General features: G+C 63.1%; 59 protein-coding genes and 1 pseudogene (1 of these 60 cut by a window edge). 31 read left to right on the top strand and 29 right to left on the bottom strand.

All coding sequences use genetic code 11. From position 1 onward, the window contains the following. The 17 genes from GEV02_RS20820 to GEV02_RS20740 form a co-directional block, all read left to right on the top strand. On the top strand, positions 1-105 hold the 3' portion of the coding sequence (locus tag GEV02_RS20820; protein ID WP_152839894.1) for a TraK domain-containing protein. It extends 699 nt beyond the left edge of the window; the window shows 105 of its 804 coding nt (coding positions 700-804); its start codon lies off the left edge, out of view; its stop codon occupies positions 103-105. Further along, a complete protein-coding gene (locus GEV02_RS20815; RefSeq protein ID WP_152839893.1) occupies positions 102-1,427 on the top strand; it encodes a TraB/VirB10 family protein in 1,326 nt (441 codons plus the stop codon). The genes GEV02_RS20820 and GEV02_RS20815 overlap by 4 nt, the downstream gene beginning before the upstream one ends. After that, positions 1,417-2,193, top strand: coding sequence for a DsbC family protein (locus GEV02_RS20810; protein ID WP_174999227.1), 777 nt, complete (start codon positions 1,417-1,419; stop codon positions 2,191-2,193). Before GEV02_RS20815 ends, GEV02_RS20810 begins: the two co-directional genes overlap by 11 nt. Further along, on the top strand, positions 2,177-2,806 hold the full coding sequence (locus tag GEV02_RS32975) for a TraV family lipoprotein (protein WP_174999225.1): 630 nt from the start codon (positions 2,177-2,179) through the stop codon (positions 2,804-2,806). Before GEV02_RS20810 ends, GEV02_RS32975 begins: the two co-directional genes overlap by 17 nt. Positions 2,807-2,826: 20 nt before the next feature. Next, entirely contained in the window at positions 2,827-5,391 is a 2,565-nt protein-coding gene (traC, locus tag GEV02_RS20800; protein WP_152839891.1) for a type IV secretion system protein TraC, read from the top strand. Further along, the gene (locus tag GEV02_RS20795; protein ID WP_152839890.1) at positions 5,388-5,738 is read left to right on the top strand and encodes a hypothetical protein; all 351 of its coding nucleotides are present in this window, start codon (positions 5,388-5,390) and stop codon (positions 5,736-5,738) included. The genes traC and GEV02_RS20795 overlap by 4 nt, the downstream gene beginning before the upstream one ends. Next, positions 5,739-6,260, top strand: coding sequence for a conjugative transfer signal peptidase TraF (gene traF, locus GEV02_RS20790; protein ID WP_152839889.1), 522 nt, complete (start codon positions 5,739-5,741; stop codon positions 6,258-6,260). It begins immediately after the preceding gene. A 12-nt stretch (positions 6,261-6,272) separates the two neighbouring features. Further along, complete coding sequence (gene traW, locus GEV02_RS20785) at positions 6,273-6,941, top strand: type-F conjugative transfer system protein TraW (RefSeq protein ID WP_235922865.1); 669 nt, start codon at positions 6,273-6,275, stop codon at positions 6,939-6,941. Then, entirely contained in the window at positions 6,938-7,948 is a 1,011-nt protein-coding gene (locus GEV02_RS20780; RefSeq protein ID WP_152839888.1) for a TraU family protein, read from the top strand. Before traW ends, GEV02_RS20780 begins: the two co-directional genes overlap by 4 nt. 139 nt (positions 7,949-8,087) lie before the next feature. Further along, positions 8,088-8,555 (top strand): type-F conjugative transfer system pilin assembly protein TrbC, encoded by a 468-nt coding sequence (gene trbC, locus GEV02_RS20775; RefSeq protein ID WP_174999223.1) that lies wholly within the window; start codon positions 8,088-8,090, stop codon positions 8,553-8,555. After that, positions 8,552-9,871, top strand: coding sequence for a conjugal transfer protein TraN (gene traN, locus GEV02_RS20770; RefSeq protein ID WP_152839886.1), 1,320 nt, complete (start codon positions 8,552-8,554; stop codon positions 9,869-9,871). Before trbC ends, traN begins: the two co-directional genes overlap by 4 nt. Next, complete coding sequence (locus GEV02_RS20765; protein ID WP_152839885.1) at positions 9,865-10,275, top strand: hypothetical protein; 411 nt, start codon at positions 9,865-9,867, stop codon at positions 10,273-10,275. Before traN ends, GEV02_RS20765 begins: the two co-directional genes overlap by 7 nt. Next, entirely contained in the window at positions 10,272-11,084 is an 813-nt protein-coding gene (traF, locus tag GEV02_RS20760) for a conjugal transfer protein TraF (RefSeq protein WP_152839884.1), read from the top strand. The genes GEV02_RS20765 and traF (GEV02_RS20760) overlap by 4 nt, the downstream gene beginning before the upstream one ends. 10 nt (positions 11,085-11,094) lie before the next feature. Further along, a complete protein-coding gene (locus tag GEV02_RS20755) occupies positions 11,095-12,537 on the top strand; it encodes a conjugal transfer protein TraH (protein WP_152839883.1) in 1,443 nt (480 codons plus the stop codon). A 9-nt stretch (positions 12,538-12,546) separates the two neighbouring features. Next, positions 12,547-15,438: a conjugal transfer protein TraG N-terminal domain-containing protein gene (locus GEV02_RS20750; protein ID WP_152839882.1), complete on the top strand. Its 2,892-nt coding sequence runs from the start codon at positions 12,547-12,549 to the stop codon at positions 15,436-15,438. A 291-nt stretch (positions 15,439-15,729) separates the two neighbouring features. Then, positions 15,730-16,335, top strand: a complete 606-nt coding sequence (locus GEV02_RS20745) for a hypothetical protein (RefSeq protein ID WP_152839881.1) — start codon at positions 15,730-15,732, stop codon at positions 16,333-16,335. Between the two features lie 89 nt (positions 16,336-16,424). Continuing rightward, positions 16,425-18,782: a hypothetical protein gene (locus GEV02_RS20740; RefSeq protein ID WP_152839880.1), complete on the top strand. Its 2,358-nt coding sequence runs from the start codon at positions 16,425-16,427 to the stop codon at positions 18,780-18,782. Between the two features lie 295 nt (positions 18,783-19,077). Here the strand turns inward: GEV02_RS20740 and GEV02_RS20735 are convergent, their stop codons facing one another. The 7 genes from GEV02_RS20735 to GEV02_RS20705 all read right to left on the bottom strand — a co-directional run bounded on the left by GEV02_RS20735 (position 19,078) and on the right by GEV02_RS20705 (position 23,679). Continuing rightward, positions 19,078-19,782, bottom strand: a complete 705-nt coding sequence (locus GEV02_RS20735; protein ID WP_152839879.1) for a hypothetical protein — start codon at positions 19,780-19,782, stop codon at positions 19,078-19,080. 155 nt (positions 19,783-19,937) lie between these two features. Continuing rightward, positions 19,938-20,330, bottom strand: coding sequence for a DUF7079 family protein (locus GEV02_RS20730; protein ID WP_456320531.1), 393 nt, complete (start codon positions 20,328-20,330; stop codon positions 19,938-19,940). Further along, on the bottom strand, positions 20,330-20,788 hold the full coding sequence (locus GEV02_RS20725) for a hypothetical protein (RefSeq protein WP_152839877.1): 459 nt from the start codon (positions 20,786-20,788) through the stop codon (positions 20,330-20,332). Before GEV02_RS20725 ends, GEV02_RS20730 begins: the two co-directional genes overlap by 1 nt. Positions 20,789-20,934: 146 nt before the next feature. After that, a complete protein-coding gene (locus tag GEV02_RS20720) occupies positions 20,935-21,270 on the bottom strand; it encodes a hypothetical protein (RefSeq protein ID WP_152839876.1) in 336 nt (111 codons plus the stop codon). A gap of 83 nt (positions 21,271-21,353) precedes the next feature. Continuing rightward, positions 21,354-21,932 carry a PD-(D/E)XK nuclease family protein gene (locus tag GEV02_RS20715; protein WP_152839875.1) on the bottom strand — a complete coding sequence of 193 codons (579 nt, stop codon included), beginning with the start codon at positions 21,930-21,932 and terminating at the stop codon, positions 21,354-21,356. Then, positions 21,929-22,402 carry a CFI-box-CTERM domain-containing protein gene (locus tag GEV02_RS20710; protein ID WP_174999221.1) on the bottom strand — a complete coding sequence of 158 codons (474 nt, stop codon included), beginning with the start codon at positions 22,400-22,402 and terminating at the stop codon, positions 21,929-21,931. The genes GEV02_RS20715 and GEV02_RS20710 overlap by 4 nt, the downstream gene beginning before the upstream one ends. A 191-nt stretch (positions 22,403-22,593) precedes the next feature. Beyond that, positions 22,594-23,679 carry a PRTRC system protein D gene (locus tag GEV02_RS20705; RefSeq protein WP_152839873.1) on the bottom strand — a complete coding sequence of 362 codons (1,086 nt, stop codon included), beginning with the start codon at positions 23,677-23,679 and terminating at the stop codon, positions 22,594-22,596. Positions 23,680-25,368: 1,689 nt separating this feature from the next. Between GEV02_RS20705 and GEV02_RS20700 the strand changes: the two genes are divergently transcribed. Both GEV02_RS20700 and GEV02_RS20695 read left to right on the top strand, forming a co-directional pair. Next, positions 25,369-26,439, top strand: coding sequence for an integrase domain-containing protein (locus GEV02_RS20700; RefSeq protein ID WP_152839872.1), 1,071 nt, complete (start codon positions 25,369-25,371; stop codon positions 26,437-26,439). After that, entirely contained in the window at positions 26,436-27,614 is a 1,179-nt protein-coding gene (locus tag GEV02_RS20695) for a restriction endonuclease (protein ID WP_152839871.1), read from the top strand. The genes GEV02_RS20700 and GEV02_RS20695 overlap by 4 nt, the downstream gene beginning before the upstream one ends. Here GEV02_RS20695 and GEV02_RS20690 read toward each other — a convergent pair. The 9 genes from GEV02_RS20690 to GEV02_RS20650 all read right to left on the bottom strand — a co-directional run bounded on the left by GEV02_RS20690 (position 27,568) and on the right by GEV02_RS20650 (position 32,271). After that, a complete protein-coding gene (locus tag GEV02_RS20690) occupies positions 27,568-28,404 on the bottom strand; it encodes a PRTRC system ThiF family protein (RefSeq protein ID WP_152839870.1) in 837 nt (278 codons plus the stop codon). The two genes, GEV02_RS20695 and GEV02_RS20690, sit on opposite strands and share 47 nt — an antisense overlap. Further along, positions 28,389-28,883, bottom strand: coding sequence for a PRTRC system protein A (locus GEV02_RS20685; RefSeq protein ID WP_152839869.1), 495 nt, complete (start codon positions 28,881-28,883; stop codon positions 28,389-28,391). The genes GEV02_RS20690 and GEV02_RS20685 overlap by 16 nt, the downstream gene beginning before the upstream one ends. 6 nt (positions 28,884-28,889) lie before the next feature. Beyond that, positions 28,890-29,120, bottom strand: a complete 231-nt coding sequence (locus GEV02_RS20680) for a DUF2016 domain-containing protein (protein ID WP_152839868.1) — start codon at positions 29,118-29,120, stop codon at positions 28,890-28,892. Then, a complete protein-coding gene (locus tag GEV02_RS20675; protein ID WP_152839867.1) occupies positions 29,107-29,844 on the bottom strand; it encodes a PRTRC system protein B in 738 nt (245 codons plus the stop codon). Before GEV02_RS20675 ends, GEV02_RS20680 begins: the two co-directional genes overlap by 14 nt. A gap of 27 nt (positions 29,845-29,871) precedes the next feature. Beyond that, positions 29,872-30,867, bottom strand: a complete 996-nt coding sequence (locus tag GEV02_RS20670) for a PRTRC system protein F (RefSeq protein ID WP_152839866.1) — start codon at positions 30,865-30,867, stop codon at positions 29,872-29,874. Next, positions 30,864-31,082, bottom strand: coding sequence for a hypothetical protein (locus GEV02_RS20665; protein WP_152839865.1), 219 nt, complete (start codon positions 31,080-31,082; stop codon positions 30,864-30,866). The genes GEV02_RS20670 and GEV02_RS20665 overlap by 4 nt, the downstream gene beginning before the upstream one ends. Beyond that, positions 31,079-31,285 carry a PRTRC system protein C gene (locus GEV02_RS20660; protein ID WP_152839864.1) on the bottom strand — a complete coding sequence of 69 codons (207 nt, stop codon included), beginning with the start codon at positions 31,283-31,285 and terminating at the stop codon, positions 31,079-31,081. Before GEV02_RS20660 ends, GEV02_RS20665 begins: the two co-directional genes overlap by 4 nt. A 9-nt stretch (positions 31,286-31,294) precedes the next feature. Beyond that, positions 31,295-31,750, bottom strand: a complete 456-nt coding sequence (locus GEV02_RS20655) for a PRTRC system protein E (protein ID WP_174999219.1) — start codon at positions 31,748-31,750, stop codon at positions 31,295-31,297. A gap of 221 nt (positions 31,751-31,971) precedes the next feature. After that, positions 31,972-32,271, bottom strand: a complete 300-nt coding sequence (locus GEV02_RS20650; RefSeq protein ID WP_152839862.1) for a hypothetical protein — start codon at positions 32,269-32,271, stop codon at positions 31,972-31,974. A 317-nt stretch (positions 32,272-32,588) separates the two neighbouring features. Between GEV02_RS20650 and GEV02_RS20645 the strand changes: the two genes are divergently transcribed. Together GEV02_RS20645 and GEV02_RS20640 are read left to right on the top strand one after the other, a co-directional pair. Beyond that, on the top strand, positions 32,589-32,819 hold the full coding sequence (locus GEV02_RS20645; RefSeq protein WP_235922864.1) for a transcriptional regulator: 231 nt from the start codon (positions 32,589-32,591) through the stop codon (positions 32,817-32,819). Positions 32,820-33,389: 570 nt separating this feature from the next. Then, the gene (locus GEV02_RS20640; protein ID WP_152839861.1) at positions 33,390-33,635 is read left to right on the top strand and encodes a hypothetical protein; all 246 of its coding nucleotides are present in this window, start codon (positions 33,390-33,392) and stop codon (positions 33,633-33,635) included. An 81-nt stretch (positions 33,636-33,716) separates the two neighbouring features. Here the strand turns inward: GEV02_RS20640 and GEV02_RS20635 are convergent, their stop codons facing one another. From GEV02_RS20635 to GEV02_RS20615, 6 genes are all read right to left on the bottom strand, one after another. After that, positions 33,717-34,052 carry a hypothetical protein gene (locus GEV02_RS20635; RefSeq protein ID WP_152839860.1) on the bottom strand — a complete coding sequence of 112 codons (336 nt, stop codon included), beginning with the start codon at positions 34,050-34,052 and terminating at the stop codon, positions 33,717-33,719. A 125-nt stretch (positions 34,053-34,177) separates the two neighbouring features. Continuing rightward, a complete protein-coding gene (locus GEV02_RS20630) occupies positions 34,178-34,402 on the bottom strand; it encodes a hypothetical protein (RefSeq protein ID WP_152839859.1) in 225 nt (74 codons plus the stop codon). A 6-nt stretch (positions 34,403-34,408) separates the two neighbouring features. Beyond that, a complete protein-coding gene (locus GEV02_RS33385; protein WP_235922874.1) occupies positions 34,409-34,549 on the bottom strand; it encodes a hypothetical protein in 141 nt (46 codons plus the stop codon). Positions 34,550-34,634: 85 nt separating this feature from the next. Further along, on the bottom strand, positions 34,635-35,150 hold the full coding sequence (locus tag GEV02_RS33380) for an RES family NAD+ phosphorylase (RefSeq protein WP_328595880.1): 516 nt from the start codon (positions 35,148-35,150) through the stop codon (positions 34,635-34,637). Further along, positions 35,147-35,584: an antitoxin Xre-like helix-turn-helix domain-containing protein gene (locus GEV02_RS20620; RefSeq protein ID WP_328595879.1), complete on the bottom strand. Its 438-nt coding sequence runs from the start codon at positions 35,582-35,584 to the stop codon at positions 35,147-35,149. Before GEV02_RS20620 ends, GEV02_RS33380 begins: the two co-directional genes overlap by 4 nt. Before the next feature lie 228 nt (positions 35,585-35,812). Then, complete coding sequence (locus tag GEV02_RS20615) at positions 35,813-36,280, bottom strand: hypothetical protein (protein ID WP_152839858.1); 468 nt, start codon at positions 36,278-36,280, stop codon at positions 35,813-35,815. Positions 36,281-36,349: 69 nt separating this feature from the next. Between GEV02_RS20615 and GEV02_RS20610 the strand changes: the two genes are divergently transcribed. From GEV02_RS20610 to GEV02_RS20595, 4 genes are all read left to right on the top strand, one after another. After that, positions 36,350-37,339 carry an SOS response-associated peptidase family protein gene (locus tag GEV02_RS20610; RefSeq protein WP_235922863.1) on the top strand — a complete coding sequence of 330 codons (990 nt, stop codon included), beginning with the start codon at positions 36,350-36,352 and terminating at the stop codon, positions 37,337-37,339. Positions 37,340-37,941: 602 nt separating this feature from the next. Next, positions 37,942-38,496 (top strand): antitoxin Xre/MbcA/ParS toxin-binding domain-containing protein, encoded by a 555-nt coding sequence (locus tag GEV02_RS20605; protein WP_235922862.1) that lies wholly within the window; start codon positions 37,942-37,944, stop codon positions 38,494-38,496. Further along, a complete protein-coding gene (locus GEV02_RS20600) occupies positions 38,493-38,966 on the top strand; it encodes an RES family NAD+ phosphorylase (protein WP_152839857.1) in 474 nt (157 codons plus the stop codon). The genes GEV02_RS20605 and GEV02_RS20600 overlap by 4 nt, the downstream gene beginning before the upstream one ends. Positions 38,967-39,506: 540 nt before the next feature. Further along, complete coding sequence (locus tag GEV02_RS20595; RefSeq protein ID WP_152839856.1) at positions 39,507-40,706, top strand: ATP-binding protein; 1,200 nt, start codon at positions 39,507-39,509, stop codon at positions 40,704-40,706. 868 nt (positions 40,707-41,574) lie between these two features. Here the strand turns inward: GEV02_RS20595 and GEV02_RS20590 are convergent. Together GEV02_RS20590 and GEV02_RS20585 are read right to left on the bottom strand one after the other, a co-directional pair. Further along, the gene (locus tag GEV02_RS20590; RefSeq protein WP_152839855.1) at positions 41,575-42,588 is read right to left on the bottom strand and encodes an IS110 family RNA-guided transposase; all 1,014 of its coding nucleotides are present in this window, start codon (positions 42,586-42,588) and stop codon (positions 41,575-41,577) included. A 373-nt stretch (positions 42,589-42,961) separates the two neighbouring features. Further along, positions 42,962-43,195, bottom strand: a complete 234-nt coding sequence (locus GEV02_RS20585; protein ID WP_152839854.1) for a hypothetical protein — start codon at positions 43,193-43,195, stop codon at positions 42,962-42,964. Between the two features lie 713 nt (positions 43,196-43,908). Between GEV02_RS20585 and GEV02_RS20580 the strand changes: the two genes are divergently transcribed. After that, entirely contained in the window at positions 43,909-46,764 is a 2,856-nt protein-coding gene (locus GEV02_RS20580; RefSeq protein WP_174999215.1) for a serine/threonine protein kinase, read from the top strand. A gap of 278 nt (positions 46,765-47,042) precedes the next feature. On the opposite strand, the pseudogene GEV02_RS20575 reads toward GEV02_RS20580, so the two are convergent. From GEV02_RS20575 to GEV02_RS20565, 3 genes and pseudogenes are all read right to left on the bottom strand, one after another. Then, positions 47,043-48,062: pseudogene (locus GEV02_RS20575) on the bottom strand (IS256 family transposase); the annotation flags it as partial. 169 nt (positions 48,063-48,231) lie between these two features. Beyond that, on the bottom strand, positions 48,232-48,747 hold the full coding sequence (locus GEV02_RS20570) for a hypothetical protein (protein WP_152839852.1): 516 nt from the start codon (positions 48,745-48,747) through the stop codon (positions 48,232-48,234). A 129-nt stretch (positions 48,748-48,876) separates the two neighbouring features. Further along, positions 48,877-50,307: a hypothetical protein gene (locus GEV02_RS20565; protein WP_152839851.1), complete on the bottom strand. Its 1,431-nt coding sequence runs from the start codon at positions 50,305-50,307 to the stop codon at positions 48,877-48,879. 627 nt (positions 50,308-50,934) lie between these two features. Here GEV02_RS20565 and GEV02_RS20555 point away from each other — a divergent pair. The 3 genes from GEV02_RS20555 to GEV02_RS32970 all read left to right on the top strand — a co-directional run bounded on the left by GEV02_RS20555 (position 50,935) and on the right by GEV02_RS32970 (position 53,146). Beyond that, positions 50,935-51,351 (top strand): hypothetical protein, encoded by a 417-nt coding sequence (locus tag GEV02_RS20555; RefSeq protein ID WP_152839849.1) that lies wholly within the window; start codon positions 50,935-50,937, stop codon positions 51,349-51,351. Continuing rightward, positions 51,344-52,669, top strand: coding sequence for a type III secretion system inner membrane ring subunit SctD (sctD, locus tag GEV02_RS20550; RefSeq protein ID WP_152839848.1), 1,326 nt, complete (start codon positions 51,344-51,346; stop codon positions 52,667-52,669). Before GEV02_RS20555 ends, sctD begins: the two co-directional genes overlap by 8 nt. A gap of 243 nt (positions 52,670-52,912) precedes the next feature. Beyond that, on the top strand, positions 52,913-53,146 hold the full coding sequence (locus tag GEV02_RS32970) for an EscF/YscF/HrpA family type III secretion system needle major subunit (protein WP_174999213.1): 234 nt from the start codon (positions 52,913-52,915) through the stop codon (positions 53,144-53,146). A gap of 11 nt (positions 53,147-53,157) precedes the next feature. Here GEV02_RS32970 and GEV02_RS20540 read toward each other — a convergent pair whose 3' ends face one another. Together GEV02_RS20540 and GEV02_RS20535 are read right to left on the bottom strand one after the other, a co-directional pair. Then, complete coding sequence (locus GEV02_RS20540) at positions 53,158-53,616, bottom strand: type III secretion system chaperone (RefSeq protein WP_174999211.1); 459 nt, start codon at positions 53,614-53,616, stop codon at positions 53,158-53,160. Beyond that, a complete protein-coding gene (locus GEV02_RS20535; RefSeq protein WP_217433154.1) occupies positions 53,613-54,041 on the bottom strand; it encodes an ATP-binding protein in 429 nt (142 codons plus the stop codon). Before GEV02_RS20535 ends, GEV02_RS20540 begins: the two co-directional genes overlap by 4 nt. On the opposite strand from GEV02_RS20535, the gene GEV02_RS20530 reads away from it, so the two are divergent. Together GEV02_RS20530 and GEV02_RS20525 are read left to right on the top strand one after the other, a co-directional pair. Beyond that, complete coding sequence (locus GEV02_RS20530) at positions 54,021-54,869, top strand: hypothetical protein (RefSeq protein WP_174999207.1); 849 nt, start codon at positions 54,021-54,023, stop codon at positions 54,867-54,869. The genes GEV02_RS20535 and GEV02_RS20530 overlap by 21 nt on opposite strands. A 1-nt stretch (position 54,870) precedes the next feature. Continuing rightward, a partial coding sequence (locus GEV02_RS20525) for a hypothetical protein (RefSeq protein ID WP_217433153.1) occupies positions 54,871-55,981 on the top strand: 1,111 nt, incomplete at its 3' end.

Here is a 55,981-nt window from a genome sequence, read left to right as displayed (position 1 = left end):
GAATTCGACCGCGACGATGTGCTCGCTGTGTCGATCGAATCGCTGACCTTGCGCCCAGGCGAGAGCACCTCGGTATTCATCATCCGCAGCGGGAGCCAACCATGACAATGCGTTCACGCCTATCCGAGTCGGTGGCGCGCCTGCCGGTGAAGCATCGCCAGTATCTGCTGGCGGCCCTGTTGTGCTGCGTCGGCGTCGGCGCGCTGTATGTCACGATCTGGCTGGGTACGCCTGCCAGGACCGAGCGTGGTGCCTCCGCGCCGCGCAAGAGTGCGCGCGGCCACAGCGTGGCCAAGGTGCTGGCGCCCGGCTCGATCAGTCCGGAAGAGGAGTGGCTGGGAACGGCGGGCCGCAAGCTGGATCAGTTCGAGACTGAACGTCAGGACCAGGAGCGGCGCAACACCGAGAACAAGGCATTCCAGGCCCAGGTGCTACAGCACTTCGCCGAGCTGGACAGGAAACAGGCCGAACAGGCGCAGAAGCTGGCGCAAGGTGGGGCGGCGCCACCTGCGCCGCCGTCACCTGCCCAGCCGCCCAGCCGCCCAGTGTCCACGCCTGCGCGGCCAGGCGGCTTCTCGATGCCGCCGGGCGCCCCGCCCGGCGCCGGCGGCGAGGACGGCGGCGGCCCCGGCGCAAACACCACACCGGTCGGCATCCAGCCGAACCTGACCAGGATAGCGGTGCCGGCCCCGGCGCCGGCGCCGGCCACCAGGAACGACAACGGCAAGGGCGAGCCGGTGCGCAGCTACCTGCCGGTCAGCTTTGCGCACGGCGTATTGCTCGGCGGGGTCGATGCGCCGACCGGCGGCCAATCGCAATCGAACCCCTTGCCGGTGATGATACGGCTGACCGACAACGCGGTGCTGCCGAACCGCTACCGCGCCCAGGTCAAGGAATGCCTGGTGGTGGCCTCGGTCTACGGCGACATCAGCTCGGAGCGGGCGTATGGCCGCACCGTCAACCTGTCCTGCATACGCCATGACGGGACGGCGCTGGAGGTTCCGATCAAGGGCAACCTGTATGGCGAGGACGGCAAGCTGGGCTTGCGGGGCAGGCTGGTGTCCAAGCAGGGCCAGCTGCTCGCCAATGCGCTGCGGGCCGGCATTGTCGGCGGCATCGGGCAGGGCTTTTCACAAAGCGGCACCACGTTCAGCAGCTCGCCCCTGGGCAGCGTGGCGACGCAGGGCGGAAGCGAAGCGGAATTGATGAAGCGCGGCGTGGCCAGCGGCGTCGGAAGAGCGTTGGACAACCTGGCGAACTACTACATTCGTCTGGCCGAACAGACGTTTCCCGTGATTGAGATCGATGGCGCGCGCGCCGTCGATGTTGCGTTGACCCAGGGCGTGCGGCTGGAAATGGATGCCGGCATCGATGGGGACGGCACCCCGGACGTACCGGAAGACCGGAGGGATACGTATGCAAAATAATAAGGCAAGGTTGACGGCTCTGATCGTGGGCGCACTGCTGTCGGGCGCCAATGCATGGGCGCGCCCCGAAGCGCAGCCGGAACAACAACTGCTGGCCCGCCTGCGCCGGCTCTACCCGGGTACGGTGTTCGACGCCGTGGCGCGCACGGCGATCCCTGACTGGTACCAGGTCACTATGGGCGCCAACACCGCCTACGTCCATCCGCGCCATTTGCGCTACCTGGTGTTCGGCACGCTGTTCGACGCCGATGCTCTGGCAGGAAGGCACAGCCACGCCGATGGTCGGGCCGGCGCCGACATCCCGGTGCTGCTGCCGCGCCTTGAGCAATTGCCCTTGGCAGACGCCGTCCTCACGCGCGGCGACGGCAGCGGACGGCGCATGGTGGTGTTCAGCGACCCCGCATGTCCGTATTGCCGTCAGCTGGAGCACATCCTCGACGACGTGAAGGACGTCAGCGTTTACACCTTCATGGTGCCGTTCCTGGGCCGCGAACTGTCCCATGCGATCTGGTGCTCGGCCGATCGGGCGGCGGCCTGGCGCCGTGCCCTGGCCGGTGAAAACGTCGCCGAACCTGCCGGCAGCGATGGCTGCAGCGATCCGCTCGAGCGCAATCTGGCGCTGGCGCGGCGCCTGCGTGTACAGGGAACCCCGACCTTGCTGTTCGGGGCCGGTGTGCGGCTCGACGGTGTCGCCGGCGGCGCGGAATTGGAGGCGGCGCTGCAGCGCGCCGCGCAGGAGGAGAGCGATCATGAAACCAAGCGTTAGTAGCGTCGGCGCCACGGCGCTCGTGCTGCTGGCAGGTTGCGGCGACCTGTCCGGACTCGGTGGCAGCGACCACTATGCGTGCAAGGCGCCGGAGGGCGTGCGCTGCGACTCGCTGGCCGGCAACTATGCGAACTCGCTGCACAACAACCTTCCCAGCCAGACCGCGGCCCGTAGCGGACCCGCGCCCGCGTCGCCCCAGCGCCGGCCGCCAGCAGCGGCGTCGTTGCTGGCGCCGCTCGCCGGCGAGCCAGGTGCCGTGCGCGCGCTGCGTTCCGATGAGCGTCTGCTGCGCCTGTGGATCAAGCGCTGGCGCGACCGGGACAATGACCTCTACGATGAGTCCTACCTGTATATGAAGGTCGAGAGCGGCCATTGGTTGATCGACGCAGCGCAGGAGCGCAGCGCGCAGCCCTACCGAGTCCTGCGCGCACCGCGGGGAAACGCCCCTGCCACAGTGCCGGCGACCGCGGTGACGACGCTGCCCGGGCCGGTCATGCCGCCCGCACTGCCTCCCCAGCTGCCGGGGGACATCAACGGCGCGCCGCCCCTGGCGCCGGAGCTGCCGGAGCCGCCGGCGCCGATGCTGCCGCCGGCGGCGACGCCTGGCCGCTGAAGCCTGCGTGGGAGAACCTGATGATATCGGCCAAGGAAGGCTTGCTGCACGCATTCGGGCTGCCGGAATGGATAGGCAGCATCCTGCGTACCGACGACAGCGAGGAATCGCCGCGCGACCGCTTTGCCAGCTGGCTGCCCTATCTCGCCTACGCGAAGGAGCATAAGGTATTCATCAATCGCGGCAGTCTCGGTGTGATGTTGGAAGTAATGCCTCAGTCCGGGGCCGACGAGCGCATGGTCGAGATCCTGATGTCGCTGTACTCGGCGTTCCCCGCATTGAGCGGGGTGCAGATCCAGTTGCTAGGGTCGCCGCACCTGGGCGAGATGCTGAGGCGCTATGCGTGCCAGCGCTGGGAGGACCACGACCAGATTGAAAAGTCCTTCGACTATGGACGGCCGGTGCGCAATGAAAATCTATACCGCCAACTGGCCCGCCAGCGCGTCGCCTACCTGCTGGACGCAGCGCAGCGCTCGCTGACCAGCGGCTTCCACTACACGGTGCGCGACTACCGCACCATGGTCAGTATCACCATGCCGGGCAGCGCGGACGACATCGGCAAACTTGAGCAGCTGCTGGTGGCCAGGGAGACGTTCTCATCGACCCTCAATGCGGCGCTGTATCCCAACAAGGTGTGCGACGCCGGCGACCTGATCAACTGGTGCGCGCTGTTCACCAATCCCGACAGGCTGCTGGTGCCGACCCAGTATTACCGGAACTATGACGACGGCCGTGAAGTGCGCGACCAGATTGTCGATTTCGACACCGTCCAGGATGCCACCGCGCGCGGCCTGATGCTGGGCAAGCTGGATTCGCCGCTGGAACTGGAGGCGCGCTTCATGTCGGTCAAGTCGTATCCGGCCGAGAACTACCTGTGGCAGATGGGCGCCTTGATCGGGGACCAGATGCAACCGGCGCTGCAGTACGCCAGCCCGTTCCTGCTGACCATGGGCCTGTTCATGCTCGATCCGATCAGCATCAGGTCAGCCGTGACCGCCAACCACGTGCGCGCGACCCAGAACGCGGAAAGCAAGATGGCGCGGGTGATGCCGGATGTGCAGCGCAAACTGGAGGACTGGAAGGCCATGGCGCAGGCGCTGGACGCGGGCCGCTCGATGGTGTCGATGTACCACCAGCTGGCCATCTTTGCCCCGCCCGATCGCGTGGCCCAGTGCTGCGATGCCGCCCGGGCGATCTGGCGTGCGCGCGGCTTCGAGCTGAACGCCGACGTCTATATGGCGCGCCAGGCCTTGCTGGCCAGCCTGCCGATGACACTGACGCCGCCCTTCCACCAGGACCTCAAGCGCATGCGCCGGGTTACCCGCAAGAGCTCCGCCAACGCAGTCCACCTTGCGCCGATGATTGCCGAATGGCGCGGCACGCGCACGCCCACCTTGCAAATGGCAGGACGGCGCGGCCAGCTGATGCAGTTGGACCTGTACGACAATGAACTCGGCAACCCCAGCTTTGCAGTCATCGGCGCGCCCGGTTCCGGCAAGTCGGTGCTGCTCAACGAGATCGCCTGGTCGTACCGCGCGGTGGGCGCCAAGGTCATGATGCTGGAACTGGGCCGCTCGTTCGAAAAACTGTGCCGCAAGGCCAAGGGCACGCACGTCGAGTTCGGGCCCACCTGCGACATCAACATCAACCCGTTCACCAAAGTCCAGGACATCAACGAAGACATCGACATGCTGGTGCCGGCCGTGGCAAAGATGTGCGCGTCGCACGGCACGCTGGACGAGCTGCAGTACAAGGCGATATCGGCGGTGATCCTGAAGCTCTGGCAGCAGTATGGCCAGGACCTCACCGTCACGGGCCTGCGCGACGCCTTCCTGACCGGAACGATCAAGGAATTCAACATACGCAACGACCGCCGCATCCGCGACCTGGGTGTGATGCTCAATCCCTATTCGAAGGGCGGCCAGTACGAGAAATACTTCGAGGGCAAGAACAACATCGACCTCGGCAACGACTTTATCGTGATCGAGAACGAGCAGCTCAAGCGCAAGCCCGACCTGCACGAAGTCGTCAACATCCTGCTGCTGTACCAGATCACCGGCGAGATGTATTTGAGCCGCAACCGCAAGAAGCTGTTCATGATCGATGAGCTCAAGCAGTTGATCGCCCAGACCGGCAGCAACGACACCATCATGCTCGCAGTGGTCGAGGAGGCGGCGCGCCGGGCCCGCAAGTATGGCGGAGCGTTGGGCACCGCCACCCAGGGCGCGGACGACTACTACAGCTCGGTGCAGATGGAGGCAGCGTTCAACTGCTGCGATTGGGTCTTCATGATGCGCCAGAAGGCGGAATCGATTGAGCTGCTGGAGCGCAAAGGGCGGTTGAGTATGGACGCCGGCAAGAAGCGCCTGCTGGGCTCGCTAAGGACAGAGCCCGGCGTGTATTCGGAAACCTATATAAGTTCGCCAGTCGGCGAAGGCATCGGCCGCCTGCTGCTCGATCCTGCCACGCTGCTGCTGTTTTCGAACAAACTCGAGGACAACGAACCACTCGACCGGTTGCGCGCACAGGGCCACAGCATTGACGACGCGATCAAGATTTTGCTGCATCAAAGGGGGTTGGCATGAAGAGCTACGGAGTGCATATGCTGTTGTCGCTGCTGGCGGCGGCCGGCTGCACCGCAGCCTACGACCACTGGTGGATCCGGCCGCAACTGCGGATCGGGGTGGTCGACGTGGCCACGGTCTACCACGAGAAGGAGGAGCAGTTCCGTCGCCTCGCGGCAGCCGGCGCGGCCGACCGCGGCGCGGATAGGGCCATGCTGATGGCCAGGCGGTTTGCCCAGCGCTTGCCGGCTGCGCTGGACGAACTGCCGGGCGAGTGCGGTTGCCTGGTGTACGACAAGTCGGTGCTGATGGGCGATGTGCCCAGCGCGCTCGACCTGACCGAGCGGCTGCGGGAAAAGGTGAAGTAGATGTGGCACGGCTGGCTAGCTCACCTACGGCAACGGCGCTGCAGCTATGTGTTGCTGGTGATGGCGTGGATCGCCATGATGTCGCGCGTGTTCGGTGTGCCCGTGCCATGGTGTCCACTGATGGTCAATGTCACGCCCAGCCTGCCTTATACACTGGCGTTGTTCGACTACTGGCACGGACCCTACCGTCGGGGCGACTATGTGGTGTATCGGTTCGACGGCGTCGTGTGCAAGCAATTTCCGGTGCTGCGCGGGCAACTGCTGTTCAAGCGCGTGGTTGGTGTCGGCGGCGACCGTATCAGCGTGCGGCAGCGTACAGTTTTGGTCAACGGCGCGGAGGTTGGCACCGCGTTGCGTCTGGCGCCCCGCGGTGTGGCCCTTGAGCCTATCGCCGCAGGGCAGATACCCGACGGAAGCTTCTATGTCCAGGGCACCAGTCCGGACAGTTTTGACTCGCGCTATCGCCAGAGCGGCCTGGTGCGGGCCGAACAGATCATAGGCGCGGTGGTACCGCTGTTCTAGCAGGAGGCAGTGATGTTGAGACGATGGCTGGACAAGGCAATGGCAGGCGGACTGGATACCGCGCTGCTGGGGTTGTCGTTGGCTGCCGCGCTGGCGCTGAGCCAGGTCCAGGCGCGGATTCTGGAGCCGATCGGGCCGGTGCGTCCGTTGGCCGAGCCCGACCTGCTGGAGCAGATACAGCAGCGCCTGGCCGAAAAGGCTCGCAGCGGTGAGCTGGCGGCATTGCAGCAGCAAGCGTCGCAGGCGACCTTGGCGGCGCTGCGGACCCCGGCGCCCGTCGCCGGGCTGGTCACAGACAGTAAGGCGCACACCAGTTATGTCGACCCCAGCTATGTGCTGGAGCGCGACATCGTCGACGCTGGTGGGCAGATCCTGTTCGGCAGGGGCATGCGGGTCAATCCGCTCGACGCCCTGGCCATGCCCGGCCAGTTGTTGTTCTTCGACGCGCGCGACGCCCGCCAGTTGAAGCTGGCGGCCACCCTGCTGGCGCACAACGATCATCCCATCAAGCCGGTGCTGGTCGGCGGGTCCCCAATGGAACTGAGCCGCCTGTGGCGGCGCCCTGTGTATTTTGACCAGACCGGCGCGCTGGCGAAGAAGCTGCACATCGTCCAGGTGCCGGCCATGGTGACGCAGGATGGCAAGCGCTTGCGCATTGACGCCTATGGGGTGCAACCATGAAACGGCTCTGGATGCTGGTCGTGGCGTTGCTGGCATGGGGCGGAGGCGCGCAGGGCGCCGGCCTGTCGACCTGCGTCGGCCGCATGCCCAACCTGATCGCCGATATCTGCTGGAGCTGCATGATGCCGATCTCGCTGGGGCCGGGACGGTTGATGGACGTGCGCAACCAGGAGGACAACGGCAGCAACCCATCCAATCCGGTATGCAGCTGCGTGGTCAAGCCCACCATCGGCCTGTCCACCGGCTTCTGGGAGCCCGCGCGCATCGTCGAGGTAGTGCGCAGACCGTACTGCCTGGTATCGCTGGGCGGGATCGACGTCGATCCCGGCATACCCGCGCCCGAGGCCGGGCGCAGCGCCGGTGTCAGCGGCGTGACCAGCGAGCAGTTCTACCAAGCGCACTACTACACCACCACGGTGGCGCAGTTGCTGTCGGTGCTGATGGACAGTCCCTGCATGGAAAAGGGCACGTTTGACCTGGCGTACATGACAGAACTCGATCCGCTTTGGAACGACGACATGCTGACGGCGATCCTGTCGCCGGAGTCGTTGTTGTTCGCCAATCCGATCGCGGTTGCGGCCTGTGCAGCCGACTGCGTGGCCGCAACCGCCGGCTTCGGATCGAGCAAGCTGTTCTGGTGCGCCGGCTGTCAGGGGAGCCTGTATCCGCTCAACGGGCATGCGGGCAGCGCCGGTGGAGGCATACGCGGCGCCGAGCTGATGGTGCAGCGCCTGATGGCCAAGCTGCACCGCTGCCTGGTGGCGTGGGGGTGGGAAGGGGAGGCGGCACTGTGCGGTCCCTACCTGATGCCCGAGATGGACAAGCAGGCGTACAAGGTGCAGCTGCTGTATCCGACGCCGCAGACCTACGGCGGCGTTGGAGGCCGCTGTTGCCAGCCATTCGGACGCTCGACCGTGCTATGGGGGGCCGGGCGCGAGTACCCGGTCGTGGGTGAAGACTTTACCTTCCTGCTGTTCAGGAAAAGGAACTGCTGTGCCGGAATATAACTTGACACGCGCCCTGTTAGTCGCAGGCCTGATATGCGGCCATGCCGGCATGGTAGCGGCCGCTGCGCCAGAGCGCGCGGTCGCGGCAGCACCGGCTCCGATGCCAGATCGGTTGCCGATCCCGGCTGCGGGCGCGGGCATGGTGGATCTGGAATCGCTGGCGCGGCAGCGCGACCGTGCCGGCGCGGCGCCTGGGCCGGCCCTGATGGTGTTCATCAGTTTCTCTTTGCCGGACGCCACGTTGCAGCGACTGGTCGAGCAGGCCGAAATCAGCGGCGCGGTGCTGCTGTTGCGGGGCCTCGAGCAGCAATCGCTGCTGCGGACCACCGAGCACGCGCGCCGGTTGATAGGCCGGCATCAGGTCGCATGGCAGATCGATCCCCGCGCGTTCCGGCAGTACGCCGTGCAACAGGCGCCCACCTTCGTGTTGGCGCGCTCCGGCGCCGGCAGTGGTTGCGGCGCGCTGCAGTGCGCCGCCGCCGCAGACTACCTGGCCGTGGCCGGCGACGTCAGCCTCGACTACGCGCTCGAGCACATGGCGGGCGCCGCGCCCGAGTATGCCGGTCTGGCCGGCCAGTATCTTGCCCGGATGCGGAGGCAGCGATGAAGCCGAGGATGGTGTGGTACACCTTGTGGTGCTTCAACTGGGCGCTGTGTGCGTCGGCCTATGGCCAGGCGCCCACGCCCATGCCCGAAGGCGTGGCCGCCAACGCTGCGATTGCGGCGATGATCAACCAGCCGACCGCGAGCACGGTGGTGCCCGGATATACCACCAATCCGCCCGAGCTGAGCCTGGCCGGCAAGGATCTGAAGGCGGCGGCCGCGCTGCGCCTGAACGCTTGCCTGGCCGCGCCAGCCGATCCGGTGTGCACCGGCCAGGTCGCGGCCACCAACGCAGCCGCTACGCCGCGCATCCCGTCGAGCGAGGTCGCCGCAATTGCGGCGGCGGCGCAGGCGATCGCGCGCGATCCGCTCAGTAGCCATGCGGCGATCGGCGAGTTTTACAGTGGCTGCAATGCACACGGTTGCCCGCCCAGCGGCACCTTTTGTTTCGGCGAATCCTGCTTCGACACCAAGGCTGTGGCCGATACGGATTTTGCCCAGACCATGAGCTTCATGGAGGCGGCCCGCGAGGCCGGGGTGTATCTGGACCCGGATCGCATCACCGTGTTCAACGGCGCGGGCGACTCCTGCCGCATGCGCGCGTTGAAGAACTGCTGCGGCACCGACGGCGCCGGCGTCAAGATGAGCAACGGCGGCGTATTCGGCTCGGGTTCCGTCCTGGTATACGACGTGCTGATGAATTCGGGCAACCGGGAATTCCTGTACCAGGGGGTGAAGGCCATGTTGACGGCGGACAGTTACGGCGGAACCTTCACCTCGTTTGGCGTCACTTTCGCTTCCGGCGGCACCGCGCTGCCATCCGGTTCCGTGTTGCTGACCAGCGGCGACAACTTCGCGGTTGCGTTCGATCCCTGGAGCCTGGCCATCATGGTGATCATCATGGTGGTGACCAACCTGCTCAGCTGCAGCCAGGCGGAGGCCAAGATGGCCCTGCAGGAAGGCGCCAAGCTGTGCCACAGCATCGGCACTTTTTGCTCCCACTGCCTGTTCCGCAATCCGTTCGGAGGGGGCTGCGCCGTGTGCGACACCTACTCCACCGGGAAATGCTGCTTCAACTCGATGTTGTCTCGGATTATCAACGAGCAAGGTAGGGCGCAGCTGGGCAAGGGTTGGGGTAGCGGGGACAGCCCGCAGTGCACGGGATTCACGGTGGCGCAGCTGCTGCGCCTGGACTTTTCGCGCATGGATCTGAGTGAATTCTATGCGTCGCTGGCGCCGAAAATCCCCGATGCCGGCAAGATCATCGACAGCGCGGTCAAGGCCGCGCCGAAGTGCTACGCAGGAGCGGGAAAATGCTGAGTTCAATGATGCAGCGCGCCTGGCGCGCTCTGGCGGGCGGGGTGTTGTTGCTGGCGGGGAGCTGCGCCGCTGGGCAGTCCCAGCGCGTGGTCGTGGCGGACCTGCGCCCGTTGATGCTGGCGGCGCTCGATAGTGCTGACGGCACGGCCCTGGGCGAAATCAGGGGCGATCTGTACCGCGCCGTGGCCGGACCGCTAGGCTTGTCCACCCCGCTGTTGCTGGACATTCGCACGCTGCTGCGCTACCGGCAGCCAGGGTGTGCGCGGCTGCTGCTGCACTTCCATCAGGAAGGGGTGCGCGCTTCGCTCGGCCAGGCGGCCGGGCCGCGCGCCATGGACGCCACGATTAACTACTGCCGCGACGGAAGGCCACCGGCGGCGTTGACACCAGCGGAGGGGCCATGAAGCCGATGCGATGGTTTACCGCAAGCGCCTGCGCCTTGTGGTGCGTGCTGGCCTGTGCCGGGTCGGGCGGCGAGGAAGACGCACAGCGCCGAGGGTGGCACTTCTACCAGGATCCTCCGCAGGAAGAGCCGGCGTCGCCGCCGGCGCCTCCGCGCAGCGCACCCGTGCCCGATGGTGCGGCCGAACTGGCCCAGTTCGACAGGTTGCAGAAGGAGCTGCAGCGCGCACGTGCCGTCGCGATCATGAAGCCGACCGAAGACAACGTGCGGCGCTATATGAATTATGAAGCGCTGGTGATGGGCAAGGCGTCGCAGTTCGCGGAGGTGACGCGGCGAGTGGCCTGGGCCGCGCCCGATCTGGATCCGACCACCCAGGGGCGGCCGGTGACGGCGGTGGCGGCGCAGGTCTACGACCGGGTGCAGGCACAGGGCCGCAGCGCCGCGCTGACGCGGCTGGGCCACGACCACGTGCTGCTGTTCTTCTTTCGCGGCGATTGCCCGTATTGCCATGCTTATGGGCCGACCCTGAAGCGCTTCGAAGCGACCTATGGCGTCAGGGTGGTGCCCGTAAGCCTGGACGGCGGCGGCCTGCCCGAGTTCCCGTCGGCCCGGACGGATAACGGCATCGCCGCGCGGCTCGGTGTGCGGCAGGTTCCCTCGGTGTTCCTGGCCCAACCCTTCAGCGGCTTGATTACCCCCATGGGGGTGGGCGTGCTATCGGTGAGCGAGCTGGCGGAACGGATGGTGTCGGTGGCGGGCAGCGAGCGGGAGGCGGCCTACGGCGGAGTCCGTACGGAGCCGTTGAATTGAGGGAGGCGATATGAAGCTGTACTGGAATGATGGAACTCGCCGGACGGCGGCTGCGCTGCTGTTGGCCTTGTATGCTCCGATGGTGGGGGCCGGCAACCTCGATGCCGAGATCAACAGCATGTTCAACAATCTGGGCGCGGTCGGCAATTACACTGCGCCGGGAGCGTTCCACGGCCAGGCCATGAATACGTTTTCCGGCGGCAGCCTGTCGGTACGCATTCCGAACAAGCGTTACCAGCTAACTGCGATTGCATACCCCTATGTGCGCGCCTCGTGCAGCGGCATCGACGCTTACGGCGGCGCCTTCTCTCTGATCAGCGGCAGCCAGTTGAAGGATATGTTGAAAAAAGTGACCAGCGCTTTGCCGGCCGTGGCGTTTCAACTGGCGCTGGAAGCGGTCACGCCGATGTTCGGCAGCTTGACCAAGCACTTCCAGATGCTGCAGCAGTTTGCTTCGAACAGTTCGAGATCGAGCTGCGAACTGGCCACCTCGCTGGTCGGCAGCGCCGCCGACATGGTGGGCTACCAGTCGGACAAGGCGTGCCGCGCCATCGCGCAAGACCTTGGGCTGGCCAGCGACGCCACCGAGGCGGAGTCGCAGTGCACGACCGACAAGGCCAGCATCCTGAACCAGGGAAAGACCAGTGCGGTGCAGGCGATCAAGAGCCAGGTGCCCTTCGTTGGCAACCTGGTATGGGAAGGCCTGGCCAACGTGCCGGTGGCGTCGGGCGGGCTGGACGACGAGGAAAAGCAGCTGATCATGAATATGGTCGGGACCGTGATCTACCATCCGGTGGAGGACGGGAAGGACGCCGAGCGTCTCGACGCGCGGCTGACCAGCATCAACCAGATACTGCACGGCGACGATAGCGCGTCCGGCGCCCCGCCGACTATCGAGATGTGGCGTTGCGACGAAACCGTGCACTGCGCGAATCCGCGACTGCAGGTCGTCCCGTTCACGCCCATCACGGCCAAGGTGCGCGGTTTCATGCAATCCTTGCTGGACCACCTGCGCACCCGCACCCCCATACCGAACGACTCCCCGGAAGTCGGATTCGTGAATATCTCCGGTGAGCCGGTGTACCGCATGCTCAGCATTGCCAGCACCTCGCCCGATGATTCGGTGGCGCTAAGCCTGATGGACACCTACCAGGAAGTGTTGGCCGCAGACTATGGCTTCCAGCTGCTCAGGCGGGAGCTGGCGGTCGGCCTGATCGCGCTGGACAAGAAGAGCTATCTGAACCCCATACAGGCGGACGACGCCAGAGCATTGCAGCAGCGCATCAGCGCCCTGGTCGCCGGTTTGCAGCAGGAAAAAACAGCGCAGTACGCGATCATCCAGACCGTCGATACGATGAGCACGCGCCTTGAGTCGCTGAGCCGTCAGATGCGGCGCAATGTACCCGACCGCATCGGCGCCATGCTCGGCCGCGCAGCCTGGTTGCAGCGTTAGGGTGCTGCGATGTCGATGCCGCTTGAAGTCTACTGCTACGGCAACGGCGCCAGCCTCGCCGGCGTTTTCAACGCGATCGCCATGGTCAGCGGCGCGGGGAACTTTGCCATAGCAGTCGGTTTCGTGCTGGTGTGCGGCTTCATTATCGCCATGCTGGCCTACGCACTCGCGCCGCAGCGCCTGGCAGGATGGCAGTGGCTGGCGAGCATGACGTTGGTGCTGACGGTGCTGTTCGTGCCCAAGCAGGAGGTCGCGATCATTGAGATAGGTGGCGTGGACCCACCTCGCATCGTAGACCACGTACCCTTGGGGGTGGCCTCGCTGTCTAGCATGATCAGCACGCTGTTTCACGCGCTGACCGACTTGATCGAGACCTCCTTCCAGACCATACCTATTTCTGGAGGGGTGCTGCCAGCCGAATTGTCCTATCAAAAAAATGGCCTGATGTTCGGCAGCCGGGTGGTCACCGCCGTCAACGCCGTCAAGTTCAGCGATCCGGTATTCCGAGCCGACCTGCTGAACTTCATTATCGATTGCACCGCGCCCGACCTGGCCATGCCGGTATCGGCCGGAGGCCTGGATCCCAAGGCCTTCGCCCAGGCGACCGATGTCTGGGCGATGATGGCGTCACCGAACCCGGCCCGCTTCACGTCGATCACCACCAACACCGGCCCGGTGCTGAAAACCTGCCCGGATGCTTACGCGATACTGAATACAGCGATGCCCGGCCACCAGACAACGTTGCTGGCCTGGTTGGCCCAAAAGCTGCACCCGACCACCGCCGGCGGCGCGACTGCGGCCGATATGAGCGACGAGGTACAGCAGGCCTACCTGAGAGCCGGGCTGGCGACGGCCTCCGATGACGCCCAGAAAATTGTTCTGCAGGCCGCGATGATCAACGCGATCGGCGATGCGGCGCAACTCGACTCGGCCCACAGCGGCGACACGTCCGCCGTGTTGATCGGGTTGGGCGAGGCCCAGGCGCTGCGCCAGACCAATATGACGTGGCAGGCGTACGCCAAGGTCGCTGAGCAGGCACTACCTGTGGTGCGCAACGTAATCGAGGCCATGCTGTACGCGATGTTTCCCATCGTCGTACTGCTGTTGATGTTGACCTACGGCCGCGAAACGGCCCGGGCTGTCGGCAACTATGCCGAGATCATGATCTGGATCCAGTTGTGGCCGCCGTTGTATGCAATCCTGAACTACATCAGCTCCATCTACGCGCAGCAGGATCTGCTCTCGTCCGCCTACGTCGCCTCCGGGATTTATGGGCTAACCTTGCAAAGCAAGGCGATCGTCGACAGCACCAGCCTGTCGGGGCAGGCCGTGGTCGGCTACCTCACCGTCTCGATTCCCTTTCTGGCCTGGTCCTTGCTGAAGCGAATGGAAACCTTCGGCACGGCCGTTGCGGGCGGCCTCACCGCCCTGCAGGGCACCCTCAGCTCGACGGTCGGTGCGGCTGCCGCGGGCAACGCGTCCCTGGGCAATCTTACGCTGGGCCAGGTCAACGCCTCGCCGTCGATGAGTTCTCCGTTCTTTACGCGCAACCAGGACCACGCCAGCGGCGATACCACGACCAGGAACGTGCTGAGCGGGCGCGAATCCATCAGCAGGCTGATGAACCAGGGGGCGGGCGAGATCAAGATCGCGCACAGGGTAAGCAGCCAGGAAGCGACCGATGCCAAGAGGTCGACCCTAGCGGCGGAGCAAAGAATGCAGAGCGATCGCAGCGCTGTGTCGACCGCACGGGTCGAGGCGTTGACCTGGCTGAGCCATCACGGTGGCGGTGTACGAAACAACGATGGCGTCAGCACCGATCAGACCCAGAGTGTCCTGACCAGCCTTGCCGATGTACGCGGCATAGCTGAGCAGCACGCCAAGGACTGGAATATCAGCACCGATGAAGGCGTTCAGCTATTGCTCAAGTCCGGCGTCGAGGGCGGTGCCTCCCTCGGGATGATCATGGGGGCGGTCAAGGCCGCCGGACTACCCAAGCCGATCCAGAAGCTCGCCAACGCGATCGACGTCGGGGTAAAGGGTGAAGCCAGCGGCGGCTACAGCTGGAAAGGCGGGATGACGGAGTCCCAAAAGCAGGCGCTCGCCACGTTGAACCAGGATGAACTGCGCAAGGTGGGCCAAGTGGGTAAGGCCGTCAGGGAGCAGAACGGATGGGAACGTTTGCTGCAATCCGACACCCAATCGGGGAAGGACATTGCCGCGCGCTTGCAGCGCGCCGAGAGTGCAGAAAAGGCGTCCAGCGCAGAATTCAACCGCGCGATGCAGTACAGTGAAAGCGTGTCGCACGCTGTCGGCGACGAGATGACGGTCTCGATCGATCTGGCCAGGAGTCCCGATAATCCTGAGCTGTTCCATAGACTGAACAGCGCCAGCCGTCCGGATGGACAGGCCGCGTTCCTGAACTATGCCAACGCGATCGCGGCGGCGCAGACGACGGTGGCGCGCGGCGCGGTGTCGGCACCGGTTCAGTTTAAAGACGGCACCCAGGTTCCGCAGTCCGCCGAAGAGGTGGAGCTGCAATACCAGAAAGCGTTGGAGCGGCTCAGGTCGGAGGCGGATATCGTTGCTGTCCACACCGCCAACGCACGGCTGGTACCGGGTGCGCCGGCTCCGGAGCAAGTGCGCCCTAACGTGGAGGCATTGGTCGATCCGGTCCAAATGCGGAAATTCGAGGACAAGCAGCAGGCGCATCGGGTCCAATACGAGAAGGACTTCCAGGCAACCGTGCCGTCGTTCGACAAGTCTGCTGGCAGGCGCGCCAAAGGGGAGCTGAAAAAGGTGACCGATGGCCTCTATCGCGGCAAGAGCGTGGTGGATGGTCTCGACGGAGCCAAGCCGTCGGCAGTGACAAAGCAACCCGGTCCTTCCGATAAGCACTAGGTACGCTGACTCAGGCTTGAGCTGTGACGCACAGTTTGTTGCGGCGCTTAGCGTGCCCAAGGGCGGTGCAATAATTGGTGAGTTATTTCAGTAGTCAAAATGATATGCTGGAGCATCGTTGGGACATGTACTGATCGAATCATTCCTTGAGTCGCACGCGTTACGCTGCTGGCGACGTAACATGCTATATAAAAGCCATCAAGCTTTAGAATATTTTTGTAAATATATCAATAGGCTTGGTACATCGCTGCATTAACATCAAGTTTTTTCACCGGACCGCTAGGGGGACGTATGTTGCGAAACCAGGCAATTAGCTATCGCGGATTCATTCGTAACTGCACCCTTGCCTGCGCGCTGCTCATACCGGCGGTTGTGTTGTCAGCGCCTCATAAGGTGATTGATTTGCGAAAAATGTCTGACTCAAGCGGGGAGTACTCAGTGTCGCTTTGCGCCAGACCGTCTCCCGGATCGGCAGCCCTGCCGGGACACGCGTTCGTTGCCTTTAGTTTCATCCCAGCGTCCGGTGGCGATCCCCAGTTTGTAGCCCTGGGTTTCACGACCAATTCCGCAGTGAAGGGCCTGCTGTCCTTTAGCGCGCTGCTCGCAACGCCGACAGGATATCTTAAGGAGGAGATCCTTTCACATGTGCAGGAGAATTGCTTGGTCGCCTTGGTGAACCGGCAGGACTTCGACAACGCCTATGCTAAGACGAGGCTGTTCGCTGGTCTTCCAGGTTTCGGCGATTCGCCATACATCGCGGTGTACTCCTTAACGCAGAACGACTGCGTTACCTTCATGACTGGCGTCGCCAGCGTGCTCGATGGGGTCACTGTCCCCGAGCGGAACCTGACTGACCTGCCTATGGACTATATGCGCAAACTTATCGATGCGAACTGACCAGCGCCTCGACGTGCTCATTCATAGTCGCCAGCGTGGGAACGCATCACAAAATGACGGAGGGGCTCGCAATGAAAAGGATGTGGTTCTTGTTCTTCAGCGTTTTGCCAGCCTCATCGACACTTGCGGCAGATCCGTCGCCTAGTTATTTCCAATACTTCCCCGGCAGCCCCTTTACACTTGGCCGCGGCTTTGTGCAAAACGACCTCAACAAGCAGTTCGTGACTCAGTGCGTCACAGGTGTCCCTGTCGACGCAGTGGATTCGCAAGGGCTTCAGTTCAGCGAGTTCGAGACCTATCTCGTGAGAGACTATTCCACTTTGCTGGATAAAATGGGATTCGACATCCATGTGTCTGCCCACTCGCCGACGAGTAGTTTCGACGCCAGCTACAAAGATCAGCGTCAGCGTATAGAGGACCGAAGCAGTCTCACAGCGGTCGTGCAGATTTCGGGCGAATACAGCCCCGTCGTGCTCAAGGACGCTAGACTGGCCCCTGAATACAGCGAAATGCTCCAAAAGGGGCTCATCGACAATTTTATTACCGAATGCGGAGCGCGCGTTGTTAATAAGGAGCGGCGCGGCATCCGGTTAAACGCCATCATCACGATCTCGAATACATCGAACAGGGTCCGCCAGCAGATCGACGCCAGTATAGGCGGGAGCTACGGGGGCGGAAGCCTCACCGCTGAAGCGAAAGCGACGTTTAACAAGGAGTTTGAACAGGCCAAACGGGAGTCGCGTGTTAGCGTCAAGATCACTGCAATCGGTGGACAAGGGACTGACGCTTTTGAGCAGATGATCGCGGCGTCGATTAAAGACATCACGTCGATCGATGGGGTTGGTCAGGCGTTAGCAACCTACGCCAAAACCCTGACTAAGCAGAACGCCGGCGTCATCGGCTACTGGGTAGCTGACATGCCTGCGCTCGCTGTAGCTGCTAAGGATCCGTGGATCCAGGAGAAGCAGAGTCAACTTGAACGTCTGGCCAATTTTTACCGGACCGTTCGAGACAAGCGCGATGCTATCGACAGGATCGTCACGAAACAAGACCCGCGCTATGCGGCATATACGCCCGAATCTCTAAGCAAGCTGGCCGCGCAGCGCGACAACGCCGACAGCCTCGTCATGCAAATCCTCCAGATACATGGCAGCTGCAAAGCCAGCTATGAAAACAGTTTCCCTACCGCGTGCGCAATTCCGACCGCCGTGAAGAGTGGCGCAGCCGATCTGGCATCCATACCACTCATAGGCCCGCCACAGGTCGATTATGCCTTGGCGGTTCGAGTCGGTCCAAGTCCTGACCAGACGACCATGGCAGATTGGTCTTGGGCTGATGATCGCGCTGTGGTGCGGCTCCTTGATCGTCAGCCATCGCGAGCTTCGCTTCTTGATTATGGGAGTACGCCTTCTTTCTTCGAGGATGGTTTTTTCCGTGACGTTCCTAGCGAGGTCGCGGACGCTAAGCATGCGATTCTTGGGGTCAGGGTCACGTCTGAATACCTGGAGGCGGTTCGCGTCAAATTTGTCGCGGACAGCGGGACTTTCAGGACCGGATACCAAGAAAACCCTTACATCATGAGGGAATTCGGAAAAGCTGTTCTCGATGGCTACGATTTAGAGGGACCGGCGCCCCGACCATTTGACGCAGAAAGCCGCCACAGCCGATTCTTCGTTATGCAGACGGCCAGTATAGTGCCGCCACCGCCGGCGCCATCCAGTTGCAAGGCAGGATTCTTCAGTAACCATCCCGAATGCCTCGATTATCGTCAACGGTATACGGGGCCTCTCCGCTGGCAGCTCAAAGCTGCGGACCATCTCTATCCCTGGATCGACTTTTCCGCCGTTGTGCAAAACTGGATCGCGGATGGTCAAGCGTATTCGGGCACAGGGCGCCTAGTCATGGAAGCGAAGGACCGATTTGGGGGAGCAACGACGTTCAATCTGATCAGGTTTGCTTGGGATCTGGACCAAAACCTTCAAATCGGTCGCGTAAAGTACAGCCTGAGCGATGGTAGCCGGGAAGAGCGGTGGTTCGTTAAAAATCTAGGAGATGTCTCGCTCAACTTCCCGGTGCTCGTTCGCAAATTCAGATGGGCAGGTGAAGGCAAAGAGACTAGCGGCTCTAGTGCGTTCCCAGCATTGACCGACAAATGGAGCGAGCTCACCATCAAGTATTGCCCATCAACAGCGACGGTTCAGCCGCAGAACCCTGGTCAATCAAGCTATCTCACAACAAACGTGAGCACCGACCGACGTACAGCCACGGCCGCATACAATTGGACAGAGCCTCCACACAAAATCTCGTTGCCGATTGTTGGAACGACGGTGTTGCCAACTACCCCTGGCCCCTTTGTCATTGATGTTGCCCTTCGTTCGGTTGTGAAAGTGAAAGAGACAAGTTTCGGATTTCCAGATTTCTTCGACACGGACGATGGCTGTCAGTAGCCACATGTAGCGTCCCGGGCCCCGTACAGATCGTCGGCGCCCTGAATGGCCCCATAGGACCGCTCAAGGAGGCTTTCAAAGCGATCCGTATGACCAAGGCCGGGGGCAGAAGCACTGCAATGACCCGCAATTCTGCCGCATTCAGCAGCCCCTTAGTGGACGGCCGCCCGTGCGATCACACTCAGTACGGCAGTATGTTCCATGTGCGGCCGCGCTGTCTGCCGAAGGCTACCAGACCACGACGGCCATCTGCCGACCACCGATACCGGCGCTACTACGCGGGTCGGGGGACAGTCTACAAGGCATCCTTGCCGGAGAGCGTTACGTTGCGCAGCATGCCGCCAGGTCCCTCCCGCTGCCAGATCGCATACATGGCAAGCAGCGTCCGCTGCTTGCCATTGGTCGCAATGTATCCGCTACCGTAGCGGCTGAAGTTTAAGCCTCGCCTCGCATGGTACTTGGGGCTGACGGCCGAAATGCGATCCTTCTCGGGCATTTCTTGAAAGAAGGGATGCAGATCACCCTTTACGCTATCGGAACAAAGGTAGTCGAGACTGCTCGGCAGGAGCGACGCGCCATGAAGGGCCGCGTACAAGGCGTCGCCGAAGGTGATGATCTCAGCCGGATCGCCCAAGTTGCCGAAATTGTCGATTCCAACGATAGACACGATCGGAATGTGCACCAGGTCAGGAAACTGTGTGCTCACGACATGGCGAGGACGCGTGTCGGCGAAGTGGGCGCACGCTTTCCAGGTTTCGGGCGTGTGGATGACGTGGTCTGAAAATGGCGCGCTGCCCCATCGGCAGAACTCCTCACCGCATTCCTTACGCCGCAGTTGATCAATCGCCGCATGAGGCTCAGGGTAGCCCCCCAGGCCTGCAGCATGAACGCCAGGCATCTGGTGCAGCTGACGGCTATTCCTGACTGCCGGAAGGATGGACTCGGCAGGTCGGGATGGGAACAGCGCCGGGAGTAGCCTTGTGAGCAAATTTCTCATCATTCTGTATTCTGTTCAAAGCCGGTTTTCGTCACGAGATCTGCGTGCCTGATGTGGCGAATTTGGTTACGGCATTAAAAATCGTCGGTGCGGCAACACATCGAATGATGGCACGGGGATGGTCGTCAGCGAAGGAAAATCGGGTGCCAGCAGAAGCCCTATCGCCCGCAAGATGGGACTGCTGTCCTGACGTGCTTCACTCGCTGCACCACCGAGGGCCATTGCTGGCAAAAGTAGCGCTTAAGCGGATTCAGTCGCCATGATAAGTAGAAGCGAGGCTTGTAGCAGTCCAGGATGCGCCCTCGGATGAAATCTTCATCCCAACCCGCCCATTCGCCTGCTATCGCCATGAGGTTTGGCAAGAAAGCGGGCCAGACTTCGGTGAACATTATCCACTCCAACTCATCGACGGAATAGGGTGAAGCAGCGCAGATCTTCGCGATGTGGGAGATATCTCGATCGGTGAGTGCCGTGTCGCGGAAGAATTCCGTCATGGCCGCCCAAACCGGCGAACGGTTCGCAATATCCTTCATTGGATTTAGTAGCGCCATCACATTTGAACATCGAAGAAGCCGTGTCTGCCAGCTGTCGCGCGCGGAAGCGGAGTGAACATCATTTGACCCGACACGCGCGTTCCGGTCAAGCCTGGGCGCGTGTCCGCCCGTGGCGGAAACTGCAGCGCATGCGGACAGCGCGTGTCGACAGAACGTGGGCCCCACATTGCGCACGGACCGGCTCGGCCATGGTAGTCCACAACACTGCAGGTGGGATCGATGTCGCCCATGTGGTCGACCGGCCAGGTGCCGTCGCTGGGCAGCTCATGCCGCGCCATGTAGATGACCAGCGTCGCGCCGATCAGCGGGATGAGCAGAACCAGTGCGGCCTGCGCCCAGCGTTGCCCGGAAGTGTAGAAGGGCGAGCTGAGAACCTGACGTAGAGCGTATGCGTCCAAGCCCGACAGTACCAAAGCCAGCATGATCAGTAGCCATTCCGAATATTCGTGCAGCATCAACTTTCTCCCTTGTGGTTGCAGATCCAAGTGGGTAGGCGGATGATGCGCAGCCTAACTGATACACGCGTGCGGCCGGCCTAATACGGCATGCCGCCACGCTTGTTCGGGGCCATCGGTAAGCGAAGAGCGGGTCGGGAACCGCACTACTCGGGATTTCCGCCCCACTCGGTCAGGCTGGAATAGTAAGCGTTCATGGGGTTATGGCGCATGGTGCCGTCATACCGATCATCGGCGTGGAAGTCGACCAACGAATGATCAAAAAAATCCTGTCCGGCCGCCAGCGAACGCCTGGTCGTTCTACCGTGCAGGAAATCGGCGACCTCTTCGTCGCTGGGGTCGTCGTGTGCCTGAAGGGCCATCATCAAAAACGTCGGCAAGCCGACAACGACGGCGATAAGCGCGAGCATCGGGTCTCGGTAAGCCAGCCAGTGCAAGGCCAGGACTGCTGTGGCGACAAATATGGATTTGATGGTGACCATGTAGTATCTTTCGGAGCGGTTTGGTTAGTGACAGTCGATCTTTAGACGCCGGTGTGGTTGTATGGTTCTCTGCAGAGCGGGCCTCAACCCTGAGAGCGGCTGTGGCCGGGACGACCAGACGCCTGGTGCAGCCGGTGTCGTACAGCGCGCGCTCCCGGCTCGCATTCGGCGCGATAGCTGCACTTGGCGCACAGCGCATAGCCATCGTTGCAGGCGGGTTCAATGGTTCCGTCCAGGATAGCGCGGCGCCGTTGGTATAGCGCGACCAGCTGATCGCCGGAGAGCAGATTCACGCGGTGGAACCGGCGCTCGCCGTCGACCTGGGTGGCCACGTATCCGGTGCCGCTGACTTGGAGATCGGTGGATGCCGTGATCGCCAACCGTTGCGCTGATAATTCAATGATGTCGTTCGGGTAGATGCTGTGGCGCACGCGGGTCTTCAGTTCGAGCAGGTAGTGCATGTTACCGATGCGGTAGACCCGGTCCACCCTGGCCACCAGGTGGAACGGAGTCATCGTCTCGAACAATTTTTCTGAATAGGCAATGGTGGCATTGCGCAGCTCGCGCGGCATGCCGGCACCGGGATCGGCGCTGCGCCTGCCGCGGTACTGCAGCAGTACCAGAACGGCCGCGATCAGGACGAGGATCGCGCTCGCCATCATGGGCGTCTCCCGTTGTGGCGGTCGAGCACGGCTTCCGCAAGCCATACCGCCGTCGCAACGCCAAGCCGAACCGGCGGCAGCAGGCGCGGGTGCCGTTGCATGAGCCGGCACAAATCGGGTGACAGCCGATAGTAGAGACGTATCAGTGCACGGCCCATGATGGTGGGGCGCAGCAGCGCGTCACGGAATCGGCGCAGCACCTCGGTCGCGGGATCGTCAGGGCCGTAGAGCATGGTGGCGACGAAGCACCACGGCTTGCCGGGCAGGGAGGCTTGCGGCGGCTGCAGGCTGCGCACGGCTTCTGCGTGGAAGCGCCGGTGCTCGACATTGCCACGCTCGATAGCCGCCGTGCGTTGGCGCCCGGGACGCATGCCGCCCCTGTGCTCGTAGCGCATGAGACGCTCGCAAGTCCCCATTTGCGCCAATTGTGACGCGGAGACCACAGCATGGTCGGCGGATCGCTTGTCCATGGCGTCGCCCTCAGGATCGCGGAGCACCGAAAAGCTGCTCAACCGCGCTCATGCCGGCGTCGCCGCCGGCCTCCGTAGAGGGCGGGCGTTGGTTGGGCGCTGAAGACTGGCGCTGCGATAGCAAGCCTTCGTGCGCGAGGGTTCGCAGCCGGTTGACCCGCCGCGGCCCTTTGGGAAAGGCCGCGAGATCGTCATATAACGCGGGGTTGTCCATGCGCTGCAACTCCAGATTGATTCGTAAGGTCTGGCTCATGCTGTGGCTCCCCGATGCGCCCCGCCAGGCCAGTGCGTACCAGTTCGACGCCGGCCAGGTGGAACCCTCGCACGTTGGCAAACACCGGGTCGGCCACTTCCTCGATGCGATGGCGCGGGAATGCCTTCTTCACCGCCTTGAGGTAGAAAAAGGCGCCTCCCCCCACAAGCAAAATGTTGAGGATGTCGCTGGCGTCGCCAACGTAGTGCAGCATCTCAGCTACCGCCTGCTCGGCCACTTTGCCGGCCAACTTGAGGTGTCGTCCGATGTCATATTCCTTCTGGAAGATTACCGGCTTCGGTCCACCGCGCAAGGCCCGGTCGATCGCGTCGAAGTCGCGGAATTGGGTGCCGACGTTGGCGCTGATAGCCTCTGAGATGGCTAGCAGGACGTCGTACATCCCGCGCGGCAGCGAGTTGCTGCGGCGCTCGACCTGGCGCATGCCGTGGCAGAACAGCCAGTCGAAGGTGCGGTGGCCGGGATCGATCACCAGTGTTTTCTGTGCAAGGAGCGCTTCCAGTCGGTCCTGGCTCTTCGCCACAAACATGATGGCGCCCGCAGGCTGGGGCAAGACCTTCACAGCGCGCACGTCGACCTTCCGGCCGTCCGCGAGCGCGTGCGGCCCGGCCAGGCGCGATTCGAGCGACGAGACGACATTGCTGTGCTTGCTGCTGGCGACGGGCAAGCCCACCACCAGCAGATCGATCGCCGGGCACTGCATGTAGTGCAGGGCCCCGAGTATCAGGGCTAGATACTCCGGCGCTTCCGTGTAGCGGTCGTGCTGCAGCACCTGGGCGTTGTACGGCTGGGCGCCAAGATGAATCTCCGGCCCGACCTCGTACACCAGCCGCTCCACCGCCACCAGCACGGTGTCGCGCTCGGTGTCGGCGGCACGCGCGCGCTGTGGTTCGGTGGCATGCGCAATGGACGGAAACATCGCGCAGCTGATTTGGCTGCCTACGTTACCGGTTGTGTATTTGGTGTTGCCGCGGCCGACATCCACGGCGCGTACGATGCTAGACATGGTAGGCTCCTGGTTGAAAAATGATAGATCCAGTCTAGGGAGCTGAGCGGGGTTTATACATAGGATTTCGCCGCAAACCCAGTAGGAATGCTCCTGATTCCGTTATGTGCCGCGCACCGGGCAGTGCCCTGCCAGCGCTTGCGATTTGTATGCGGATTGATTGCTGCTGTTGACCCGAGCACTGTTCGAGTTCATAGGTAAATTTCCCGCAGGGTGGCGGCGCAATGACTGCGGCCGACCGGAGAACCGATGCGTTTCTGCCTGGTGGCAGACGTTGCGATCGCCGGGCCTGCGGTAGCGGGTGGCCCCTGGTCTGCTGGCGGGATTGCAACCGGATCTTCCTGTGCTGCTTAAGGCAGCGCACCAGGCGGATGCGCCGGGGACAGGTCCATTGCCGATCGCAGTGGCGGCACCTTGAATGTCGGTCGTTCCACCCGCACTATGCGCGCTGCGAGCCCACCGAGAACGATTTCATTTGCCTGCGCGCGGGCAGCGGCCGTAGTGGAGTCGTGCTGGGGTACCGCCGCAGGTGTTCCGGCATGGGTGCCGCCGGCAGCCAACGCTGCCCGGCACGTAAACGGCAACGAGTTGTGTCGCGGGCGCGCGGCCCGCTTCAATTCCGATTCACCTCAGAGGTAACCCACTTCCGCGCCGCGTCAAGGGGGCCGCTCGGCATCGCGACGATGCCCCGATCAATTGTCGAGCAATTACCCACTGTCGCGCGGCCACCCTGCTTGACGCGCGCGCCGCGCTGTACTACGCTGACACCGTCTGAGGGATCCATTTTCCTGGGGAACCTGCCCCGAAGTGGCGACGCAGCCGAGACCTGCATTAACACCGGCCCGCCGGTGCATAACCGTAGTACCCGCGCCGCACAGGCGCCGAGTCGCCCCGCGCGCCGTCCCCTGGATGGCACGCACAGTCTTGCCCCGCATGCCCGCATGCCCGCGTGTACGCCCCGAGCGCCACGCCGCCATGCCCCCTGGCCCCGCCGCGCTGTTTTCCAGCTGCGGCCGGGCTGATACGCGCACGCGACCGCCACTGGTCGCGCTCATGCCCGCGTGCGCCTAGAGCGCAGCGGGTCCGCACCGACGCCAGCCCCAGAGGCGGTGTCCGTCCCCAAGCCGTGCATGCGGCCAGACCGCCTGCGCACGCCGCCACGAGCGGCGTTAAGTACCCACGCTTTCAAAGCCCCCGTTCCAGACGTGCGCCTCCACGCTTCACCGCGTGGCCCGGCAGCGCGTGCCCTTGAGGCACCGCTGGCGGTCGCCAGCACGTATCCGTAGTCGGCCTGGTGGTAGGGCCGGGGATAGCTACGGTGGAACGGCACACCCGTTTTCCCGCTCCAGGAGCCGCGACGTGCGGCCCTGACGGCGCTTCGGCGCCGCGACCTGCCTGCGGGCAGGGACAGTCCGTGTGGCGAAATCCGCCGGGCTGCCAGTTGCACATTTTGACGCTACCCGGCCGTTCGGCGGCTCACCCGTATCCACTCCCCGGCGCCCCAGGGCCGCGCGCCGGGCGCGTAGTCCGGCCCCGGCGGCGCCGTGCGCGCAGCGACCGCCGCTGTCCGCGCGCGCCTGTACAGCCTAAGCAACGGAGAACCAGCATGCTAACCGCACCGACCACCCGGCCTGCCGCGCGCCGCGCCCGCACGCCCCAACCTGCCGCGCGCCAGCGCGCCCGCCCATCATGAGCGCCAACCCGAACTGGAAGGGCGAACTGCAATTGCTGCTCAAGGCGCACAACGCCCAGCACGGCGTGCGCGGCAAGGTCGTGTCGCACCGAACCATGGAGGCGCGCGCCGCCAGCCTGTTTCGCAGTTTCCGGCTGTTGCGGCAACTGGGCTACCAACTGGGACCGGCGGCGCTGGGGGGGCGCCATGTGCGCCACCTGGTGCACCACTGGTGCGGGCTGGAGCCGCCGCCCGGCGCGCCGCCTGCCACTCCGCACGCCCCGCCGCCACGCGCCAGCAGCGCGGCCTACATCCAGCAGCAACTGAGCTTCCTGCGGGTGTTCGCCGGCTGGATCGGCAAGCCGGGACTGGTGCAGGCGGCGCACGCCTACGTCGGCCCGGAACAGCGCGCGCTGGTGCAGCGGCACCAGGCGGCAGAACATGACCATAGCTTGAGCGCAGGGGAGGCCGACACCGGCGCCGTGCTGGCTCGGGTGGCCGCGCTCGACCCGTGGGTGGGCGTGCAACTGCAACTGATGTGGGCCTTCGGCCTGCGGCGCAAGGAAGCGGTGATGTTCTGCCCGCAGTTGGCCGAGGTGCCGGCGTGGGCCTTGCCGCCCAACGCCGATGCCGGCGCCGGCTACGTCAGTTTCGTGCGCGTCAAGCGCGGCACCAAGGGCGGACGGCTGCGCTACACCGCCGTGCGCAGCGACGAGCAGCGCGCCGCACTGGCGGCGGCGCAAGCGCTGGCGCGCCATCCCGGCGACCACATCGGCCGCCCCGGCCTGACCCTCAAGCAGGCGCTGGAGCGCTTCAAGTACGTGATGCGCCGTGCTGGGTTGACGCGCGCGCAGTTGGGGACGACCAGCCATGGGCTGCGGCACCAGTTCGCCAACGACCTGTACTTCGAACTGACCGGTATGCCGGCCCCGGTGCGCGGCGGGGTTGGGATCGACGCGGATGCCATGCTGGAGGCGTACAAGGAGGTGGCGCGCCAGCTGGGGCATGCGCGCCCGCAGATCTCAGGGGCCTATCTGGGGTCGCCCCGGCAGGCGCGCGCACCGCTAGATCAACCGGAGGCCGTATGAGTGCCGTGCTGCGCTGGCTGGTGGGCGCGTCCTCGCGCTGCTGCAACTGGCTGCGGCTGCTGGACCGGCCCGCGCACCGCCGTCGTATCCGCCAATCACGCAAGGTGCTGCACGCGCTGCGCTGCTTGGACGGCGACGGCCGGCAGGCACGCCGGCTGGCCTACCTGCGCCAGGTCGATCCGCTGTGCGTGGAGGAAGTGGTGCTGTCCGCGTGCGAGGCAGGCGGCGCTCCGGTATTGCGCAACCGTTCCTATAGCGGTGACGGCGGGATAGACGGGCGGGTGTGGATACGCGGCAGCGGCTGGCATCTGGTGCAGGTCAAGCGCTACCGCGAACACGTGGCGCTGGCGCACCTGCAGCAGTTCGCTGCGCTGGTGGCAGCGCAGCGCGTCGCCGGCGGCTGGTTTGTGCACACCGGCCGCAGCGGGCGTGCGCTGTATCCTGCGCTGCGCGGCAGCCGGGTGACGCTGGTCAGCGGCGAACGGCTGCTGGCATTGCTGGCCGATGGCGTGATGCCGGCCCGGCCGGCGGCGCCTGTGCGCGCGCAGCCATGCCAGGGGCCAGGGGCGCGGCCGGCCCTTCCGGCGAGGGTCTGGGGACGGCGGCTGCTGGCGGTGCTGCTGGCCGGGGTCGTTGCGGTTCTGCTGTGGCGGCAGGCCCCGCCGCGCGCGCATGCTGCGCCGGTGCTGGCCGCGCCGGCGGAAACGGCAACGCTGCGCAGCGGCCTGGCGGCGCCTCAGGCTGTGGCGTGGGTGACGCAGCGCCTGGCCGCGCTCCGCCAGGATGGCCGCTACCGCTTGGTCGTGGCGTACGGAAGCCCGTTGTTCCCCTCCGACGATGCGCTGCTCGACCAGGCGCGCGGCGGGGCAGCGCTGGCCGCGTGGGTGTCGCTGCCGCCGTCGGCGCGCCGTCCATCCTGGCTGGTGTTGCCCGATGCCGACTGGCTGGCCAGCGCGCCGGCCGGCAGCGTGCGCTGCCAACTGCTGGTCAGCGTGGCAGGCGATGGGCGCGGCAGCCGGTTCGCGGTGCTGCCGCTGCGCTGTGAGCAGGCGCTGAAGCGGCACTGGCGGACGATGGGGCGGGCCGGGCCGGGCCGCTACGTGGCCGCCGCGCCGCTGGCGCCGCAGCCTACGGCAGCGCAGCAGCTGCTGCAGGCGCTGGCGCCGGGGCGCTGACCGGCTCCGGCGGCGCGGGGCGCTCCACGCCGAAGCGCAGCCAGGTGGCGCGGTCCACCGCCAGCCCCGCGCTGCACAGGCTGTCGAGGTTGAACAGTGCCGCGTGCTGGGCCAGCCTTCCTGTCGAGAACAGCCGGTACAGCAGTTGGGCGCCGTAGCGCACCGCCATGTCGTTGACGAACAGGCCTTGCGAGGCCAGCGCCATGCGCAGCGAACACGACGGCGCCGCGTCCTCGTCCGGCCGAGGCTCCAGTATCTCCGGGTACAGTTCGGTGATGCAGGGCAGCCGCCACGCCGGGTCAACGCCGGTGCGCGGCGGCTGGCCCAGCCAGACCTGTCCGTCGGCCTCGCGGTTGCCGAGGTCCAGCCAGTAGGACACGCCATGCGGCTGGTCGAACAGGCGCTGGTGGATGTGGCGCCGGGCCGCCCGCGTGTCCACGCAGCTGATGATGATATCGGGCGCGCCGGCGTGGCGGTCCCATGCGAGGGCGGCAGTTTCCGGCACCGCGCGCCAGTTCAAGCCGTAGAACTGGTTGAGGCGCTCGATGGTGACGATGGCCTTGTACTGGCCGATATCGGACGGGCTGTAGACCTGCCGGCCAACGTTGGCGGCGCGCACCTTGGCGGGGTCCCAGGCGCACACGCTCAGGCCGTGCGGGTGGCCTTGGGCGCGCAGCGCAATATCGAGCCGGGCCAGACAGCCAGCCATCTGCGCGCCGCCGCCGCCGACGCCGATCAGGTGCACGGCGATGCGCTTCTGCAGCAGCCGGCCGTTCAGTAGATGCTCCATGGTGGAATCTCCTTAGCTGGGTCAGTTGAGCTACCAGTATCGCCCGCGCCGGCGCCGGCGCCGGCGCCAGTGCCGCGCGCTTCCTGCCACGGGTGCGGCAGCGCCAGCAGCAGGCCGTTGAGGCACAGCCGGAACGCCACGCTGGGCTGCCCGCGTTGCAGGTCGCCCACCACCATCGCCAGGCACATTCCGCGGTCGTCGCGGTCGTCCCCGGCCGAGAAGTAGGCCGGGCCGTGGCCGTGGCTGTGGAGGTCCAGCACCACCAGCTGCTGCGGCGCCAGCGGCGCCAGCCGGTATGCGACCTGCCCCGCGTGGGCGCACACGCTGGTGTGCAGCACCAGTTGCAGCTGGCCGGCGTGCGGGTCGTACACCAGCGCGCCGGCCAGTTCTGCCGGCGCCGCCGCGCGCGCGGCGTCGACGAAGCGGCCGATGAGCGTGCGCGGCAGGCGCCCGCAGGCCAGCTCCAGCTGCGGCCGCAATGCGCCCTACGGCAGCGACAGTCCAGGCGCCACGGCGCCGGCGCGCTGCAGCGCGTACAGCGCGGCGGTACGGGCCTCGATGAACAGGCCGTTCGACGCCAGCAGCATGCGCTGGCCGGGCCGGGCCAGCGGGAGGAACGGTGTGAAGCGCGGCACCGGCAGCACCGGGCATTGCCCGTGCAGCAGCGCGTCGCGCGGGTCCGGCTGCGGCGCCGGCTCCAAGTCAGCGCCGTCCACCGCGCGCCCCCACCAGCCGTGCCAGCTGTTCGCCCACGGTCCCGGCGACCGAGGGCACCAGCACCTTCTGCGGAAAGCGGTCCCACGCGCCGCCCAGCATCGCCAGCCAGAACGAACCGGGACCCTGCTCGTATGCCACCAGCGGTTCCTTGTCGGTCAGGTGGCTGAACGCGGAACCGAAGAAGGCGTGGTTCCAGTCGTCCAGCGCATCGACGCCGTAGTGCTGCGGCACCTCGCCGGTGCCGGCGCAAATGTCGCCCTCCAGATGCACGTTGAAATACGGCGCGCGCCACAGCGCGGTCAGCGGCGTCGGCCGGGCGCCGCCCTTGACCGCCCACGCCATCCAGCGTTGCGGCGAGGCGTGGAACACCAAGCCCGGATGGGGCAGCACGCCGTGGCGGTCGCCGCCGAATTCCGGCACCCGGAAGACGATGTGGCGGCGCCCCGGCGGCAGCCACCAGAGCAGCTGCCGGCCATCGTGCCACAGCAGTTCCGGCGGCAGAAAGCCGGCCGGTTCTGCGCGTTCGCCCAGGGCGCTGGCCAGCGCATGCACGGCGCCGCTGTGCACCGCGCAGCCGGGCAGGATGGTGGAAACGCCATCGACGGTGGCGATATCGTGCACGGTGGCGCTGCTGCCGCCGCCATGTTGGTACAGCAGGATCGCGCGCCGAAGCGGCAGCGACTGTTCGCGGTTGGTGCTGATGGCAAATGGTATCGGGTCCATATCGGTCCTCCGTGTGAGCTTCCAGTATCAGGCCAACAGCCCGGCCAGCAAGGCGTCGAGCTGGCGCATCACTTGCAGGTGCAACTGAAGTTGGCGGTACCACTGGCCCAGCTGGGCCGGGTGATCGAGCGAGCAGCGGCTGCGGCTGATCCAGTCGTGGCAGTCGCCCTGCAAGGTCAGGTGATCCTGCATGTCGAACAGGCGCAGCGTCGGGTCATCCTCATGCCATATCAGCTTGCCGCCGTAGCCGGCGAACGAGCCGTAGTCGCCGTCCTCGTCGTCGTTCAGCGGCGCCTCCGCGCTTGCATACGCTTGTCGCTGTCGCGCGGTCAGGCGCAGCTGCGCCGACTTCAGCCGGCGCAGCTGCGCGGCGTGCGGCGCTGCGGGCCCGCCCTCCTTGGCCAGCCTCACCAGCGCGCGCATCGACAGCTGTGCGTCGTCGGGGTGGCTGACCCACGCAGGGTAGGCGGCGTCGAATTGGGCGCGCGTGACGATGCTCTCCAGCAGATCGGCGCGCTGCTCGTCGTTGGTGCATTCCTTCAGCGCGTCCTGCTCGTCGTCGCCACCCTGCCAGCACAGGTAGCTGGCCTCCTCGAATGCATGGACCGGCGTGAACAGCGGATAAGTCCACTGCCCGTACAGCAGCGCGATCGCGGTGGCGCCCAGCCCCGGCGCCAGCTGTTCAAGGCGGGCCGCGCCCGGGCCGATGTGCCACACCGGCGCGCTGGTGGCGTAACAGGTGGCGATCAAGTCCTCCCCTTCGCCATCGTACCTGCCGCCCAGTTCCAGGCTGAAGGCCGGTGCCAGACACTGCAGCGCGCCCAGCTGCTCGCCCAGCCAGCGTTGCAGGGTGCTCTCTATCGCCTGCAGCGGCGAGTCCCAGCGGTCCGGCAAGGACTTGCCTCGCAGGACGCCAGACTTGGCGAAGTACAGCGCCAGTTCCGCTTCCCGCCGGTGCTCGTGCAGCGGCACCAGCTGCGGCGGTATGTCGGCGCCGATGCGCGGCAGCGACAGGCTGTTCATGGCAGCGGCGCCAACAGTCGGGATGGCGGCAGGATGCGCTGGAAGCGTTGCTCTGGCGCGCGCTCGCTCAGGGTGGCGTCGGCCAGCTGCACCAGACACCGGGCATATCGCTGGCTGATGTCGTCGTGGCACGCCTGCGCCAGCTGCACCACCGGGTCCGCGCCTGTCAACGCTGGGCTGCGTTGCAGGCGACGCACGAACGATGCGGGGCTCATTGCTTGGTCCCCACGGTGCGGCGGAACGTTACCTCCTGTTCGCCGTTGACCACCGGCTCGAGCTCGACGTCGGCGTTCAGCAGTTCCGGGAACTGCAGCGCGTGCAGCTTGCGCATGTCCTCCAGCGTATGGCCGGGCAGATCGGTCAGCGTCACGCCGTTGTAGCGCAGCACGCGACGGGTGGCTTCGATTTCAATGGGCATGGCGTTCTCCTAGTCGAACAGGCTGGGTTGAGCCGGCGCCACAGGCGCCTTGACCGGCAATGCGGCAGGTTGCTGGCCGGCTTGGCCGGCTTGGCCGTGCACGTCGCCGTCCTGCACGTGCCAGTCTGCTTTGGTAGGAGCGGCTTCCGTGCCCGGCAGGTGCCGAGTTGTCGGCTTGGCCGTTGGCTTGGCAGACTTGCTGCGTAGTTGCTCGGCGGCGGCGTCGGCCTGCGCCTGCAAGCTACCGAGCACGGTGCGGTAGGTGGCGAAGGCGCCGGCAAAGCCGGTGTCGAATTCGGCAGGGGTGGCGGTCAGGGTCAGCGGTTCGCACGTCGCGCAGGCAGCGTGACCGCCCTTGGGCTGCGGTCGCACGCTGATAGTCATCAGGCCGGTGTCGGCATTGGCATCGACCAGCATCGACAGGGTGCTGCGGCAGGCCAGCGCGTACAGTTCTTGAAATAGCATCGCGTTTCTCCATGGGGTGACAGATGTATCCATGGTAGGCCCGGTACTGGCCGCGTCCAGTGGCCAGCCGGCGGCGGCGATGCCGGTGCGCGGCGTGGTGTAGTCCGAGGTTGTCCTGCAGACGCTTTCGGTTTCTCATGCTACTGGCCACCGCCGCAGCGTCAACCTGGGCGGCTCTGTGGCCGGCCGCCCCCTCAAGGCCCGGAACGCACCCGGGGTATCTACACTGCGACTTCGTTGCCGTTCTGGTCGACGTAGAACTCGGTCTGGCAGTGTTCGCAGATGGCGCGCGCCAGCAGTACCGTGCCGGCGCCGTTGCGGCGCAGCGCAAGGCGCTTGGACAGCACCCGCAGGCCGCATCCGGGGCAATCCGGTTCGAACGCTCGTCGCATGGCGTTGACGCTGTTGAGCCACCTGTCGCGCGCCTCGGCGCCATCCCCCAGCGAGAGCCGGATCATGTCGCCCCAGTCGTGGAGCGCCAACCAGGAATTGGCTTCATCAATGGTCATCGGGGTGGACATGGCAGCCTCCCTCAAAATACGGTTGGACGGCGTTTGCCGGCGCCGGTGCCATGTGACGCCATGCGGCCAAGCAGGCAACCTTCGGCAAGTACGGAAGGCATCGACCGTGCGCCCTCGCCGCGCGGATGGGCCAGTGAAACAGCAGAGGGCGGTGTGGCTTCGGCACAGCGCGTGCCCGTTGGTGTGGTGGGACCTCAACGCATGCGCAGCGCCGTCGCCACAAGCCGCATTGCCCGTGACGACAGGCGAAGGCTCGTGCTGTACGCGGCGCGCAGCGCCGGCTGGTGCCGGATGCGCTATGATACTCACGAGCACACTTGATCGACGACACCATGACTGACCGCCCCATTGCCCAGCAGGAGTTTCTGCGCGCTGCGATGTCGACCCTGGACATGACCCCAGACGAGTTTGCCGCACGTATCGGTTCGACTACCCGCTGCCTTGACAACTGGCTGCTACCATCCGATGCCAAAGGCTTCCGGGAGCTGGACGGTGTTGCGTGGAAATTCATTCGGGAGATTTTGGAAGACCAAGGTAAAAACGCTTGAGTGCATTCATCGGGCAGGTATACTGGGAAGGGCAGGCAGCGGTTTCTGTTCCTTCATCACCGACGAAAACATGCGTTCGAGAGCAAACATGCAGCCCAGGAATGGGCGGATGCGAATCAGGCGTCCGTCGCAAAGCTGGCAGGCCACGCCATGAATTTGCCCGGCCCGCTGTACATCGGTATGAAGCTTCACCGGCCCGGCTCCGCAGCGTGGAGCCACGGACTAGCCTACGACCATGAGCCACACCCAAGCCCGAGCGTTCAGTCGGCGGCGTAGCAGTTGCCGCTCGTTTCCAGGTAGACACTGATGTCGTGTCGCTTGAGTTCGGCCGATGGCGGCAATGAATGTCACTGGTCGGCGGTGGCCGCTGTCGGAGATGGAAGGGTAGCGGCGCCGGCATGCGTTCCCCACCTTTGCAGCGCCGGGTCGGTAGGCTGTGCGCGCGCCAAGTGGCGCCGCCGGCAGTGGACTCAGGAGGAATTTCATGGCTAACACGGTCGATTTCCCGGTTGTATATGACGTACTGATGCGATTGCCGAATGTATAGCGCAAAGCAGCCTCGAAACGGCTGTGAAGTCGGCATTCGAGGTCATCCTGGATGACAACGCCTTCCCCCCGAAAGATGTGCATACCCGTCATGTCAACGGGTCCGCGGTCTTCACGTCGATGCAGAAGTTGGACCTTCTCGCGAAGATTGCAGCAGCTCTGGAAGCCGCCGGCCGTGGCGATACCGCGCCGGGCGATGGTTTGCTCAACGATCTGGCACGACAGTTTGCCTATCTCGATAACAGCGAGTTGAACGGCGTGCAGGTCTGAACGCCTCGGTGCGCTCCTACGTTGCATAATGTCGGGAGCACGGTGACGCTGGGTTGGTGGTGGAATATTTTTCGGACACGGTCATGGTCTGATCAGTCGGGTGGGCGCGCGTCCTGCCGGGCCGTATGGACTGTCGATCGTCTCGGCGCCGGTGATGCCGCCGTCGCTGAGCCGGACGATCGGTGTGGCGCCATCATGGCCGAAGCAGTACCGGCAAACGGTGCCGAGTCCAGGGGCGGGAATCCGCCAGTAGCGTTTTCCGCAAGCGGCCGCCCAGGCCGACATCCGCTTTACATTCCATCCAGTCCAGATAGCCGGCGTGGCTGTTGAAAACCATGCAGACCGTGACGCCATCACCTTGCAGCAGCGGTTTGGGTGCAGGCGGCTGGTCCGGTCGTCGGTGGCGAACTCGCTCATCCCGGTTTCTGGCTGGGGCTGCGCGTGGCGAGTCCCGTGTCGCCGGCCGGATGCGGGTGGCTTGCCAGTCCGAGAATGTGTGTCTCCACCCGGTCGATCGCGTCGCCGCCGATGATGGGTTCTGCCTAAGCCCGCAATGCGCAAATGCCATAGCGCAGCTGCGCGGTGGCCAATTGCTCCGGGCTACCGATAAATAACGGCGTGCAGGCCTGGTCCACGCTGGTGCTATCGTGGTTGATGATCAGTAAGAGGTAGTCGTTGCCGCAGCTGATACCGCGCAGCGCCGCCAGCAGCTGCATTATCTCGTGGTCGGCCACCGGGCCGTAGTAGCCGGCGAAATCCAGGGCCAACTGGAGTTAGGTCTCGGTCACGCACAGTTGCCGGCGTTGCAGCGCTTTCGCGTAGCTGGTGCGGCAGTATTGGAGGAAGGGGGCCAGCGCCGCTTCCACTAGCTTCGGCGCGACTGTGCCGTGCAGTGTGTAGTCATAGGTGTGCACAGGGGCTCCGTGGTGTGCGCGGCGCCGGTCACGCGCGAATTGCGCGGGATGTCGGTATGGGTATTGGCGACCGCGTATGACCATGTTAACGCCGCAGGCGGCGTCTGCCAGCGGGGTGCGCTGCCGGGGGCAGCGCCGCAAGATGGTGTCGTAGCGCCACAGGCGTACCTTGGTAGCCTGGATGCGATCGGTGTCGGGGTGGGCGGGATTGATCAGGATCACCCGTTCCTCGGGTACGATCACGGACGGCACCAGTAACAGCGTCGCCGAGCGTCCAGTGGGTGCCGAAGTCCAGGCTGACGCGGCCGGGCGGCAGTGAGTCCCAGCCCACCGGGGCGTTGGCAAGCTGCAGGTGCAACAACGCGTCCATCACATCATCGGGCACGTCGACGCGGACCAGGTAGTCGTACAGCGGCAGAGAGGTGGCGACCAGATGTGCCACCGTCTCGAGGGAGGCCAGCGCGATACTTTCGGCGCAATACAGCATCGAGGTGCCCTTGCGGTTCCAGCGGCCGCCGCTCAGGCGCGCGCCGGCCCCGTTCAGATCGTCCGACGTGTAGTCCGGAGCGTCGGTGGCGATGCGCCAAACTGAGTGGGTCATGCGTAGGCACCGGTTTGCATTTGCGCCAGCAAGCCGGCCAGCACTTCCTGGCCGGCCAGCGTGTCCATGAACTCGGCCGGCCGGCGGTTGCCCAGCGCGGGATTGGGCTTTTCGATCCAGTCGCTGACCCAGGCGGCGGCATTGAAGCCGGCAGGATCGCCCGATTGCTGCACTATGGCGGCGACTTGGCCGATCAGCCGTGCCAGGCCCAGCACGCGCTCCGACTGGTCGGTGGTCAGCATCTGGTCGTTACGGATCTTGCGGTTGATAGTGGTGCGCGGCAAGCCGAGCAATTGCAGCAGCCATTCCTGCGGGCGCGCCAGCGCGGTTGACAATTCGCCGAGCCGACGCGCCTGCACGCCCTCCTTGATGGTGGCGATCCGTTGCAAGGGGCCGGCCAGGTACAGGTCCTGATAGTTTAGTAGCAGCGGCACCGATTGCGGCGGCTCGGGCGCAAGGATTGTGTGGGGGAGACTGTCGCGGCGGTGGCTGTGGCGGCAACGTGGCCGGGCGGGATGCGTGGCTTTTTTACAGGTGCGGAGTTCATGATGTAATTTCCTCCCATACGGGCCTAAATTTTAGCTCAAATAGGCCGGACTTGCGCGGAGCGATGTACTGTCCGCGCGCCCTGGGCCGGCCTGCAAAAGGCCGCTTCGGTCGGTTCAGGGCGCACAGTCCGGCCGCGACGACTTACGCGACTGCGGCAGAACATTGCCGTCGGCCTGAGCCAGCGGATAAATGGCGTCCAGCTCGACGTACAGTTGGAAGGTGCGTATCTGGACCTGAACCAGCGGCCCTTGCCGGCCTATGATCGGTGCGCAAGTGTACTGGCCCCCGGGCCAGCCGCCATCCGGGAACTTGGCGGAGAGCTTGCTTCTGGCCACCCCTACCCGGGCGCCGACCGGCGCATCTGCCCGCAGGCCATCGATGCGGCGCCGGTAGGCGTCGCGATCACGTTCAAGGTCGAGATGGTGCCCGCCGTCGAATACGTAAATGTTGATCGGCCAGGCGAAGCCGAGCGGCAGCAAGTTGCTGTGGTCGTCGCCGGCCGGACTGAAGGTCAGCTTGTACAGCAGGCGTTCCTGCGAGTCGAGGCACATGTGCGTGCCGGAACGCTTGCTGGCGCGCATGAAATTCGCCCATGGCTTGACAACCGGACTCTCGCGGATGCCGCCGCGGTTGTCCGCCTTGTGGAGCACATGGCCGCCGGCCAGGCTGCTGCTATGGTCCAGGCTGCCAACTGTCCCGCTTCCGGCTACGCGTCGCCTCTCGACTTCCCCAGCGCTTCCATCCAGCAGACCGCGCTGCTGACCGGCTTGAAGGCGACCTTGGACGCCGGACTGCAGCGGTGGCGGCGCCCCATGCTGGTGGCCCCGGAGGGCGGGCGGCGCTGCCGTGTCGACCCGCTGCGGGAGCAGCGCTGGAGGGAAATTAGCGTTATCAAGCAATCCCATCTTGCCAAATGGTGCAACCATTTGCGCCAACTACCGCCCGACCCAGCATTACTCGATGCCGAAATGGGTATCTTGATCGACCTCGACGACACGTCGGCATGGAAGCACGAGGTGTTCAGGGATTATCAGGCGCCGATCGTGCGCCGCGAGGGGCTGCTGGCGGGTTACGACATGTACCCGATGAAGTACCAGCGCCGGGACTTTCAAGCCCAGCAAGCCCGGCTGCCCGCAGGTGCCGACCGCAAGCTCAGGAAAAAATTCAGTGGCTACGAAACGACGAACGCGAGGGACGACGGCCTGGGACAGCGCGTGACCTATAAGGGGCCGTGGAAGAACGCTCAGCTGTGCCTGGTGCCGGCCACGTCATTCATCGAGCCATGCTACGAAACTGGGAAGAATGTGTGGATGGAGATCGGCCTGGTGGACGAGCCCATGTTTGCGGTGCAGGGCCTTTGGCGGGAGTGGCCGGGCGAGCACGGGCCCGAGTACCTCTTCACGCAAATCACTGTCAACGCGGATGACCATGCGTTGATGAAGCGCATGCACAAGCCGCAGGATGAAAAGCGCTCGCTGGTAATCGTCCCGCGCGATGAATGGGACGACTGGCTCGATTGCAAAGACCCGGAATTTGCGCGCAGCTTCTTGCGGCTGCGCCCCGCCGAATTGATGAAGGCCTGGCCGAAGGTCAGTGGCGCTATCTCCGCGAACGGAGACAACTTGCAGTTGGCGTTTTAAGCGCCTGCTCCGCTGTTTCGCCGTCATCCGCCCCAGCGGTGATGCTGTTCCAAGGCCAACCGCCCGGTACCCTGGACCCCGGGTCCGAGGCTTGACCGTCATCGGGGTGCCTGGCCGCCATTGCGCTGCCGGCGTGGCGGTCTCCCCTAGCCTGTCTCGCCTTCGCCCAGTATCTCGTCAATCAGATGCCGGCTTGCCACGCGTGCCGCTGGCGGCATGGCCAACGGGGCGCTAAGGTCGCTGCAGTCGCCGGCCAGTATCAGGCCGGCCTTCCACACCAGCGGGCAGCTGTCCGGGGCGGATCGACCCCGGCGCGCATCAGGAGGTGGGCGGCACGCCAAGCCGCCTGCCATTGCGCATGGTTGCCGTAATAGTGGCCGAGACCTGGTTTGCGGGGGAAGCTCATGTTGTTTCCTCTCCGAGGTGTGGGACGCTGCCGGGTGCAAGCCAGCCCAATCGCGGGCCGCAGATAATAACTGGCATTGTGTGTTTCCGTATTATGGATTACCATTTGACTGTCGCAACTTAACCAAATGGGTGTCGCCATGACTGCAATGAGTGATTCGGATGTACCGCGCCGGGCTAGGCCGGCAAGGGGGCAAATGCCGGCCAAGGGAAGCACCGAGCGGCTGCCGGCCGCGTCGCACAAGATGCATGTGCTGTGGGCGAACCGCGCGAGCCCGGTTGGCGGTTCAGGCAAGTCATCGTTGGCCCAGCTGAGGGCGCTCGTAGCGCGTGTGCGCGAGGCGCCCGGTGTCCAGCTGTTCGATGCGGTGGAGGCGGGGGTGCCGACCGACGTTGTCAAGCTGATCGCCAAGGCCACGGGTGAACCCGCTTCGGTGATCATGGGATTGGCCGGCGTGTCGCAGACCACCTTCGTGCGCAACGAGGCCGCCAATAAGCCGCTGCCGGACGTCGCGGGACACCGCATCATGGCCTACCTGCGCCTGCTTGCCACCTTGCACAGGATGCTCGACGAGAGCGGCGACCCGGAGCAAATGAAATCCTTCGATCTGGAAGGGTGGTTCGCACACTGGGTCCATGAAAGCTTGCCGGAACTGGGCGACAAGACGCCGGCCGACATGTTGCGCAATCCTGAGGGCCAGCGCGCGGTCGAGCAGGTGCTCGAGCGTATGCGCGGCGGGCTGGCGGCATGACGGTCAGCCTGTGGCGCATCGCTTCGGACACTCCTAGCTGGACCGCAGAGGACATGGCCGGCAAAGGCGCCGCCAGCAGCGGATCACGCTGGAACCATGCGGGAGAGCATGTCACCTACACGGCCACGTCGATTTCGCTGGCCGCGTGGGAAACGCGTGCCCACTTCGGGAAAGGGGCTGTGCTGCCCTGGAACCGTATCCTGGTACGCATCGACGTGCCGGACGCGGTCTGGGGAGCACGCGCGCTTACGCCGCGCCCTCTGCCGGTGGGCTGGAACGTGGTCCCCGAGGGTATGGTGTCGCGATCGATCGGCTCGGCCTGGCTTGCCAGTGGCGTTTCGGCTCTGCTGGTGGTGCCGTCGGTGATCATCAATGAGGAAGACAATGTGCTGATCAATCCAGCCCATCCCGGCGCTGCCGGTATCACGGTCGCTCGCGTACGGCAATTCATCTACGACCATAGGGTTTAGCGCGGCGAGCGGCTGACCGCATCCGGTGCCGCGGCATTGACGCCACCAGTTACGTGGGCGGGGAGCGTCCTTGGGCCGGCCGTGGCAGGTCGGATTTGCCTTGACGTTACTCCTCCGGGCGGTGTAGGTCAAGCGCCAGCGCGGTCGCTCTGGCGGGGGATCACGCCATACATCAGCAGGGTGCTCTTGCACTGTCGTAGCCGACAGAGAGTGGGCCGCCCCGGACGCAGACAGGCACCCAGGGCACCGGGCTTCACGTATGGCCCGGCCCCCTGGGCAGGGCGGCCAGCGCGGATGAGCAAAATATTGGCCGATGGGAATTAGTGCGTTTTGTGCGGCGACTGTGGTGCAAGGCTGTACACAGTCTAGGCCCGTGGCGTCGCGGCGCCCTAATGGGCAGCGACAGTCGGATGCGGCGGCGTGCGCGAAAATAGACCGGTATGCCGTCGACCTTGGCACCGTTCGCACCGGGACGCTTGACATGTCTACCGAGATTAGCTAATTTATGAAAATTAGATAAACCATCAAAGGAGGGTATAAATGGACCCTATATCGAATCCCTATGCTCCCGGTGCGGGCAGCCCGCCGCCTGAACTTGCGGGCCGCGATGCCGTGCGGGCCAAGATGCGACTGTGTATCGAACGTCTGCGCCGAGGCAAGCCGGCGAAGAGCATGATGTTGGTCGGCCTCCGCGGCGTGGGTAAGACCGTCCTGCTGGATCAGATGATGAAGGATGCTGAGGCTTCCGATGTCGTGACGATCCGCATCGAGGCGCCGGAAGGCAAATCACTGCCCGCTTCGCTGGCGCCGCAATTGCGTCTGGGCCTGCTCAAATTAAGCCGTATGCAAAATGCAAAGGACATGGCCATACGCGGGCTGCGAGCGCTGGCAGGTTTTGTCGGCAAGATGAAGATCACGTACAACGATATCGAAGTCGGGCTGGACTTCGAGCCGGAACCAGGTCTGGCCGATAACGGCGATCTGGAAGGCGACTTGACCATGTTGCTTGAGCAGGTCGGCCGGGCTGCGCAAGCGGCCGACACGCTGGTGGCGATCTTCATAGATGAGCTGCAGTACGTCCCAGAGCCACAGATGGCCGCGTTGATTTCCGCACTGCACCGGTGCGCGCAACTGCAACTTCCGCTGGTCGTGGTCGGTGCCGGTTTGCCGCAGTTGCGCGGGCGGATGGGCGAAGCGAAATCGTATGCCGAGCGACTGTTCGATTTCCCCGCGATCGGACCGCTGGAGGCTGGCGACGCCGCCGACGCCATCGTCAAGCCTGCTCACGATGAGGGCGTCGAGGTCGACGTCGATGCCGTTACGTTGATCGTCAATTACACCAAGGGCTACCCATACTTCCTGCAGGAATGGGGCAAGCACGCGTGGGACGTTGCGGAAGCCAGTCCGATTACCCGGCAGGATGTCGAAACTGCGTCGACCGAAGCGATCGCCGCGCTTGACGAGAGCTTTTTCAGGGTTCGTTTCGACCGACTGACACCCGCGGAAAAAAAGTACCTTCGTGCGATGGCGGAGCTTGGCAGCGGGCCCCATCGCTCCGGTGACATCGCCGCGGAACTTGGCCGGGAAAGTTCGTCGCTAGGCCCTGTACGCAGCAGCTTGATCTCCAAAGGGATGGTCTGGAGCCCCACCCACGGGGACACGGCTTTCACGGTACCTCTATTCGATGAGTTCATGAAACGCATCATGCCCGGAGAAGAATGGGCCCAGGCGGAAGCCTGATCCTCTGAGAACCTGCGGGCCTACGAGGCGTCCAAGCAGATGGGCTTGGCGCCGGCCAAACATGCCGATACGGGGAGACCAGCGATGGTCGCTGCAGCGGCGGCCGCCGACAAGCACATCGAGTATTTCTGGGAGACCACTAAAATGTTTGAATATTATGAAACGCGCCAACTGGACTCGACCGGGTCGCCGATCAAAGTGGCGGATGTGCTGAGGCTCCAGGACGGGGCGGAGGTAGTCGTCCATCGGGACGGCACGGGCGCCGTGTGCGGCTTCAAGCGGGCGCGCGGCCACCAGCTTCCTGATCTGTCGCCGATAGATTTCGCCCCGATTTCGGCGACCGTCGTGCGGTCCCGCGCGGAGTTGACGAAGCATCCAGCCCCCGTATTACCGACCATGCGGCGCGGCAGCGCCCAGAGTACGCGCTGGGCGAACACGCATGGACGCAGGGTGAGTCGCCCATTAGCCGGCCGCTGTCAGCAGTTCGAATTTTCTCCTCGCGTTACTCTGCGATTTCTTTCGTTACCTGAGCCATCGTATGGGCTCTGCAGGCGTGGCGGTCGTGTCCTATGCCTCATCGCTGGTTGCATGAATCGCACCAGTCACCCATCTGGATCAAGCCAAATTCTCACTTAGCAGTTTCGCCCTGACGGCATGGCCGCCCCAGAAGCATCTCGGTACCGTAGTGCGTCCAAATGGAAGAACAATTCTATGGCTGCCGTTATCTAACGGCTCCAAACCCTGGTGGCTCGCATTCCGGACGACTCACTCCCTGAGAACTCAATACAATGGCAGACGGCGGGGCGTCCAATCAATCCGCTGGCTCACACTCCAACCCACTCGCTGGCTCGCCGGGCCGTTGCCACATTTAGGAAAAGCAGGGTTCAACTGAAAACTGCTCTCCCGTTTTCAACATATGAAAGCAGGCGCGCGCCAGTTTGTGCGCTACCGCCTTGATCGCGACTACACTATTGCGTTTTGCTTTCTTGCGTTGATAAAACTTACGTGCGGGCTCGCAAAATCGAATCGCGAAGTTTGCAGCCTCGACATATGCCCAAGCCAAAAAGCGATTACCGTTCTTGGTATTGCCTTCTCCCTTTTTCTTCCCTTTAGAGACATGTGCGCTGCTAACGCAGCGGCAATACGAAGCGTAGTTGCCCGGGCCTGAAAACCTAGCGATATCTCCGGTCTCAAGCAAAATGACTGCTGCCAAGATGGTGCCGATACCCGAAACCGAATTGAGCAAACGGTAGCCCGGAGCAACGCGACAGTAGCTGACCAGTGATTTCTCGATTTCATCGATTTGAGCTTGCAGCGCCTGCATCACCGCCAGGTTGGCCTTCATGCCTTGGGCCTCGGTTGTACCGATGGGCATGGCGTCGATGTCCAGCTCGGTCAATTGTTTGATCTCTCTGCCGGTAATGTAGCTGCCTGTTTGCTGAGCCAGGCAGGTCTCGATTGACAGGATATTCGTCGTCCTCATTTCCACCAATTGCATGCGTTTGCGAGCGAGATCCCTGACCGCCCTCATGGGCTTGGGCATGATGTGGCCCTCCGGCAAAAGTCCGAGGCGAAGCAAAAGCGCCAAATGTCGGGCATCTGACTCATCGCCACGATGCTTGAGTCCATCGTACTGCTTGATCGCCGTTGTGTTCGCCAAGTGAAGCATATAGCCAGCCTCAATCAGACCATCGACAAGCCAGTACCAGTTGTAGGTCGACTCCACAACCACGCCGGAAAGCTCCTGTCGATATGGTTCAAGCGCCGAGCAAATCGTCCTCAGATCGTTGACTAGCCGTTTGGAATATACAACCTTGTCGGCTTCGTCGGAGACGACGACAAGGCAGTTGTTGGAATGAAGATCAATGCCACAAAATAACATGACGTCCTCCTCGATAAAGTTCGGATTCGTACCGTGACTTTATTCCTCGGCTTTGCCGAAGGGGGGCGGCTAGATGATTATCAATCCTTGTAAATCTGTTCGCAATTTTTAACGTGGGGCCGTTGCTGGACTCGACCGTATGGAGATTGCTGTTCGCACCCAGCTCTGACAGCTGGATGCTCGGTTACCAGGAAGCCTGATGACCGGCGCCAGACAGGAGACCATTCGTTGCAAAGTGCTGTGATGCGGGGGAGGTCGCTCATCCGCGCGTTCGATATATACCTGGCGACGCAACCCGACTTCCGCGCTGCCTGCAAGTAAGGACCATATGGGCACGCTCTGATAGGTCGGTCTGGGCCGCGCCTGGTCATCGTCAGGCGGCGTGACGCTGGTCGGCGCCCGCATCGGCACCCGGTCCCGCAAAGTACTGGCAAGCCGGCTGCCAGCCCAGCAGCCGGGCCAGCACCTGGGTGCGGCCCGCGTTGGGCACGAACCAGCGCTCGCGCCAGTTGATGCGTTCCATGAACAGGTCCATGTCTTCCAGCTTGCGCTGCTGGCCGACGGTGAGGCCGCGCGCCGTGAGTTCGATGCACCATTGTGCGGCCACCTTCGTCCGGCCCAGCTCCCAACCATATGTGCAGTCCCAAGGGGGCAAAACACTCGGGGTTGGATTGTAGGATGACTTCGATCGCTTCGAGGCCGCTGCTGAATCGCTTATCGACAGGATCGACGGCGTGCAGCGATCGGATTCTCAAGCAGTTGAGCGTCTGACGAGCTGCATCGATGCCATGTTCGTGAGCATGCAAGAGTAAGTAACAGATGGTGTCCCCAGAAGTGGTGTATGAGATGTGATTCTCAAGGGGCTGGGGCCCCGGTCAGTTGATCATTGCGGGGAGCCGTGCGGATTGTTTGTCGCTCAAGCTCTGCAAACCTGCAAGCTACATGTAACGTCGCTGCAGCGACCACTCTTTGTTTTACTCTAGCATCATGACTCCCATTGGCAGCCATGTTCGGAAAACTTGGCGCGTAATTGGTCTGCGACGGTGCGCCAGTGGCCAGCTGCAGCTTCTACCGTCTCCTACACAAAGTTAGGTTGATCATCGCTCTTTGCAGGTAAGGACTGTGGTCTTTAACCCATAGCGACATTAACAGGGTCGCAATCGATAAAAATATGTGATAAAAAGTAACTTCGATTTCCCGAGTCGAGTTTATCCGGTTACGTAGGTGCATAGGAAATAAGAGTTCTTTCTGCCTGAAATTCACATATTAAATATACATTTATAAATTTTTATTGTGCGACTGAAAGTCATGGAGGGGCAAATGCCGGCGAGAACGTGGTTACTGATAAAGCAAATTCTAGGCGATGCACTGGAGCAATCCGAATTGCCGCAGCGTGAATTTGTGCGGCGAGCCTGTAAGGGGGACCTGGAGTTGGAGCAGGAAGTCCTTGCTTTGCTCGCGCAGCCAACCGATACCGTCTCGTTCGACATTCAAACACCTACAAAAGTTGACTGGGAAGCCGGCAATTATTGGTTAGGTCGGAATTTGGGGCCATATCGCGTCGAAAAGGAAATTCCTGGCGGTGGAATGAGCCGGGTTTTTGAGGCCCGTCGGGTGGACGGCGAGTACGACACTGTGGTGGTCATTAAGATCTTGCGCGCCTGTATTGATTCGCTGGATGGACGCGAGCGCTTTAACGCCGAGCGCCAAATATTGGCGCGACTTAGACATCCCCGCATTGCGAGTATTCTCGACGGTGGGACGGTGGATGGCTTGCCTTACTTTGTGATGGAGTTCGTTGATGGTGTTCCGGTCGACCGCCATTGTTCGAGTCGATCATTGAGTATCGAAGCGCGCTTAAAGCTATTTAGCAAAATCTGCGAAGCGGTGGAATACGCCCACCAACAACTGATTGTCCATCGCGACATTAAGCCAGACAATATCTTGGTCAACGCCAGTGGCGATCCCAAGCTATTGGATTTCGGCATTGCAAAATTGATCGGTAATGAAGATTCCCAAGTGAAGGGGGGCCTGACTCACTTTACAGGAGTGGGGCCATATACGCCAGCCTACGCGGCACCCGAACAGCTTCGAGGAGAACCAATCAGCACCGCGACTGATGTGTATGCGCTCAGTTGTGTGCTGTACCAGATACTGACGGGCCAACTTCCATTCAATAGCGAGAGCAATGGACTCGAAGCGTTTCGCGTGAAGTGTGATGAGACGCCGAAGCGCCCTAGCGTGCGCGTACTAAGCACCAAGGCTGGCAATAACGATGTGGAGATCGCCGGCACGCCCGACGCTGTTGCGAAAGCGCTTAAAGGCGATTTGGATTTGATCGTTATGAAGGGACTGGAGAAAGAGGTCTCGATGCGCTATCAGAGCGTGGCTGAATTGAGGGCGGATATTGACCGCTTTCTAGCTGGTAGGGCGATTGATGCGCGGCCTCATAAGTTTTCCTATTTGCTCGGCAAATTTTTGCGCCGGAATCGAATTGCTGCAAGTATTGCTGCGCTCGCGGGGGTGGCAACCATGGCAGGCGTTGCCGGCGTTGCTTGGCAAGCGCATATCGCTCAGAAGATGCGTGTGCAAGCAGAGGAACGCTTGGAAGATGTGTCGTTGCTGACACACAAAATGATCTTCGACTATAACGCTCAGATTGTTGACTTGCCAGGCGGCTTGCCCGTTTCCAAGTTGCTGATGGGCGATATTTCGGCATTGCTCGAAAAGTTAAGCGATGGCGCGGGACTACCGGTGAGTATGAGACTTGAGCTCGCTATGGTGTATGCGCGCTTGGCTACTGCGCAAGGGACTTTCCGCGAGCATAGTTTAGGTGAGATGGATAAGGCTGCAATAAGTCGCGCCAAAGCGTATCAAATGATGAATCAACTGCTTAAGGAATCGGACAATAAAGTTAATCTTTTGCCTGCATATAGCGAAGACGAGCGCATTGCTACGCGCCATAAATTGCTTCTACAGTTAGTTAATATCGAGCGGGAGCAGGCGAAGGAGGATGTGCGCCTTGCAAATTTTAACGTTGCCCGCACCAGATACCTTCGGATCTCCACGTTACTAGAGCAAGCCAATGCGATCAACCCAATACCTTTTGATCAGGCAAATGGACTTAACGACCTGGCGCAGTTTTACGCGCATCATGACGGCGACTATATACGTGCATTGGACGTTACGACGAAGGTGGAAAAGGCGATGGTTGCCGAGCTGCAGAAAAATCCGAACGATGATCCATCGCGAGAGTTGTTGGCCATTGTGCTGGTTGCCAAAGGCCTCTATCTGCAAGATGGAATAGGCGATCACGACGGCGCACGCAAAGCGTTTCTTGCAGGGATTTCGGAGGATCGTCGACGGCGCACCGCTCAGCCCGACAATACACGGATTACCGTGCAATTGGCGTCTGATTTATTTCGGCTTGGGTCGCTGGACATGTACGATAAGGACTTTTCTAGCGCAAAGTCTTCGTTCGAAGAGGCGCATGCGACACTAGCCCCATTGCTTCGGTCAGACGGCAATAACCTGTATTTAATCTATGTAAATGGTATTGTTTGGCAAGCCGATGTTATGTTGTCGATATTGAACGGACACCTTCCAGCAGCGCGTAAAGCCGTCGCTGAGATGCGCAGGATCAGCGAACAATTATTGAAGGCGGATAGCAAATCGTACGATCATCGTTATTTCCTGGCACAGACGGAAGTCAAGACCGCCATGTTGTATCTAGCGGAAAATAATATTCCGAAGGCACGTGCCTATATGGTGCGGAATGAGGAAGCCTTAGGTGAGATTGCCAATGTCGACCAGGGAATGCGGCGCCGACTAATTGGTGCTCGACTTGAGTACGCGGAAATGCTACTGTCGGAGCGACACTGGGATGAGGTGATTGCTTACCTCGACAACCTGGAGATGACGCTGCCGGCGGCATCCGATAGCGCACGGCTTTTTGTGCGTCGCTCGTCGGCGCGTAGGCATTTGGCGTTGGCTAAAGCATATGCGGCAAAAGCTAGGCAGCCCGTTGCCGCCGGCGACGCCTCCTTATTAAAGTTAAGCCGCGATCATTTTAGTCGCGCGCAGGCAGAACTTGCACCAATTGTGGATTCTGGAAAGGCTTCGTTGCTGGACCGGCAACGGTTACGGCAAGCGACGGCCGGTGTGGCAGCTCCTTGAGCGTATACGAGGCAAGCTCAGTTTTACTTACCTATACCTCAGATTAAGGACATCTCGAAAAAACTGCCTGGCCATTGCATGCTATCGCGATGCCGACGTTGACGACTCAGTCGTGATTAAAAACCCCAATCTGTTTACCGCCTAGGAGCGCAAAGCAAAGCTGTCCAAGCTAGGTGATTCGCTTCTTCTGAAGCAGCATGTCGACTTCGCCGGACCGTGTCCCGGGGCCTGGTGTATGAGTCGTGATTCTTCGGAGGTTGGACGCCTGCCCAGCTAATCACGGCAGAGAGCCGCGCCGGCTGATTTTCATATAGCAACTGCAAGCCTTTGAGCTGCATGTAGCGCCGCTGTAAAGACCACTCATCATTCTGCTCTAACATGATAGCGCCGACGAGGCGGATGATGGCGCGCTCGTTGGGAAAGATGCTGGCGCGTAGCTGGTCGGTGACTCTACGCCATTGGACGCTTGCCGCCTCCGCCGTTTCCTCGGCGAAAATCGTGTGATCAAGGCTACAAGCGCCTGACGCTGGTCTTTATTGGCGTGCACCAGGGCGTTACGCATAAAATGCATACGACAGCGCTGCAAGCTCGCGTTGATGACCTTGGTGACGGCGGCCTTGAGCCCTTCGTGGGCATCTGAAATGACCAGCTTCACACCACGCGGCCCGCGTCGCGTCAGTCCGCGCAAAAACTCGCTCAAGAACGGCTTGGTTTCCGAGGTTCCGGTGGCCGCGCGCAAGATTTTCCGCACGCCGTCGGTGTTGACTGCCACGGCGATTATTACAGCCACGGACACGATGCTCCTGTCTGACGGATTTTGACGTATGTCGCGGCGATCCAGAGATAAGGCCAGTCGCCTTCGAGTGGCCGGCTCAGGAATTCGTTGACGCGTAAGTCGATCTCCTCACACAGACGGGATACCTGATTTTTGGAAACGCCGCTCATACCCATGGCCTTAACCAGTTCGTCGATCGAGCGCGTGGATATACCCTGAATGTAGGCTTCTTGGATGACCGCCGTCAGCGCCTTCTCTGCTGTGCGGCGCGGTTCAAGAAAACCGGGGAAATAGCTGCTGCTGCGCAGCTTGGGGATTTTGAGATCGACAGTGCCGGCGCGGGTTTCCCAGGCGCGGTCTCGATAGCCGTTGCGGCTGTTGGTGCGTTCCTCGCTGCGTTCGCCATAGGCGACCTTGCAAAGCACCTCGACATCCATCTCCCTGAGCCGCTGCAAGGCAAATTAAAACGTTTTTTTGAGAAATCGGCATCGGCTCCCTTTGCGGCGAGCTCCGTCAATGCCATAGTAGTGGGCGGTCATCGTGATTTCCTCTGGATGGTTAAGGTCTGGTAACCCCAACCTACCCATGAATCACGATGGCCATCTCATCATTGCTCAACAGGCGTCAAACTCAGCGCCAGATTCATACACCACTCGCTGGGACATGATCTTTTGGCATACGGCGATTATTCGTCAACTGGCCTTTACACCGAATATCAAGTCGTAGTTTTGCCGCATGTTTTCACACTCCTCGAATTGCTGCGCTTTTTGCAGAAACTGGGAAAGCCTCAAAAGAACGGCAGAAAATTGAGGCTCAAGCTTATCCAGCATACTCCGGTTCTTGCCATACAGCGGCAGACATTCGTTAACGAAAAGCGTTGCGCAGGTCGCTACTTCGTGGGTATTGTTGACACCTATAACGGACTCAACTTCATCAAAGCCGTCGCTGATGCGTTTAAGCGACCGGCATGCCATTGCTACTTGGTACTGCTCTTTGATGTAGCAAAACGGGGTGAGCAGCAAATCCAGGAGTCTTCGAGATGTGCTAGGCACCTGCGCTAAGGAGCGGCCGGTTAGTAGGCCAGGATGAGGACGCTCCCCTGCTGGCGAGTGTCGGCTGATAGCACCGGATGGCGAGGGAAAGGATGTCGATGGCGTCAGTTGGTCATAAGTGTCATTGTCGACAGTCCTCTTGCTTATTTTATCCATTTTGGTTCTTCCTTAAGTTTGTTATCGATGGATGAGCAGCACCGAGACATGCTGTTGCACCTCATTTGAGAATGGAAAATCGAGTCGGGTGGTCCTTTGAGAATCGCCCCCCATACTTGGCATGCGCTATCAAGGCGAGTCGTTGCGTTGCATGGCTGTCTTGGGCGCGCGGGCGGTATTGGACATCAGATGGGCCTGGATGGTTTGCATTGCCTGCGATGTATCAAGAGAGTTATTAAGAATATGTTTTACGGCTTTCAGTGTGTCGGGATCCATGCCGGTGGCCAGCAGATAGCGCGCTGCCGCAGTGCGCCTAGAGTTTGTGGTGCGCAGGTGTTCGCATAAGAGTAGCGCGGCCACGAATTTGTTGTTGCCGGAAATATTTTCCCCAAGGAACATTTCCTCTATTTGATCCAGGTTCAGGCCGCGGGTAGCCTCCAACATTCTATTGTGTTGATCGTCGTCTTCGGCAGCAGCTAGTTGGGCCGCCTTCCTGTCTGCTGCGAGCCTGTGCTGCGTGAAGCCGACCCAAATGAGGCCCAATACGGCTGCTGCGACCGGCAAAGCGATCAGCGCGATACCCCAGGTGGCAGCACCTGCGGCTAAGATGGTCAGCCCCAACGAGGCGGCGCCTATCGGTGTGGTGAGGGCGCCAAATACCACCCGTACCAAGGAGCGTGTCTTGGCGAGTTTTGCGGCATCTAGGGACTTTTGTTGGGATTGCTCGAAATAGCCGTGGATACGTGAGTACAGGTTGGTCAGAATTGGGTCATTGTGGTCGGCGGCCGAAGATGGCGACACAACCTTTCCTTTTGCCGCATGCGCCTTCTGGGTCGCCTGGTCCAGCTTGAACTTCCCGTTGTTGCCACGCAGACTAGCGATGTGATCTAGCAGGGCGTAGCGGATCTTCTCCTCACCGCGCGCCTGGTGCCAGTCCAGTGCGCCTTGGACGAAGTGCAGCATACTCGACAGAAGGCTGAGGACCGGACTCAATGGGTTCGGTATGGCGGTCGCGATGGCGCTCGACCCTCCCACGAGCGGTGCGAAGGCGATCAGACTCAACACTGTTCTGGTCAGCTGGATGGGCAATTCGCGTATGCCGTTGACAATCAGGCGCGGCAGCCTGCTTTTAATGGCACCGGCTTTGACGGCGGCCGCATTCGCGGTCAGGAAAGCGTCTGCGTTGTTGCATTGCAGCGCTTGCGCTGCGTCGATTCCCTCCGTGGGTTTTGCTGGTGCTGGCGGTTCTTTTGCTTGCGGATGCTCGGCGCAGGCTTGTTTGAACGCTTCGGCCTCCAGCGTCGCGTGGGTCACCAGTGCTTGCGCCTCGCGGAATTTTTTGTGGTCGTCGATGATATCCCGCGCCGTCAAACCCACGTCCATTACAGCGAAGACAGCACCCGCGACCGGTGTGGTGCTTAGCGCCTTGCCCAGCCCCGCCAGCGCGGCGCTGGCCCGTCCCAGCCCTATGGCGAGCACCGGAAGCGCCGTCCGCAGCGTTGATGCCGCGGTCACGCCAAACCACACTCCAAAGCGCACTTCCCCGGTGGCGACCTGCATTTTGGTCGGTTTCGTGGTCAGTGTAAATTGCCCCGGCAGTGGGGAGCGCCGCGCGGTTGGTGGTGGGGCGGATTGACAGGACAGCGAATCTCCCGGATGACTGGTGGTGGGAGAGGGGGAGGATGACTGTCGTGATGGCGATCGTGGGAATTCTGTTCCGTGGGACTCCATAATAAATGCTCCATGCTGGGTTGTGATGTGGCGCTAAGATCGCCTCGGGTCGGAGGTTGGTAACTATCGATGGGATTCAGTTCCGTTGAGCCACCTAGGTTTCCACCCTGGAACCTATCGGCACCGCAGGTTACCAAGCAAGCAGCATCAGTTGGTGCTACCTAATATTTTCATATGAGGATAGATAATGAAATCGACTTGGCTGCCCCCCCTCATCGTGCAGATGCTGCTGAGCGCCGGTGCGGCGCTTGCAGTTCCAGCACCAGCCCCTGTGCCCGCTCCAATGCCTGCGCCAAGTAGCGTGTGCGCAGCCGATCCCTATGCCACGGATCCTGTCACAGGAGAGTGGTGCGGCTGGGTGCCAGGGCGCCCGGGCGTGCCCGACTGTTCGCGGCTGGTGTGCTAAGTCGGCATATGCCAAGCGCACTGCTCCACCCACCGACGACTACCGAGTAAATGCAGCATATGATCCAATTTGTAAAACCAATATGCCGTGCGGCTGCGTACTGGCCGGCATTCCTGACGCTCTGCTGGGTAGGTGTGTGCGGCGCTGCCGACTGGCAAAGCATTCCGGCCGCACACAGCGATATCCGTATTGATGCTGAGTCTGTAGTGTGGGCTGATGGTCGCGTGCAAGCCTGGGTTTGGTACGCGCCGGTTCGCCGTCCGCTTTTGCTGCGCATCCTGATGCCGGGTGAATTGCAGTCCGCTGCGGACAGTAAAGAGCAAGTGTTCGTGAACTGTCACGCGCGCAGTTATCGTATCGGCGATTTCGAAGGCTTGCCGCGGGGGGCACGGTATTTGGGCCGCGCCGCGCAGGTACTGCCCGATTCGGACGAGGCGGCCGTCTTGGCGTGGTTGTGCGATGCCTGACGACGCTACATTGCTACCGAACGAACGCGTGGCGCCGTCAGAGCACCCCCTGGAGTTGCGTGTGCTGGACGGGGTCCAGCGCGGCTGTCGAGTGGGGCTCAAATCCGGGCTGTACCGCGTAGGTAGCACCGAGCGCTGCGACATTCTGCTGGAGGGCGCGGCGCCGGGCTGTCTGGCGTTCGCGCTCTATGTCGGCCACGGCGCCATGGCGCTGGAGGCGATCGATGAAGGTGTGCTGCTGGACGGTGAGGCGGTCGTCGGTCTGCATGCCTTGCGGCAAGGTCAACTCATCGCGGTTGGCGAACACCGATTCGTTGTGGGGGAGGCCGGCGCTGAGTGGTCGGACTACGCACCGGCGCTGGGCAGCATCGGTGCGGAAGAAGAGCCTGCCGTGCCGGTGGCCGCTGTGGCGACCGAGGTCGCTGTCGAGGCGCCCGACATGAGCGAGATCGCCGTCTCAGCTGTCACGCAGGGGACGGCCGTTGCACTGCGGCGGGCGCTGAAACGAGGTGGCTGGCTGGTCGCCGCTGTGTTGGTCATGGGCGGCGCTACCGAGCTGATCGCGGCGACGTACGCGACGCCGCGATCGGTTGTCGCGGCGTCCGCCGCGCCGAAGCCACAGCCGCTGGAGGCGCTGGTGGCCGCCGCCCGCGACCATGCGGCATTGAAACTGGTGGCATTGCCCGGCAAGCGCTGGTGCCTGTCAGGCTATGTGCGCACCGGCCAGCAGCGTGCCGAGCTGGCACGCGCCGCGCGCCGCATCGAGCCAGCGCTGCGCATCGATGTCAGCGCCGATGACGAATTGGAGCAAATGGCCCACGATACGCTGGCGCGCTTCCCCCAGAGCGGCCTCGAAGTCGCGTCGGTTCGTTTCGGTGAGCTAACGCTCAGCGGCCATGCCAGCGGTGTCGCCAAGCTCAAGCGCGTCACCACCGCGCTGCAGGACGATAGCCCGGGACTGCGCCAGATCCACGCCGAAGCCACCAATGTCGAGGCGGCGCTGCAGGTGCTGGGCGAATTGCTGGCCGAGGCCGGGCTCGGTGACCGGGTGACAGCCCGACTCGACGACGAGCGCCTGCTGGTCGAGGGCCGGCTGGACGAGACGCAGCGCAGCAGTTGGAACGCGGTGCGCTACCAACTGGAGGTGCGTTTTGGCGCCGATCTGCCGCTGACCGAAAGCTTTGCTGCTGCCGGCGCGGCACCGGCGCGGCAGCCGTCCAACGGCGATGTGCTGTTGACAGTGGGGGGGGCGGTGCCCTACGTGATGCTGCGCGATGGCCAGAAAGAAGGGCGACGAGCTGCCGGGGGGACGCCATGATGGCCCCACACAATGCTGCCAGCAGTGTGCTGTTGGGGGAGGGCGAGGCCACACGCGCAATCTTGTTGTGGCGCGCGCGGGAGTTCGAACGCGCGCTTGGCAGAGGTGGCAGCCGTGCTTGCTTCCGGCAATGGCAAGCCAGTCTCGACGCGCTGCGCGTCGCCGTCAGCATTATCGATACCCGGGCCGCGGAGCCCCCCCTTCCTTTTGCATACACTATCCAACACGATCAGGAGAAATAACATGGCATTCGATTTATCCACGCTGAACTCGACCTTGGGCAATATCGTTGCGCGTAACGAGGCGGGCATGAACCAGGTACTGAGCGACGTGCAGTCCAAGGCTGATCCGTCGGCAGCGGATCTGATGCAACTGCAGCAAAGTTCGATGAAATATACGCTGTCGGTCGAGACTCAGAGCCAGATGATCAAGGTATTGGGGGATTTGCTGAAATCGATCGTGCAAAAGTCCAGCTAAGGCTGGGGGTGTCAGGCCAGCAGCTGCCATTGCTCCGGCGTGGTTGGCGGTTCTGCCTGGCCGGGCGGCTGCGACAGGCGCTCGGCCCACTCCAGAGCCGTGTCGACAAAAGCGTTCAGGCGTGTTTCGAGGCGCTCGCCATCCAGGCCGGCCAGGGGCAGGCTGAGAGTTAGCACCGCCATGCCGGCGGCAATGTCAAAGGCCAGCGTGGCACCGCCAGTCGCCCGCCAATTGAAATTGCCCGCCAACATGGCAAGCATCAGGTCCGGGCGCGCGGAGGGTGTGAACGCTCCCAGCACGGCGCACAGCGCCAGGCTGTCGGCGCGCGTGTCCGGTGCTAGCCAGACTTTCAGGCGGCGGTCAAAGCCCAGCAAGCACAGGCCGCTGACGGCATCGAAGGCCAAGCCATCGATGTGGTAACGACGGCCAAGCTCATGGAGCAGATCGATGCAAGCCTGGGATGCGCTCATGTTTCCGCCCGGGTTAGGCGCTTGCGCAGCAACACCACATTGTGACCATGCCGGCGCTGGTAATGGCATTCGTGCATGAGGCCACGGACCAGATGCACACCGAGACCGCCGACCGGGCGTGCGTCAATATGCAGGCCCAGCGCGGGAGGGGGAGCACTGAAGGGATCGAAGGGGGGGCCGCTGTCGCGCAGTTCCACCTCCAGTACATCGCCGACGCAGCATATGCGCAGCCGGATCGCGCTGTACTGGCTTTTGCCGCCGCCGTGCAAAATGATGTTGGTGACCAGTTCTTCCAGCACCAAGTTAAGGTGGAACACGTCTTGGCCAGCGAGCGCGGTGGCGGTGGCCCAGGAAGCAATAGCGTCGGCCAGCGGCGCGATGGCTTCCAGGTTGGCTGCCACAATTTGTTCAAAATCGGTTTTCACAATGCCGACGCTTCCAAGATGACCGTACAAAGGCAGATTATGCAGATACACCTACCCGAATACAAGCAATTAAAACAGCCGGATGCGCACGGCATGGTTGCGCTTGCCCCGCCACCGCCGTCGCCTCTGGCGATGAGCGGCCGAATGGCGGTGGCGTTGGCATTATTCTTCAGCGTGTATGCGCTGGGCTGGCTGGGCGAGGGCTTGCGCGAACGTCAGTTGGCGCTGCTGCGCGAACAGCGGTTCGATGCCGTGCTGGGCCAGTTACGTGTGCGCCTGCAGGCGCAGTTGTCACCGGGCAGGCCCTTGGTGGCCAACCCGCAGGCGCAGGCGCTGCTGGAGGAGGGAGCCGCGCGCGTGCCTGAACTGTTGGCGCTGGAGGTGGTGTCGACGCGCGGCTTGTCGCTGTTCAGTTCTGATCGTGGCCTGCGCGGCCAAACGATACCGCCCGCCTGGCTGGACGCCATGACGCGCGCGCCCGGCGGTTGGCAAGTTACGCGCCAGGATGAGCGCAGCGCCGGTGTTCCGCTGGACTGCGGCGGCGGTGCGCCGGGCTTTCTGGTGTTGACCTATCGCGTCGGTGGCGACCCCGGCGACAACGCCTACGGGTTGGCGGTGGGAATGGCTGCTGCGGCGCTGGCGCTGCTTCAAAGCGGTTGGCGGGCGCGCCGCCGTCGCGCGGCCCAGCGTGATGAACTGGCGCGCTTGGATCTGGCGGCGCCGACAGTCTCGGTGTTTGGCGCCGCTGCCCGCGAGCTCGTTGTGGCCCGCCTTGCGTTGGCGGAGTTGGACCAGCAAGGGCGCCGCCTCGGCGACGGAGGGCCTTGAAATGCGCGCCGTTCTGACTCCTTTGCTGTGGCTGGCGCTAGCGGCGTTGGCGGTCCTAGCGCCGTTGCTGAGCACTATGTATGCCGACGAACAGGCCGAGCGGATCGCGATGGCCGGCGTTGGCATCGAGACGCTGGCACAGGCAATTGAGCGTGCGGCGCAGGCCGGCCTACGACTGGAAAACGGTGCAGCCACGCTCGACCGCTTGGCCCGCCTCCATCTGCCCCCTGAGATTGTCTCGGTACGGCTGCTGGGTATGGATCAGCGTCCGCTGTGGCACTATGGTGCCGCGCCGGCCGCGCCATTGACCGTGCTGCACTATACTGTCGGCCCCCTGGCTTTGCTGTCGGCCGATTTCGCCGCCCCGGCCGGCGCCGGGAATGCCGGCAGGGCTGGCCTGATCTTGCTGGCGGCGACTGCGGCGCTGGCGCTGCCGCTGACCATGCTGGCTGCTTTGATCGCGCGGCGCGAGCAGTTGGCCGCGCGCTGTTTCGCGCGCCAGTGCGACGCAGTGCGGGCAGGCCGCTATCGTACACTCTGGCTGGCGGACGGCGACGATGATCCGCGCATGGCGTATCTGCGCGAACAGATCACTTTGCTTGCTGAGCGCTGCCAGCAAGCGCAGCGCCTGCTCGCGTCGCTGGAACGCGGTGAGCCCGATCCGTCGGCGCGCACACGCCTGGCGGCGCTGCAAGCCGGATTGGCACACCGTCACCGTTTTCCCGCCAGTGGTGGACCGCTGCGGCGTCGGCTGTGGCCGGCTCCGGAGGCGGCGCGCTGCGGCGCTACGCTGGTATTGATGCTGGCGACGTTGCCGCTGGGGGCCTTCTTGCTGGCGCCATGGCCGGCTCTGGCCTGGACCGCCTGGGCTGGTGGTTGGTTGTTTGCGGTCCTGTGGCGGAGACTGGCCTGGGACGGGGGGGCGCGGTTGATCGCGGCATGTGTCTGCGCCGCCGCTGGCCAGCTCTTGACCCCGCTCGCGCCGGGATGGCCGTTGCTGCCAGCCCAGTTTAGCTTGGGCGCGGCGGCGGCGCTGGCGGCAGCGACCGCGCTGGCCACCTGGCGCGGCGGTGGCCGGCGATGCGGCCTGGCGTGGCCGCCGCTGCTGGGTG

It is taken from the genome of Rugamonas aquatica (assembly GCF_009380215.1).
Taxonomy (GTDB): Bacteria; Pseudomonadota; Gammaproteobacteria; order Burkholderiales; family Burkholderiaceae_D; genus Rugamonas; species Rugamonas aquatica_B.
The sequence above is the reverse complement of the archived record's forward strand: the minus strand, read 5'-3'. Positions and strand labels throughout refer to the sequence as shown.

Coding starts and splice junctions, on each gene's coding strand:
- GEV02_RS20555 (WP_152839849.1), top strand. CDS start 50,935: ATGCAGCATATGATCCAATTTGTAAAACCAATATGCCGTGCGGCTGCG.
- GEV02_RS20675 (WP_152839867.1), bottom strand. CDS start 29,844: ATGGACCCGATACCATTTGCCATCAGCACCAACCGCGAACAGTCGCTG.
- GEV02_RS32970 (WP_174999213.1), top strand. CDS start 52,913: ATGGCATTCGATTTATCCACGCTGAACTCGACCTTGGGCAATATCGTT.
- GEV02_RS20540 (WP_174999211.1), bottom strand. CDS start 53,616: ATGAGCGCATCCCAGGCTTGCATCGATCTGCTCCATGAGCTTGGCCGT.
- GEV02_RS20665 (WP_152839865.1), bottom strand. CDS start 31,082: ATGAGCCCCGCATCGTTCGTGCGTCGCCTGCAACGCAGCCCAGCGTTG.
- GEV02_RS20570 (WP_152839852.1), bottom strand. CDS start 48,747: ATGGATAAAATAAGCAAGAGGACTGTCGACAATGACACTTATGACCAA.
- GEV02_RS20695 (WP_152839871.1), top strand. CDS start 26,436: ATGAGTGCCGTGCTGCGCTGGCTGGTGGGCGCGTCCTCGCGCTGCTGC.
- GEV02_RS20745 (WP_152839881.1), top strand. CDS start 15,730: ATGTTGCGAAACCAGGCAATTAGCTATCGCGGATTCATTCGTAACTGC.
- GEV02_RS20690 (WP_152839870.1), bottom strand. CDS start 28,404: ATGGAGCATCTACTGAACGGCCGGCTGCTGCAGAAGCGCATCGCCGTG.
- GEV02_RS20725 (WP_152839877.1), bottom strand. CDS start 20,788: ATGCTGCACGAATATTCGGAATGGCTACTGATCATGCTGGCTTTGGTA.
- GEV02_RS20705 (WP_152839873.1), bottom strand. CDS start 23,679: ATGTCTAGCATCGTACGCGCCGTGGATGTCGGCCGCGGCAACACCAAA.
- GEV02_RS20670 (WP_152839866.1), bottom strand. CDS start 30,867: ATGAACAGCCTGTCGCTGCCGCGCATCGGCGCCGACATACCGCCGCAG.
- GEV02_RS20730 (WP_456320531.1), bottom strand. CDS start 20,330: ATGGCGCTACTAAATCCAATGAAGGATATTGCGAACCGTTCGCCGGTT.
- GEV02_RS20615 (WP_152839858.1), bottom strand. CDS start 36,280: ATGCGCGCCAGCAAGCGTTCCGGCACGCACATGTGCCTCGACTCGCAG.
- traN (WP_152839886.1), top strand. CDS start 8,552: ATGAAGCCGAGGATGGTGTGGTACACCTTGTGGTGCTTCAACTGGGCG.
- traC (WP_152839891.1), top strand. CDS start 2,827: ATGATATCGGCCAAGGAAGGCTTGCTGCACGCATTCGGGCTGCCGGAA.
- GEV02_RS20735 (WP_152839879.1), bottom strand. CDS start 19,782: ATGATGAGAAATTTGCTCACAAGGCTACTCCCGGCGCTGTTCCCATCC.
- GEV02_RS20765 (WP_152839885.1), top strand. CDS start 9,865: ATGCTGAGTTCAATGATGCAGCGCGCCTGGCGCGCTCTGGCGGGCGGG.
- trbC (WP_174999223.1), top strand. CDS start 8,088: ATGGTGGATCTGGAATCGCTGGCGCGGCAGCGCGACCGTGCCGGCGCG.
- traW (WP_235922865.1), top strand. CDS start 6,273: ATGTTGAGACGATGGCTGGACAAGGCAATGGCAGGCGGACTGGATACC.
- GEV02_RS20580 (WP_174999215.1), top strand. CDS start 43,909: ATGCCGGCGAGAACGTGGTTACTGATAAAGCAAATTCTAGGCGATGCA.
- GEV02_RS32975 (WP_174999225.1), top strand. CDS start 2,177: ATGAAACCAAGCGTTAGTAGCGTCGGCGCCACGGCGCTCGTGCTGCTG.
- GEV02_RS20715 (WP_152839875.1), bottom strand. CDS start 21,932: ATGATGGCGAGCGCGATCCTCGTCCTGATCGCGGCCGTTCTGGTACTG.
- GEV02_RS20610 (WP_235922863.1), top strand. CDS start 36,350: ATGGCCGCCGGCCAGGCTGCTGCTATGGTCCAGGCTGCCAACTGTCCC.
- traF (WP_152839889.1), top strand. CDS start 5,739: ATGTGGCACGGCTGGCTAGCTCACCTACGGCAACGGCGCTGCAGCTAT.
- GEV02_RS33380 (WP_328595880.1), bottom strand. CDS start 35,150: ATGACCCACTCAGTTTGGCGCATCGCCACCGACGCTCCGGACTACACG.
- GEV02_RS20810 (WP_174999227.1), top strand. CDS start 1,417: ATGCAAAATAATAAGGCAAGGTTGACGGCTCTGATCGTGGGCGCACTG.
- GEV02_RS20750 (WP_152839882.1), top strand. CDS start 12,547: ATGTCGATGCCGCTTGAAGTCTACTGCTACGGCAACGGCGCCAGCCTC.
- GEV02_RS20700 (WP_152839872.1), top strand. CDS start 25,369: ATGAGCGCCAACCCGAACTGGAAGGGCGAACTGCAATTGCTGCTCAAG.
- GEV02_RS20650 (WP_152839862.1), bottom strand. CDS start 32,271: ATGTCCACCCCGATGACCATTGATGAAGCCAATTCCTGGTTGGCGCTC.
- GEV02_RS20815 (WP_152839893.1), top strand. CDS start 102: ATGACAATGCGTTCACGCCTATCCGAGTCGGTGGCGCGCCTGCCGGTG.
- sctD (WP_152839848.1), top strand. CDS start 51,344: ATGCCTGACGACGCTACATTGCTACCGAACGAACGCGTGGCGCCGTCA.
- GEV02_RS20755 (WP_152839883.1), top strand. CDS start 11,095: ATGAAGCTGTACTGGAATGATGGAACTCGCCGGACGGCGGCTGCGCTG.
- GEV02_RS20660 (WP_152839864.1), bottom strand. CDS start 31,285: ATGCCCATTGAAATCGAAGCCACCCGTCGCGTGCTGCGCTACAACGGC.
- GEV02_RS20590 (WP_152839855.1), bottom strand. CDS start 42,588: ATGTTATTTTGTGGCATTGATCTTCATTCCAACAACTGCCTTGTCGTC.
- GEV02_RS20655 (WP_174999219.1), bottom strand. CDS start 31,750: ATGCTATTTCAAGAACTGTACGCGCTGGCCTGCCGCAGCACCCTGTCG.
- GEV02_RS20635 (WP_152839860.1), bottom strand. CDS start 34,052: ATGAGCGAGTTCGCCACCGACGACCGGACCAGCCGCCTGCACCCAAAC.
- GEV02_RS20780 (WP_152839888.1), top strand. CDS start 6,938: ATGAAACGGCTCTGGATGCTGGTCGTGGCGTTGCTGGCATGGGGCGGA.
- GEV02_RS20605 (WP_235922862.1), top strand. CDS start 37,942: ATGCCGGCCAAGGGAAGCACCGAGCGGCTGCCGGCCGCGTCGCACAAG.
- GEV02_RS20595 (WP_152839856.1), top strand. CDS start 39,507: ATGGACCCTATATCGAATCCCTATGCTCCCGGTGCGGGCAGCCCGCCG.
- GEV02_RS20795 (WP_152839890.1), top strand. CDS start 5,388: ATGAAGAGCTACGGAGTGCATATGCTGTTGTCGCTGCTGGCGGCGGCC.
- GEV02_RS20565 (WP_152839851.1), bottom strand. CDS start 50,307: ATGCAGGTCGCCACCGGGGAAGTGCGCTTTGGAGTGTGGTTTGGCGTG.
- GEV02_RS20600 (WP_152839857.1), top strand. CDS start 38,493: ATGACGGTCAGCCTGTGGCGCATCGCTTCGGACACTCCTAGCTGGACC.
- GEV02_RS20710 (WP_174999221.1), bottom strand. CDS start 22,402: ATGGACAAGCGATCCGCCGACCATGCTGTGGTCTCCGCGTCACAATTG.
- traF (WP_152839884.1), top strand. CDS start 10,272: ATGAAGCCGATGCGATGGTTTACCGCAAGCGCCTGCGCCTTGTGGTGC.
- GEV02_RS20720 (WP_152839876.1), bottom strand. CDS start 21,270: ATGGTCACCATCAAATCCATATTTGTCGCCACAGCAGTCCTGGCCTTG.